General features: G+C 60.7%; 52 protein-coding genes and 1 pseudogene (1 of these 53 cut by a window edge). 24 read left to right on the top strand and 29 right to left on the bottom strand.

Translation table 11 applies throughout. The features are described from left to right. From PMI11_RS00775 to ugpC, 5 genes are all read left to right on the top strand, one after another. Positions 1 to 33: the final stretch of an extracellular solute-binding protein gene (locus PMI11_RS00775; RefSeq protein ID WP_007812247.1), read on the top strand. It extends 1221 nt beyond the left edge of the window; 33 of the gene's 1254 nt are visible here — the last part of the coding sequence; the start codon falls outside the window, past its left edge; its stop codon occupies positions 31 to 33. 93 nt (positions 34 to 126) lie between these two features. Next, positions 127 to 1026 carry a carbohydrate ABC transporter permease gene (locus tag PMI11_RS00770; RefSeq protein ID WP_007812246.1) on the top strand — a complete coding sequence of 300 codons (900 nt, stop codon included), beginning with the start codon at positions 127 to 129 and terminating at the stop codon, positions 1024 to 1026. Continuing rightward, positions 1023 to 1907 carry a carbohydrate ABC transporter permease gene (locus tag PMI11_RS00765; RefSeq protein WP_007812244.1) on the top strand — a complete coding sequence of 295 codons (885 nt, stop codon included), beginning with the start codon at positions 1023 to 1025 and terminating at the stop codon, positions 1905 to 1907. Before PMI11_RS00770 ends, PMI11_RS00765 begins: the two co-directional genes overlap by 4 nt. A gap of 31 nt (positions 1908 to 1938) precedes the next feature. Beyond that, positions 1939 to 3459 (top strand): DUF5060 domain-containing protein, encoded by a 1521-nt coding sequence (locus PMI11_RS00760; protein WP_007812242.1) that lies wholly within the window; start codon positions 1939 to 1941, stop codon positions 3457 to 3459. Positions 3460 to 3476: 17 nt separating this feature from the next. Continuing rightward, positions 3477 to 4547, top strand: a complete 1071-nt coding sequence (gene ugpC, locus PMI11_RS00755) for an ABC transporter ATP-binding protein (RefSeq protein WP_007812240.1) — start codon at positions 3477 to 3479, stop codon at positions 4545 to 4547. Between the two features lie 78 nt (positions 4548 to 4625). Here the strand turns inward: ugpC and glpK are convergent, their stop codons facing one another. From glpK to PMI11_RS00710, 9 genes are all read right to left on the bottom strand, one after another. After that, positions 4626 to 6122 carry a glycerol kinase GlpK gene (glpK, locus tag PMI11_RS00750; RefSeq protein ID WP_007812238.1) on the bottom strand — a complete coding sequence of 499 codons (1497 nt, stop codon included), beginning with the start codon at positions 6120 to 6122 and terminating at the stop codon, positions 4626 to 4628. 115 nt (positions 6123 to 6237) lie between these two features. Next, the gene (locus PMI11_RS00745) at positions 6238 to 7968 is read right to left on the bottom strand and encodes an ABC transporter substrate-binding protein (RefSeq protein ID WP_007812236.1); all 1731 of its coding nucleotides are present in this window, start codon (positions 7966 to 7968) and stop codon (positions 6238 to 6240) included. 80 nt (positions 7969 to 8048) lie between these two features. Beyond that, the gene (locus PMI11_RS00740; RefSeq protein WP_007812233.1) at positions 8049 to 8330 is read right to left on the bottom strand and encodes a DUF2160 domain-containing protein; all 282 of its coding nucleotides are present in this window, start codon (positions 8328 to 8330) and stop codon (positions 8049 to 8051) included. Between the two features lie 12 nt (positions 8331 to 8342). Further along, the gene (locus PMI11_RS00735; protein ID WP_007812231.1) at positions 8343 to 9164 is read right to left on the bottom strand and encodes a carbohydrate ABC transporter permease; all 822 of its coding nucleotides are present in this window, start codon (positions 9162 to 9164) and stop codon (positions 8343 to 8345) included. Positions 9165 to 9178: 14 nt separating this feature from the next. Then, complete coding sequence (locus tag PMI11_RS00730; protein WP_007812230.1) at positions 9179 to 10045, bottom strand: carbohydrate ABC transporter permease; 867 nt, start codon at positions 10043 to 10045, stop codon at positions 9179 to 9181. Positions 10046 to 10048: 3 nt separating this feature from the next. Then, on the bottom strand, positions 10049 to 11119 hold the full coding sequence (locus tag PMI11_RS00725) for an ABC transporter ATP-binding protein (protein ID WP_007812228.1): 1071 nt from the start codon (positions 11117 to 11119) through the stop codon (positions 10049 to 10051). 9 nt (positions 11120 to 11128) lie between these two features. Further along, complete coding sequence (locus PMI11_RS00720; RefSeq protein WP_007812226.1) at positions 11129 to 12205, bottom strand: ABC transporter ATP-binding protein; 1077 nt, start codon at positions 12203 to 12205, stop codon at positions 11129 to 11131. 42 nt (positions 12206 to 12247) lie between these two features. Further along, complete coding sequence (glpD, locus tag PMI11_RS00715; RefSeq protein WP_007812225.1) at positions 12248 to 13777, bottom strand: glycerol-3-phosphate dehydrogenase; 1530 nt, start codon at positions 13775 to 13777, stop codon at positions 12248 to 12250. A 112-nt stretch (positions 13778 to 13889) separates the two neighbouring features. Further along, complete coding sequence (locus tag PMI11_RS00710; protein WP_007812223.1) at positions 13890 to 14663, bottom strand: DeoR/GlpR family DNA-binding transcription regulator; 774 nt, start codon at positions 14661 to 14663, stop codon at positions 13890 to 13892. A gap of 243 nt (positions 14664 to 14906) precedes the next feature. On the opposite strand from PMI11_RS00710, the gene ftsZ reads away from it, so the two are divergent. Further along, positions 14907 to 15929, top strand: coding sequence for a cell division protein FtsZ (gene ftsZ / locus PMI11_RS00705; protein WP_007812220.1), 1023 nt, complete (start codon positions 14907 to 14909; stop codon positions 15927 to 15929). Positions 15930 to 16022: 93 nt separating this feature from the next. Here the strand turns inward: ftsZ and PMI11_RS00700 are convergent, their stop codons facing one another. Beyond that, positions 16023 to 17246, bottom strand: coding sequence for a flavin monoamine oxidase family protein (locus PMI11_RS00700; RefSeq protein ID WP_037070497.1), 1224 nt, complete (start codon positions 17244 to 17246; stop codon positions 16023 to 16025). Positions 17247 to 17350: 104 nt separating this feature from the next. On the opposite strand from PMI11_RS00700, the gene PMI11_RS00695 reads away from it, so the two are divergent. Continuing rightward, positions 17351 to 18892: a cation:proton antiporter gene (locus PMI11_RS00695; RefSeq protein WP_037070504.1), complete on the top strand. Its 1542-nt coding sequence runs from the start codon at positions 17351 to 17353 to the stop codon at positions 18890 to 18892. Positions 18893 to 18952: 60 nt separating this feature from the next. Here the strand turns inward: PMI11_RS00695 and PMI11_RS00690 are convergent, their stop codons facing one another. The 3 genes from PMI11_RS00690 to PMI11_RS00685 all read right to left on the bottom strand — a co-directional run bounded on the left by PMI11_RS00690 (position 18953) and on the right by PMI11_RS00685 (position 22621). Then, the gene (locus PMI11_RS00690; protein ID WP_007812214.1) at positions 18953 to 20950 is read right to left on the bottom strand and encodes a primary-amine oxidase; all 1998 of its coding nucleotides are present in this window, start codon (positions 20948 to 20950) and stop codon (positions 18953 to 18955) included. 67 nt (positions 20951 to 21017) lie between these two features. Beyond that, entirely contained in the window at positions 21018 to 21185 is a 168-nt protein-coding gene (locus PMI11_RS37635; RefSeq protein ID WP_007812212.1) for a hypothetical protein, read from the bottom strand. Continuing rightward, entirely contained in the window at positions 21182 to 22621 is a 1440-nt protein-coding gene (locus PMI11_RS00685) for an APC family permease (RefSeq protein WP_007812210.1), read from the bottom strand. Before PMI11_RS00685 ends, PMI11_RS37635 begins: the two co-directional genes overlap by 4 nt. 118 nt (positions 22622 to 22739) lie before the next feature. Between PMI11_RS00685 and PMI11_RS00680 the strand changes: the two genes are divergently transcribed. Next, positions 22740 to 23753 (top strand): AraC family transcriptional regulator, encoded by a 1014-nt coding sequence (locus tag PMI11_RS00680; protein ID WP_007812207.1) that lies wholly within the window; start codon positions 22740 to 22742, stop codon positions 23751 to 23753. A gap of 69 nt (positions 23754 to 23822) precedes the next feature. On the opposite strand, the gene PMI11_RS00675 is transcribed toward PMI11_RS00680, so the two are convergent. Continuing rightward, complete coding sequence (locus PMI11_RS00675; protein WP_007812206.1) at positions 23823 to 24629, bottom strand: transporter substrate-binding domain-containing protein; 807 nt, start codon at positions 24627 to 24629, stop codon at positions 23823 to 23825. Between the two features lie 248 nt (positions 24630 to 24877). On the opposite strand from PMI11_RS00675, the gene PMI11_RS00670 reads away from it, so the two are divergent. After that, entirely contained in the window at positions 24878 to 27136 is a 2259-nt protein-coding gene (locus tag PMI11_RS00670) for a putative bifunctional diguanylate cyclase/phosphodiesterase (RefSeq protein WP_244430516.1), read from the top strand. Positions 27137 to 27159: 23 nt separating this feature from the next. Here the strand turns inward: PMI11_RS00670 and fhuB are convergent, their stop codons facing one another. Genes fhuB through PMI11_RS00655 form a run of 3 tightly spaced genes read right to left on the bottom strand, consistent with a single transcriptional unit; the run spans position 27160 to position 32179 of the window. Further along, positions 27160 to 29124: a Fe(3+)-hydroxamate ABC transporter permease FhuB gene (gene fhuB / locus PMI11_RS00665; protein ID WP_007812202.1), complete on the bottom strand. Its 1965-nt coding sequence runs from the start codon at positions 29122 to 29124 to the stop codon at positions 27160 to 27162. Further along, complete coding sequence (locus tag PMI11_RS00660; RefSeq protein ID WP_007812201.1) at positions 29124 to 30041, bottom strand: iron-siderophore ABC transporter substrate-binding protein; 918 nt, start codon at positions 30039 to 30041, stop codon at positions 29124 to 29126. Before PMI11_RS00660 ends, fhuB begins: the two co-directional genes overlap by 1 nt. Further along, positions 30035 to 32179, bottom strand: coding sequence for a TonB-dependent siderophore receptor (locus PMI11_RS00655; protein WP_007812198.1), 2145 nt, complete (start codon positions 32177 to 32179; stop codon positions 30035 to 30037). The genes PMI11_RS00660 and PMI11_RS00655 overlap by 7 nt, the downstream gene beginning before the upstream one ends. 145 nt (positions 32180 to 32324) lie before the next feature. On the opposite strand from PMI11_RS00655, the gene PMI11_RS00650 reads away from it, so the two are divergent. Continuing rightward, positions 32325 to 33245 carry a LysR substrate-binding domain-containing protein gene (locus tag PMI11_RS00650; protein ID WP_007812195.1) on the top strand — a complete coding sequence of 307 codons (921 nt, stop codon included), beginning with the start codon at positions 32325 to 32327 and terminating at the stop codon, positions 33243 to 33245. 14 nt (positions 33246 to 33259) lie between these two features. Here PMI11_RS00650 and PMI11_RS00645 read toward each other — a convergent pair whose 3' ends face one another. Further along, positions 33260 to 34138 (bottom strand): hypothetical protein, encoded by an 879-nt coding sequence (locus tag PMI11_RS00645; RefSeq protein ID WP_244430515.1) that lies wholly within the window; start codon positions 34136 to 34138, stop codon positions 33260 to 33262. Between the two features lie 134 nt (positions 34139 to 34272). Here PMI11_RS00645 and PMI11_RS00640 point away from each other — a divergent pair, with 134 nt between their 5' ends. Further along, positions 34273 to 34587 carry a hypothetical protein gene (locus PMI11_RS00640; protein WP_037070496.1) on the top strand — a complete coding sequence of 105 codons (315 nt, stop codon included), beginning with the start codon at positions 34273 to 34275 and terminating at the stop codon, positions 34585 to 34587. Then, positions 34584 to 35009, top strand: a complete 426-nt coding sequence (locus PMI11_RS00635) for a PIN domain-containing protein (protein WP_007812187.1) — start codon at positions 34584 to 34586, stop codon at positions 35007 to 35009. The genes PMI11_RS00640 and PMI11_RS00635 overlap by 4 nt, the downstream gene beginning before the upstream one ends. Positions 35010 to 35022: 13 nt before the next feature. Here PMI11_RS00635 and PMI11_RS00630 read toward each other — a convergent pair whose 3' ends face one another. Then, positions 35023 to 35418, bottom strand: coding sequence for a hypothetical protein (locus tag PMI11_RS00630; protein ID WP_007812185.1), 396 nt, complete (start codon positions 35416 to 35418; stop codon positions 35023 to 35025). A 235-nt stretch (positions 35419 to 35653) separates the two neighbouring features. Here PMI11_RS00630 and PMI11_RS00625 point away from each other — a divergent pair, with 235 nt between their 5' ends. Genes PMI11_RS00625 through PMI11_RS00605 form a run of 5 tightly spaced genes read left to right on the top strand, consistent with a single transcriptional unit; the run spans position 35654 to position 40693 of the window. Continuing rightward, entirely contained in the window at positions 35654 to 36490 is an 837-nt protein-coding gene (locus PMI11_RS00625; protein WP_007812181.1) for a metallophosphoesterase family protein, read from the top strand. After that, a complete protein-coding gene (locus PMI11_RS00620) occupies positions 36487 to 37647 on the top strand; it encodes an ABC transporter ATP-binding protein (protein WP_007812179.1) in 1161 nt (386 codons plus the stop codon). The genes PMI11_RS00625 and PMI11_RS00620 overlap by 4 nt, the downstream gene beginning before the upstream one ends. After that, the gene (locus PMI11_RS00615; protein WP_007812178.1) at positions 37640 to 38566 is read left to right on the top strand and encodes a carbohydrate ABC transporter permease; all 927 of its coding nucleotides are present in this window, start codon (positions 37640 to 37642) and stop codon (positions 38564 to 38566) included. The genes PMI11_RS00620 and PMI11_RS00615 overlap by 8 nt, the downstream gene beginning before the upstream one ends. Next, on the top strand, positions 38563 to 39402 hold the full coding sequence (locus tag PMI11_RS00610) for a carbohydrate ABC transporter permease (protein ID WP_007812175.1): 840 nt from the start codon (positions 38563 to 38565) through the stop codon (positions 39400 to 39402). Before PMI11_RS00615 ends, PMI11_RS00610 begins: the two co-directional genes overlap by 4 nt. 25 nt (positions 39403 to 39427) lie before the next feature. Further along, complete coding sequence (locus PMI11_RS00605) at positions 39428 to 40693, top strand: ABC transporter substrate-binding protein (protein WP_007812173.1); 1266 nt, start codon at positions 39428 to 39430, stop codon at positions 40691 to 40693. Between the two features lie 9 nt (positions 40694 to 40702). Here PMI11_RS00605 and PMI11_RS00600 read toward each other — a convergent pair whose 3' ends face one another. Together PMI11_RS00600 and PMI11_RS00595 are read right to left on the bottom strand one after the other, a co-directional pair. Continuing rightward, on the bottom strand, positions 40703 to 41743 hold the full coding sequence (locus PMI11_RS00600; RefSeq protein WP_007812171.1) for a substrate-binding domain-containing protein: 1041 nt from the start codon (positions 41741 to 41743) through the stop codon (positions 40703 to 40705). An 88-nt stretch (positions 41744 to 41831) separates the two neighbouring features. Continuing rightward, positions 41832 to 42749, bottom strand: a complete 918-nt coding sequence (locus PMI11_RS00595; protein WP_007812169.1) for a sterol desaturase family protein — start codon at positions 42747 to 42749, stop codon at positions 41832 to 41834. 369 nt (positions 42750 to 43118) lie between these two features. Between PMI11_RS00595 and PMI11_RS00590 the strand changes: the two genes are divergently transcribed. The 4 genes from PMI11_RS00590 (at position 43119) to PMI11_RS00575 (ending at position 45605) form a co-directional block, all read left to right on the top strand. Then, positions 43119 to 43391 (top strand): hypothetical protein, encoded by a 273-nt coding sequence (locus PMI11_RS00590; RefSeq protein ID WP_007812167.1) that lies wholly within the window; start codon positions 43119 to 43121, stop codon positions 43389 to 43391. Between the two features lie 175 nt (positions 43392 to 43566). Further along, a complete protein-coding gene (locus PMI11_RS00585) occupies positions 43567 to 43824 on the top strand; it encodes a CrpP-related protein (RefSeq protein ID WP_007812166.1) in 258 nt (85 codons plus the stop codon). Between the two features lie 418 nt (positions 43825 to 44242). Further along, on the top strand, positions 44243 to 44980 hold the full coding sequence (locus PMI11_RS00580; RefSeq protein ID WP_007812164.1) for a dienelactone hydrolase family protein: 738 nt from the start codon (positions 44243 to 44245) through the stop codon (positions 44978 to 44980). Positions 44981 to 45251: 271 nt separating this feature from the next. Further along, entirely contained in the window at positions 45252 to 45605 is a 354-nt protein-coding gene (locus PMI11_RS00575) for a hypothetical protein (RefSeq protein ID WP_007812163.1), read from the top strand. 250 nt (positions 45606 to 45855) lie between these two features. Here PMI11_RS00575 and PMI11_RS00570 read toward each other — a convergent pair whose 3' ends face one another. Next, positions 45856 to 46551 (bottom strand): hypothetical protein, encoded by a 696-nt coding sequence (locus tag PMI11_RS00570; RefSeq protein WP_007812161.1) that lies wholly within the window; start codon positions 46549 to 46551, stop codon positions 45856 to 45858. Positions 46552 to 47004: 453 nt separating this feature from the next. Here PMI11_RS00570 and PMI11_RS00565 point away from each other — a divergent pair, with 453 nt between their 5' ends. Further along, complete coding sequence (locus PMI11_RS00565; RefSeq protein WP_007812158.1) at positions 47005 to 49068, top strand: hypothetical protein; 2064 nt, start codon at positions 47005 to 47007, stop codon at positions 49066 to 49068. An 11-nt stretch (positions 49069 to 49079) separates the two neighbouring features. Further along, positions 49080 to 50000 carry a hypothetical protein gene (locus tag PMI11_RS00560; protein WP_007812156.1) on the top strand — a complete coding sequence of 307 codons (921 nt, stop codon included), beginning with the start codon at positions 49080 to 49082 and terminating at the stop codon, positions 49998 to 50000. 292 nt (positions 50001 to 50292) lie between these two features. Here the strand turns inward: PMI11_RS00560 and PMI11_RS00555 are convergent, their stop codons facing one another. The 5 genes from PMI11_RS00555 to PMI11_RS37170 all read right to left on the bottom strand — a co-directional run bounded on the left by PMI11_RS00555 (position 50293) and on the right by PMI11_RS37170 (position 53339). Further along, the gene (locus PMI11_RS00555; RefSeq protein ID WP_007812154.1) at positions 50293 to 51177 is read right to left on the bottom strand and encodes a peptidoglycan-binding domain-containing protein; all 885 of its coding nucleotides are present in this window, start codon (positions 51175 to 51177) and stop codon (positions 50293 to 50295) included. A gap of 48 nt (positions 51178 to 51225) precedes the next feature. Continuing rightward, positions 51226 to 51873 carry a hypothetical protein gene (locus PMI11_RS00550; protein WP_007812152.1) on the bottom strand — a complete coding sequence of 216 codons (648 nt, stop codon included), beginning with the start codon at positions 51871 to 51873 and terminating at the stop codon, positions 51226 to 51228. Continuing rightward, positions 51854 to 52189 (bottom strand): hypothetical protein, encoded by a 336-nt coding sequence (locus tag PMI11_RS00545; protein ID WP_157179566.1) that lies wholly within the window; start codon positions 52187 to 52189, stop codon positions 51854 to 51856. Before PMI11_RS00545 ends, PMI11_RS00550 begins: the two co-directional genes overlap by 20 nt. Positions 52190 to 52314: 125 nt before the next feature. Continuing rightward, positions 52315 to 52950, bottom strand: a complete 636-nt coding sequence (locus tag PMI11_RS00540; protein ID WP_007812147.1) for a glycoside hydrolase family 25 protein — start codon at positions 52948 to 52950, stop codon at positions 52315 to 52317. Between the two features lie 221 nt (positions 52951 to 53171). Continuing rightward, positions 53172 to 53339 (bottom strand): hypothetical protein, encoded by a 168-nt coding sequence (locus PMI11_RS37170; protein ID WP_007812146.1) that lies wholly within the window; start codon positions 53337 to 53339, stop codon positions 53172 to 53174. A gap of 206 nt (positions 53340 to 53545) precedes the next feature. Here PMI11_RS37170 and PMI11_RS00530 point away from each other — a divergent pair. Further along, positions 53546 to 54100, top strand: a pseudogene (locus tag PMI11_RS00530) (SDR family oxidoreductase). 40 nt (positions 54101 to 54140) lie between these two features. Here PMI11_RS00530 and PMI11_RS00525 read toward each other — a convergent pair. Next, a complete protein-coding gene (locus PMI11_RS00525; protein ID WP_007812143.1) occupies positions 54141 to 56075 on the bottom strand; it encodes a polysaccharide biosynthesis protein in 1935 nt (644 codons plus the stop codon). 171 nt (positions 56076 to 56246) lie between these two features. Next, the gene (locus PMI11_RS00520; RefSeq protein ID WP_007812141.1) at positions 56247 to 56807 is read right to left on the bottom strand and encodes a sugar transferase; all 561 of its coding nucleotides are present in this window, start codon (positions 56805 to 56807) and stop codon (positions 56247 to 56249) included. Positions 56808 to 57042 lie beyond the last annotated feature (235 nt).

The raw sequence follows: 57042 nt of genomic DNA, 5'->3' as shown, positions 1-57042 counted from the left end.
CAGATGCAGGCCTTCATCGCCGGTAGAACCTAACTCCTCCCGAGACGCCGGCTGGCCGACACAATGTCGGTCGGCTGGCGCCGCATTCGCAAGACCGGCAGGGCCGTGCCCTGCCCGGAGGTGAGCATGTCATTGCGCCAAACAACTCATGATCCACGCATGCAGGCCTTCATCCTGCTCGTCCCGGCTCTGGCCATCTACGCGATCTTCGCGCTCTACCCGATGCTGAACGTGGTTATTATCAGCTTCCAGAAGTGGAACGGGCTCGATCCGCAACGGCCTTTCGTCGGCCTCGCGAATTATACGGCGATCTTCACGCGCGATCCGGTCTTCTGGGTTGCTTTCCGGAATACCGTGATCTGGACGCTGATGAGCCTGATCTTCCCGCCGCTGGTCGGGCTGCTCTTGGCGCTCAGCCTCAATCAGAAGATTTTCGGCCGCAACAGCCTGCGCGCCATCTTCTACCTGCCCGTCATCATTGCGCCGATCGCCGTCGCCACCATGTGGAAGTGGATGTACGATCCCTTCTTCGGCCTGTTCAGCCAGATGCTGACCTCCTGGGGCATGCAGACCTGGATCAAGGACTGGCTCGGCAACAAGGATATCGCGCTTTATTCCGTCTTCATCGCCTATCTCTGGCAAACCGTCGGCTTCTCGATGGTGCTGTTCCTCGCAGGTCTTCAGAACGTCTCGCAGACGCTGGTGGAAGCCGCCCGCATCGATGGCGCCGGCCGCTGGGCCGTCTTCAAGCATGTTACGCTGCCGGCATTGCGGCCCACCATTACCATCGTTCTGGTTCTCTCCATCATCTCGTCGCTGAAGGCCTTCGATATCGTCTATGGCCTGACTGGCGGTGGTCCCGCCCAGTCGACCCAGATGCTGGCACTTTGGGCCTTCACCCAGGCCATGCAGATATTCGATTTCGGCCGCGGTGCTGCGATCTCGGTGGTGCTGCTTTTGATCACCATGGCGATCGTCATCCCCTATCTGCGCTGGACGCAAAAGCATGAGGAGGTGGAATCGTGACAGTTCTCGGAGCGCAAGCCGATGATCTCGACATCGATACCAAGCCCCTTCGCCTGAAGCGCGATCCCATCCTCATCGGCTTGTGGATCGCCCTCATCCTTGTCGCGCTGATCTGGGTAGCACCCTTCGTCTTCATCGTCTTCACCTCACTGAAGACACCGGCCGCAGTCACCAGCACCGGCGCCTTCATGCCGCCGACCGAACTCGCCTTTCAAAACTACGCCGACGCCTGGAGCCGCGGCAATTTTGCCAGCTCCTTCTTCAACAGCGTCATCATCACCGTCATCAAAGTGCCGCTCGGCCTCGCGCTGTCGGCAATGGCCGCCTACGCGCTTGCCAAGATCAAGCTGAAGATCAGCAAGGCGCTCCTGCTGCTCGTCGTTTTCGGCACGATGATCCCTTTCCAGGTGATGCTCGCACCGCTCTTCACGCTGGTGAATTCCTTCGGGCTCATCGACACCTATCCGGGCGTCATCCTGCCCTATATCGCCTTCGGCGTTCCCTATCAGGTCTTCATCCTGCACGGCTTCTTCAAGGGCATTCCGAAGGAGCTGTCGGAGGCAGCCCTCATCGATGGCGCGACGCATTTCACCATCTTCCGGCGGATCTTCCTGCCGGTCTGCCTGCCGGTTCTCGCCGCCCTGCTGATCCTCGACTTCGTCTCCACCTGGAACGAATTCGCCATGGCGCTCGTCCTTTTACAGGACCAGCACATGTGGACCCTGCCGCTCGGCCTCATGTCGTTCCAAGGGCAGTTTTCCAGCAATTACGGCCAGCTCAACGCCGCGATCGTCATGACCGTGCTACCGGCGACGATCGTCTATCTCATGTTCCAGCGCTACTTCGTGTCCGGACTGACTTCCGGTGCCGTCAAGGGCTGACACCGAAATCTTGTTTACGAGGAGAGACAGAATGTCCGATGCAGCAGTCGAAAAATGGGGCGTGTTCGAAGCGGCCTTTGCCGGCCCGTCCGAAGGCAATCCCTATCTCGACGTGGCATTCGATGCCGTGTTCACGCACAAGAGCCGCGAGGTCCGCGTGCCGGGCTTTTATGACGGCAACGGCACCTACCGCATCCGTTTCATGCCCGACGTCGAGGGCGAATGGTCCTTCAAGACACGGTCGAAGACGGCTGCACTAGACGGCAAGACGGGCTCGTTTACGGCGACCGCGCCGTCGGCAGGCAATCATGGGCCGGTGCACGTGCGCAACAAGTTCCATTTCGGCTATGCCGACGGAACGCCCTTCTTCTCCTTCGGCACGACCTGCTATGCCTGGACGCATCAGCCGCTGGAGATGCAGAACCAGACACTGGAGACGCTGAAGAAAACCCGCTTCAACAAGATCCGCATGGGCGTCTTCCCGAAGGATTATCCCTATAATACCAATGAGCCACTACATGCCTGCTTCGAAAAAGGCGCTGACGGCAGGCTAGATTTCGACCGGCCGAACCCTGCCCTCTTCCAGCATTTCGACCGGCAGGTGGCAGCCCTTTGCGCGCTCGGCATCGAGGCCGATATCATCATCTTTCACCCCTATGACCGCTGGGGTTATGCCGACATGTCGGCCGAGCAGGATTTCCGCTATGTCGCCTATCTCGCGGCGCGGCTTTCTGCTTACCGGAATGTCTGGTGGTCGCTTGCCAATGAATATGACTTCCTGATTGATACCAAGCCAATGGAGCAGTGGGACCGCTACTTCCATATCCTGGAAGAAAACGATCCCTACCAGCACCTGCGCTCGATCCATAATGGCGACGTGACGGCGAATTTCGACCATCGCAAGCCCTGGGTCACCCATACCTGCATCCAGAACCCCGACGTCAAGCGCACGCAGGAATGGCGCAACGCCTATGGCAAGCCGGTCGTCAACGACGAGCCGGAATACGAGGGCGATATCCTGCAGTCCTGGGGCAATCTCTCCGCCCAGGAACTGGTGCATCGCTACTGGATCACCATGGCGCGCGGCGGTTATGCCGGCCACGGCGAGACCTATTCGCATCCCGAGGACCTGATCTGGTGGGCCAAGGGCGGCGAGTTGCGTGGCGAGGCCTGGAAGCGCATCGGTTTCCTGCGCGATCTGCTCGAGGCGGATGTGAAGCACGGGCTGGAGCCGCTCGGCATTATCGGTGAATGGCCCTGGTCGCGTGTCTCGGGTGCGCGGGACGGCGACGATGATTTCCGGTTGATCTATCTCGGCGAGCACCAGCCGGTCACCTGGTCATCGGGTCTGCCGCTCGACGACGACAATTACGATGTCGATATCATCGATACCTGGGAGATGACGATCACACCGGCCGAGAAGGTCGCTGCACCCGTCCCGCATCCCACCCGTCATGGCGCGATCGTGCGCGGCGGCAAGCCGGATGCTGCTTTCGGCGTCAAGCTGCCGCGCAAGCCGCATCAGGCGCTGCGCGTGCGCAGGAAGCGCTAAGGATAGAAGGAGCCCCCATGTCCGGATTGAGCATCAACAAAGTCAAGAAGTCCTTCGGTTCGGTCGACATCATCCACGGCATCGATGTCGAGATTGCCGATGGCGAGTTCGTCATCCTCGTCGGCCCGTCCGGCTGCGGCAAGTCCACGCTCTTGCGCATGATCGCTGGTCTTGAGGAGATCAGCGCCGGCAAGATCAGCATCGACGGGCGCGTCGTCAACAATCTGCAGCCCAAGGACCGGGATATCGCCATGGTCTTTCAGAACTACGCGCTCTATCCGCAGATGACGGTCGCCCAGAACATGGGCTTTGCGCTGGAACTGGCCGGCGCCAGGCGGCCGGAGATCGACAAAAAGGTGGCGGAGGCTGCCGCGATCCTCGGCCTGCAGCCGCTGCTGGAGCGCAAGCCGGCCCAGCTTTCGGGCGGCCAGCGCCAGCGCGTCGCCATGGGCCGCGCCATCGTTCGCGATCCGAAAGTCTTCCTCTTCGACGAGCCGCTGTCGAACCTCGACGCCAAACTGCGCGTCAAGATGCGGGCCGAGATCAAGGCGCTGCACCAGCGCTTGAGGACGACGATCGTTTATGTCACGCATGACCAGATCGAAGCCATGACCATGGCCGACAAGATCGTCGTGCTGCAGGGCGGCCACGTCGAACAGATCGGCAGCCCGCTCGAACTCTACGACCGGCCGCGCAACATCTTCGTCGCCGGTTTCCTCGGCTCACCGGCAATGAATTTCCTCGAGGGCACGCTGGAGAATTCCGGTGGCCCGAGCCTCGCTCTTGCCGGCGGCGCGCGCGTCAAACTCTCGCAAGCGCCGGAGAATTCCGCGGGCAAGCCGCTGACGCTCGGCATCCGTCCGGAGGATATTTCGCTCGGTGGCGATGAGGGCATCGAAGCGATCGTGAAGGTCATCGAGCCGACCGGTTCGGAAACCCATGTCGCCGTCGAGGTCGAGGGCAAGGAACTCACCTGGGTTGTGCGCGAACGCCTGAGCCTTGCACCCGAACAGCGGATCAAGCTGTCCTTTGCGACCCGGAAGGTGCATTTCTTCGACCGGCAGACACAGAACCGGCTCGACGCTTAAGACGGGCAATAGATCGATCGATAAGCCGGGCGGCCTGACACCGCCCGGCTCTTTCTCTACGGTGGTGGTCCGCCCCGGTCAGGTCACCGTGCTCAGCGTTCGCGCAATCGCGTTGCGCCAGCCGACGATTCTCGCCTGCCTGTCTACGTCAGTCATATCGGGCTCAAAGCTACGGTCGCTCGCCCAGGCGCGTGCGAACGCCTTCCGGTCCGGCCAGACACCGGCCTTCGATCCGGCAAGCCAGGCAGCACCGAGCGCTGTCGTCTCCAAGGTCGCCGCCCGATCGACGGGACTTGAGAGAATGTTGGCGAGATGCTGCATGGTCCATTCGGAGGCCGACATGCCGCCATCGACGCGCAGCACCGTTTCGATCGGATGGTCGCCCCAATCGCTGCGCATCGCCACCAGCAGGTCGAGCGTCTGGTAGGCGACCGATTCCAGGACGGCGCGCGCCAGCTCCGCCGGGCCGCTGTTGCGCGTCAGACCGAAAATCGCGCCCCGCGCCTCCGGATCCCAGTAGGGAGCGCCGAGGCCGGTGAAGGCGGGCACGACATAGACCCTTTGCTGCGGATCGGCTCTGTCGGCCAGAGCACCGGTTTCCGATGCTTTTCCGATAATGCCGAGACCATCACGCAGCCACTGCACGGCCGCACCGGCAATGAAGATCGATCCTTCCAGCGCATAGGTGGTCTTGCCGTTCAAACGGTAGGCGATGGTGGTGAGCAGCCGGTTCTTCGAGTGCACGCGGTCTTCACCGGTATTCAGGAGCGCAAAACAGCCGGTGCCGTAGGTCGATTTCACCATGCCCGGTTCGAAACAGGCATTGCCGATTGTCGCCGCCTGCTGGTCGCCCGCGACCCCGAGGATCGGGATCGCCGCGCCGAAGATGTCAGGATCGACCATGCCAAAATCGTCGGCACTGTCCTTGACCTCGGGCAGCAGCGCCCGCGGGATGCGCAGAATCTCGAGAAGCTCGTCGTCCCAGCGGTTCTCGGCGATATTGTAGAGCAGGGTTCGCGAGGCGTTGGTCGCATCGGTGACATGCGCCCGCCCGCCGGTCAGCTTGAAGATGATCCAGCTGTCGATGGTACCAAAACAGACCTCTCCTGTTTCGGCACGGGCACGCAGTCCCTCGACATTGTCGAGCAGCCAGCGCAGCTTCGTGCCGGAAAAATAGGGATCGAGAAGCAGACCGGTCTTGGCGGTGAAGAGCTTTTCATAGCCATCGACTTTCAACCGGTCGCACATTTCCGCCGTGCGGCGGTCCTGCCAGACAATCGCCTTGTGAAGCGGCCGGCCGGTGGCTCTTTCCCAGACGACGGTCGTTTCCCGCTGGTTGGTGATGCCGATGGCAGCAATTGCGCCAGGTGCTATCCCGCTCTTTGCCAGCGCATCGCGGGCCGTCGAAAGCACCGTGTCCCAGATTTCGTTTGCATCATGCTCCACCCAGCCGGTCTGCGGGAAATGCTGGCTGATCTCCGTCTGGGCCGATGACACGGTCCGCATCTGAGGGTCGAAAATGATGGCTCGTGACGATGTCGTGCCCTGGTCGATGGCAAGAATATGGCCGCTCATGACATCTGTTTCCTGCGCAGCAGCCATCGTTCCGCCGGAACGACAGCTCTGTCCCCGTTGTTGTTTTTTGGAAAATCGGGAATGGCCGGGCGCCGTAGCGCCCGGCCGATGACGCTTATTTCTTGGCGTCAGCCCAGCTCTTGACGAGCTCGTCATAGTTGACGGTGACAGGCTTTTCCTTCTCGTTCTCGATCTTCAGCTGCGGAGCGAGGTTGCCCTTCTTCACCGCATCTGCGTTCCAGTAAGCGAGATCATGCTCCTCGGCGAGCTTCGGACCGATATCGCCCTGCACCTTGGCGCGTTCGAGGCGCTGGAGCACCTTTTCCTGTTCGGCGCAAAGCGAGTCCATGGCTTCCTGCGCGGTCTTGGCACCGGAAGACGCATCACCGACTGCCTGCCACCACAGCTGTGCAAGCTTCGGATAGTCAGGAACGTTGGTGCCAGTCGGCGACCACTGGACACGGGCTGGCGAGCGGTAGAACTCGATCAGGCCGCCGAGCTTCGGAGCGCGCTCCGTGAAGCTCTTGTCGCGGATGGTGGATTCGCGGATGAAGGTGAGACCGACATGGCTCTTCTTCACGTCGACAGTCTTCGAGGTGACGAACTGCGCATAGAGCCATGCGGCCTTGGCACGGTCGTCAGGCGTCGACTTCATCAGCGTCCAGGAACCGACGTCCTGATAGCCGAGCTTCATGCCGTCCTTCCAGTAGACGCCATGCGGACTCGGGGCCATGCGCCACTTCGGTGTACCGTCGTCATTCATGACCGGCAGGCCGGGCTTGACCATATCGGCGGTAAAGGCCGTATACCAGAAGATCTGCTGGGCAACCGCGCCCTGCGCCGGAACCGGGCCGGATTCGGAGAAGGTCATGCCGCCTGCTTCCGGCGGAGCATAGCCCTTGATCCAGTCGAGATATTTCTGGATCGAATAGACGGAAGCCGGGCCGTTGGTGTCACCGCCGCGTGCGACGCAAGAGCCGACCGGACGGGAATTCTCATCGACCTTGATGCCCCATTCGTCTACCGGAAGACCGTTCGGCAGACCCTTGTCGCCGTTGCCGGCCATCGACAGCCACGCATCGGTGAAGCGCCAGCCGAGCGAGGGGTCTTTCTTGCCGTAATCCATATGGCCGAAGACCTTCTTGCCGTTCACGTCGCGGCCGGTGAAGAATTCGGCAATGTCCTCATAGGCCGACCAGTTGACGGGAACGCCGAGGTCGTAGCCGTATTTCGCCTTGAAGTCGGCCTTGTTCTTCTCGTCGTTGAACCAGTCGTAGCGGAACCAATAGAGGTTTGCGAACTGCTGGTCGGGAAGCTGGTAGAGCTTCTTATCCGGCGCGGTCGTGAACTTGGTGCCGATGAAGTCGTCAACGTCGAGGCCCGGATTGGTGACATCCTTGCCTTCATTCGCCATCCAGTCCGTCAGCGAGCGGGCCTGCTGGTAGCGCCAATGCGTGCCGATAAGGTCCGAGTCGTTGACGTAGGCGTCATAGATATTTTCGCCCGACTGCATCTGCGTCTGCAGCTTTTCGATCACGTCGCCTTCGCCGATCAGGTCATGCGTGATCTTGATGCCGGTGATCGCGGTAAAAGCGGGCGCCAGGACTTTCGATTCATATTCGTGCGTCGTCAGCGTTTCCGAGACGACCTTGATGTCCATGCCGGCGAAGGGTTTGCCGGCATCGACGAACCACTGCATTTCCTTTTCCTGGTCGGCACGGGAAAGCGTCGAGAGATCCCCGATCTCCTTGTCGAGAAAGGTCTTGGCCTCATCCATGCCGGCATAAGCCGACGCGGTCATCGCCAGAAGCAGGCCTGCTGTCGTCGTCAATAAGTGCTTTCGCATAATATCCTCCCGAGGTTTGCGATTGCAGTTCTCACGTTTCAGGCGGCCAAGTACCCCCGGCCATCCGTTTCACCCTGGCATCACACGTAACGGAACACACCGATCGCGTAGATCGCGGAGATGCCAAGAGCCCACCACAGGTTGGGTCCGACGAGACCCAGCCATGCAAGATGAATGAATGCCGCGCCGAGCAGCGAGATGAAGAGCCGGTCGCCGCGCGTCGTCTCGAACCGAAGCAAGCCAACGCGCGGCGAGCCGCCCGGCGAGAAATATTCCCAGACGCTCATGGCGACGATTAGCACCAGGATCGTCAGGAAGAAGAGAGCCGTCGGCAACGTCCAGGCCATCCACGAAAAGGTCATGTCGGGTCCTCCTCAGACGCGGCCCAGGGCAAAGCCCTTGGCGATGTAGTTGCGAACAAAATAGATGACGAGGGCGCCGGGAATGATGGTGAGCACGCCGGCTGCCGCAAGCACACCCCAATCCATGCCGGCCGCCGAGACCGTGCGCGTCATGATCGCCGAGATCGGCTTTGCCGCCGTCGTCGTCAGCGTACGGGCAAGCAGCAGTTCTACCCACGAGAACATGAAGCAGAAGAAGGCGGCGACACCCACCCCGCTCGCAATCAGCGGAATGAAGATCTTGATAAAGAAGCGCGGGAAGGAATAGCCATCGATATAGGCCGTCTCGTCGATCTCCTTCGGCACACCGGACATGAAACCTTCGAGAATCCAGACCGCCAGCGGCACGTTGAACAGGCAGTGGGCGAGTGCGACGGCAATATGCGTGTCGATCAGGCCGAAGGCCGAATAGAGCTGGAAGAAAGGCAGCGCGAAGACCGCCGGCGGCGCCATGCGGTTGGTCAAAAGCCAGAAGAACAGATGCTTGTCGCCGAGGAAGCGATAGCGTGAGAAGGCATAGGCGGCCGGCAGCGCTGCGGCGACCGAGATCACCGTGTTCATCACCACATAGATGATCGAGTTGATATAGCCGTTGTACCAGGACGGATCGGTGAAGATGACCGCATAGTTGCGCAGCGTCGGGTTCGTCGGCCACAGAGAGAAGGCGCCGGTGATCTCGGCATTTTCCTTGAAGCTCATATTGACGAGCCAGTAGATCGGCAGGATCAGGAAAAGGATGTAGATCGTCGGGACGAGCCAGGAAAGGCTGCCTGCAGGTTTGTATTTTTTGGTCATGTCTGCGCCCTCCTTCAGCCGTTCGCGTCGCCGCTGGTCATCACGGTGTAGAACACCCAGGAGAGCAGCAGGATGATGAGGAAGTAGATGATCGACATTGCCGCTGCAGGTCCGAGGTCGAACTGGCCGACCGCCATCTTCACCAGATCGATGGAGAGGAAGGTCGTCGAGTTGCCGGGGCCGCCGCCGGTGACGACGAAGGGTTCGGTATAGATCATGAAACTGTCCATGAAGCGCAACAGCACGGCAATCAGAAGCACGCGCTTCATCTTCGGCAGCTGGATGTAGCGAAAGACGGACCAGCGCGAGGCGCCGTCGATCTTGGCCGCCTGATAATAGGCATCAGGGATCGACACGAGGCCTGCATAGCAGAGCAGCACGACGAGGCTCGTCCAATGCCAGACGTCCATGATGATGACGGTCACCCAGGCATCGACCGGATCGCGCACATAGTTGTAGTCGAGGCCGATCGCCTCCAGCGTATGGCCGAGCAGGCCGATATCGACACGGCCGAAAACCTGCCAGATCGTGCCGACGACGTTCCATGGAATTAGCAGCGGCAGCGCCATCAAGACGAGGCAGACAGGAACGCCCGGCCCCGATTTCGGCATGTTGAGCGCGATGAAGATGCCGAGCGGAATCTGCAGTGCCAGGATGATGAAGGAGAAGAGCAGGTTGCGCTGCAATGCTTCCCAGAAACGGTCGGAATGCAGGGTCTGGACGAACCAGTCGGTGCCTGCCCAGAAGAACTCGTTATTGCCGAACGTATCCTGCACCGAATAGTTGACGACGGTCATCAGCGGGATGACGGCCGAAAACGCCACGAGCAGCAGCACTGGCAGGACCAGAAACCAGGCTTTGTTGTTCCACGTCTTCTGCATGGCTCAGGCCTCCCTGCTGACACGCCAGCTGTCGGCGTAAATACTGATGGCTGACGGATCGAAGTTGACGCGGGCGTCATCGGGGATTTCGCCATCCTCAGGCACGACGATTGCAATCGGCTGGCCGGCGAAACGGGCGCGCACGATCTTCTGGCGGCCTATATCCTCGACTTTGCTCACCGATACCGGCATGCCCTCGCGTCCGAGCCGGATGAATTCCGGCCGGATGCCGAGCTCGGTCTTGGCCGCGCCCTCGGTCTTCGGCGCATAGTCGAGCGTCAGCGTCTCGTCGCCGACCCTGACGGTGCTGCCGTCGATCTTTGCCGGCATCACGTTCATGCCGGGCGAGCCGATGAAATAACCGACAAAGGTGTGGCTGGGCCGCTCGAAGAGTTCGGCCGGCGTTCCGATCTGAACGATCTGGCCGTCATACATGACCACCACTTTCTCGGCGAAGGTCAAAGCCTCGGTCTGGTCATGGGTGACATAGACCATGGTGAAGCCGAACTGCTTGTGCAGCCGCTTCAGTTGCGAACGCAGCACCCATTTCATATGAGGATCGATGACGGTCAGCGGCTCGTCGAAGAGGATGGCGTTGACGTCGTTGCGCACCAGCCCACGCCCGAGCGAGATCTTCTGCTTCTGGTCGGCGGTCAGGCCCTGCGCCTTGCGCCCCGCCCAGCCGGCAAGGTCGATCATTTCGAGAATGTCGCGTACGCGTCGGTCGACATCTGCTTCTGCCACGCCGCGGTTGCGCAGCGGAAAGGCAAGATTGTCGTAGACCGTCATCGTGTCGTAGATGACCGGAAACTGGAAGACCTGCGCAATGTTGCGGCTTTGGGTCGAAAGGTCCGTGACATCCTTACCGTCGAACAGGATGCGGCCATGTGACGGCTGCAGGAGACCAGAGATGATATTGAGCAGCGTGGTCTTGCCGCAGCCGGAAGGACCAAGCAGCGCATAGGCGCCGCCGTCGTTCCACTCGTGGTCGACTTCCTTCAGCGAATAATCCTTATCGCTCTTCGGATTGGCGCCGTAAGCGTGGCGGATATGGTCGAGCGTGATGCGTGCCATTGTGCTCTCCTAAACCTTTCCGACCGTGGCGATGGCCTGCCCGCCTGCGCCGAATGCCATCAGGTGGCGCGTGTCGAGATAGGCTTCGATCTCCATGTCGGGATCGATGTCGTGAATGCCGTGTGCCAGCATCACCCAGCGCACGCCGTCATAGTCCAGATGAACGAAGCTCTCCGAACCGGTAATCTCAGACACCAGCGTGCGCGCCTTGAGGCGGGCTGCATCGCCGGTCTGCGGCGCTAGCCCGAGATGGTGCGGATGGAAGGCAATCGTCACCGGTCCGTCAGGCACAGTGGAAAGATGGGCCGGAACCGGAAGTGTACCCCCGCCTGGGCGCACAAAGACGTGACCTGATTTGGTGACCTCGATGGCGTTCAGCGGCGGATCGGCGAAGATGCCGGCAGTGGCGAGATCGACCGGTCGCCGATAGACATCGATCGTCGGTCCGAACTGTGTGACCCGGCCGGCGTTCAGCGTCGCCGTATTGCCGCCGAGCAGCAGCGCTTCGGAAGGTTCGGTGGTGGCGTAAACGAAGATCGCGCCCGACTGGGCAAAGATCTTCGGCAGTTCCTCGCGCAATTCCTCACGCAGTTTATAGTCTAGATTGGCGAGCGGCTCGTCCATCAGCACGAGGCTCGCATTCTTGACGAGGGCGCGGGCGAGCGCGGTGCGCTGCTGCTGGCCGCCGGAGAGATTGAGCGGCGTGCGATCGAGATAGGGTGTCAGTTTCAGGAGTTCGGCTGCCTTGCGCACGTCGCGGTCGATCGCAGCCGCATCCTTGCCGGAAATGCGCATCGGCGAGGCGATGTTCTCATAGACGGTCAGTGCCGGATAGTTGATGAACTGCTGGTAGACCATGGCGACATTGCGCTTCTGCACCGGCATGCCGGTGACATCGGCGCCGTCGAAATGCACGGAGCCTTCGGTCGGCCGATCAAGCCCCGCCATCAGCCGCATCAGCGACGTCTTGCCCGACAAGGTCGGCCCCAGCAGGACATTCAGCGTGCCCCGCTCGAGAACCAGATCGGTCGGATAGATATGATAGTCCGCGCCCACCATCTTGGCGGCGTTTCGCAGCTCCAGCATTCCGATTCCCGTGCCTCCTCGCAACGGGGACCACACGCCACCTTATCCGGCCATCTGTGCCGGTATAGCAGCCATGTACTCCTCCAGTGATCTCACCTGCTCCTTCGAAAGACGCAGGCCATCCTTTGTTCTTCGCCAGAGCACGTCTTCGGCGTGTCTGGCCCATTCATGTTCGATCAGGTAGCGAACCTCGGCCTCGTAGAGATCGGATCCGAACAGCCTGCCGAGATCGTCGATCTTCTTGGCATTGCCGAGAAGCGTGGCGGCTTTCGTGCCGTAGCGGCGGACCAGCCGGCGGGCATGCGGCTCGGTCAGGAACGGATAGCGCGCCTTCAGCTTGCCGACTTCGCCCTCATAGCCCTTTACCGGAAAGTCGCCGCCCGGCAGGTGGCTGCCTGCCGTCCACGGCCTGCCCTTGACGCCGATCGCCTCGCCGATCTTTTCGAGCGCATGTTCCGACAGCCGCCTGTAGGTGGTGAGCTTGCCGCCGAAGACATTGAGAAGCGGTGCCTCGCCCTGCTTGCCCTCGACCTTCAAGACATAGTCACGCGTGGCTTCCTGCGCCTTCGAGGCGCCGTCGTCAAAGAGCGGCCTGACCGCCGAATAGGTCCAGACGATATCCTCGGGCTTGACCGGCTCCTTGAAATATTCCGACGCCGCATTGCAGAGATAGAGCGTCTCTTCCTCGGAAATCTTCACATCCTTCGGATCGGCGGTGTAATCGCGATCGGTGGTGCCGATCAGCGTGAAGTCGGTCTCGTAGGGGATGGCGAAGATGATGCGGTTGTCGGGGTTCTGGAAGAAATAGGCGCGCGGTCCCTCGAACTTCTTCCTGACGATGATGTGGCTGCCCTGGACGAGGCGCACATGGCGGGCCTCGTTCTGGCCGAAGGCGGAACGGATGACATGGTCGACCCAGGGACCGGCGGCATTGATCAGCATGCGGGCCTGATGGCGCTCGCTCTTGCCGGTCACCGTGTTGATCGTCTCGATCGTCCAGACGCTGTTTCCCTGGGCATCCTTCTCCTGCCTGGCCGACACCACCTTGGTGCGCGGCATGATCAGCGCCCCCTTGTCGGCGGCATCGCGGGCATTGAGCACCACCATGCGGGCATCGTCGACCCAGCCGTCGGAATATTCGAAGGCTTTGGAAAACAGTGCCTTCAAGGGCTTTGCCGCCGGATCGGTGCGCATGTTCAAGACCGAAGTCGGCGGCAGGAGCTTGCGGCCGCCGAGATGGTCATAGAGGAACAGGCCGAGCCGGATCATCCAGGCCGGGCGGATGCCGCCCTTGTGATAGGGCAGCACGAAGCGCAGCGGCCAGATGATGTGCGGGGCCATCGCCCATAAGATCTCGCGCTCCATCAGCGATTCCCGCACCAACCGGAACTCGTAATGTTCGAGATAGCGAAGACCGCCATGGATGAGCTTGGTCGCACCCGACGAGGTGCCGGAGGCGAAATCATTCATCTCGGCAAGGGCTACCGTATACCCACGGCCAACCGCATCGCGCGCGATCCCGCAGCCGTTGATCCCGCCACCAATGACGAAAATATCGTGGATACGGCTCATGCTCCCCCTCTTTGAGCCAGGACAGCGCAACGGTTCCCCCACCATTGCGAAAGTGAGGATGATTAAACCGAAAATTTTTCGAATGTCAAACGAATGTTGTTCGCCGCTAAAATCAGCGGTTAGCTTTCGCTGTTTCGACCAGCACAACACCGCTCTGCTGACAGATAGTGCGGATAGAAGGCGAATCGCATTGGTCGGTGATGAAGGTATGGACCTGCGAAATCTGGCCGATACGGACGGGTGCAGTCCGTTCGAACTTGGTCGAATCCGCTACCAGGATGACGTGTCTGGCATTGGCGATGATGGCCTGCGCCACCTTCACCTCACGGAAATCGTAGTCGAGCAAAGCGCCATCCGGATCGATCGCGGAGGCGCCGATCACGGCATAATCGACCTTGAACTGCCTGATGAAATCGACGGCCGCTTCCCCGACGATACCACCGTCGGATTGGCGTACCACGCCGCCGGCAATCACCACCTCGATATTGTCGATCAGCCGCAATCTATTGGCGACATTGATGTTATTGGTGATCACCATCAATTCGTGATGATCGGAGAGCGCCTCTCCGACCGCTTCCGTCGTCGTGCCGATATTGATGAAGAGCGAGCTGTTATTGGGGATGAGATCAGCGGCAGCCACACCGATCGCCTGTTTTTCCGTCGCGGCGATCTGGCGCCGGGCGTCATAGCGGACATTCTCCGTCCCTCGCGGAAAGGTTGCGCCGCCATGAATGCGCGTCAGGAGCTGCGCATCGCAGAGATCGTTCAGATCCTTGCGGATCGTCTGCGGTGTCACGGCAAACTGCGCCGCCAGATCATCGACCAGCACCCTGCCCGACGACCTCGCAAGCGCGATGATCTTCTCCTGACGATCCGACAGAAACATGCGCCCTCCCTTCGTTTCACTTTCATCTTTAGCCAAACTTCGCCTCGAGGCAAAGCAATCGCTGCTGGTGCGATCCTCCGGATCAATCTCACCGTGCGGTCTTTTCGAACATGAACGAGTGCTGAAATCCCTTTGGATATTGCAAAGCTCGCCCCGTCTCTGCCTTGTTGCCCACTTAACGTATTATGCGATTCGCTATCCGCGACGGGGCGGAGCATGCACGAGGGACAAAAGGAGAGTTCGATGACAGACGCCAAGAGCGGCATTACAGGACTACGGCCGCAGATCACGGTGATTGGCGTCGGCGGCGGTGGCGGAAACGCGATCAACAACATGATCGCCGAAAAACTTGCGGGCGTTGATTTCATCGCCGCAAATACGGACGCCCAGGTGCTGGCGACCTCCAAGGCGACGCGCCGCATCCAGCTCGGCGCCCATGTCACGGAAGGCCTCGGCGCCGGCTCCCTGCCAGAAGTCGGGCGCGCTGCTGCCGAGGAATCGCTCGACGAGATCATGGATCACCTGAGTGGCTCGCATATGTGTTTCGTCACCGCCGGCATGGGCGGCGGCACAGGCACGGGTGCGGCCCCCGTCATTGCGCATGCGGCACGTTCGGCCGGCATCCTGACGGTCGGCGTCGTCACCAAGCCCTTCACCTTCGAAGGCAATCGCCGCATGAAAATGGCGGAAGCCGGCATCGAAGCGCTGCGCCAGGCGGCCGATACCGTCATCGTCATTCCCAACCAGAACCTCTTCCGCATTGCGGATGCGAAGACCACCTTTGCCGATGCCTTTATGACGGCAGACCGCGTGCTTTATGCAGGTGTTGGCTGCATCACCGACCTCATCGTCAAGGAAGGCCTGATCAATCTCGACTTCGCCGATGTGAAGTCCGTCATGCGCGGCATGGGCCGGGCGATGATGGGTACGGGCGAGGCTGAGGGCGAGGGACGCGCGATGAAGGCAGCAGAAGCTGCCATCGCCAACCCGCTGCTCGACGATATCTCGATGAAGGGTGCCAAGGGCGTGCTGATCTCGATTTCCGGCGGTTCCGACATGACGCTGTTCGAAGTCGACGAGGCCGCAAGCCGCATTCGCGACGAAGTGCAGGACGACGCCGAAATCGTCGTCGGCGCAATCTTTGACCGCAGTCTCGACGGCAGGTTCCGTGTCGCTGTCGTGGCAACCGGCCTGGAAGGCGCCGGTGCAGCCACTGCCGTGCCGGACTTCGCCGCGGGGCAGCTCCAGGGTCGCACATTGCAATAGAGCGACAGGATCGCCTTATTGGCGTTGCCTGTGAAAGCATCATCATCCAAAAACCGGGCGGTGAAAAACCGCTCGGTTTTGCTATCGCAGCTCTTAACTGGCGCTGCCCATCACCTCGTCGGCGGCCCGCGAGCCACTCTCCCAAGCCCCATGTGCCGTCGAAAAGTCCGATTGATGCGTCGCCTCACCGGCAAAGAACAGTCGGTCGGCGACCGGTCGCGCGAGGATGGTGCGGGCGCCGGCATGGCCGGGAAGCGCATGGCTGTAGGAGCCACGAACCCAATCCGTGTGGCACCAGGACGAAGCTGCGAGCGGCCGCAGGTGCTGGCGAATATTGTTTCCGATGAGCGATGACAGCTGGTCGAGGGCGAAGGTGAAGGCGTCGAGCAGGCCAGCCTGTTCGATGACGACGGCGCCCTTGCCGCCGAAGAAGCCTTCGACGACCGGGCGTCCGAGCGGCCGGATATAATAGCTGCCGGTCTCGTCGTTCCGGGCATCGCCGAGCAGATGCGTTTCCGGCTCGAGGCCATGATTGCCGTGAAGCTCCATGAACAGCTTGTCGGCGAGGCCGAGCGGCAGTTGCGCTGCGGCATGCAGATGATCATCGGCCTCAGGGCCAAAGGCGATAGTGCCGCGGGCGAGAACATTGGTCGAGACCGTGACGATTGCCGCACCTGCCGTGACCGGACCGCGATCTGTTTCAAGCCGGACACTCTCACCGGTCAGCGCGACACGGCGCACCGGCGTCGACAGGCGCAGGGTCACATCGGGAACGGCAGCCCCGATCAGGCTTCCATAGCCTTGATGCACCCGCCAGTTGGCATCGGTTGCGGCATTGTCATAGGCAAGGAAGTCGGTAACCGACAGCCGTTCCAGCGGCGCGCCGTTCAGATAGCCGCTGAGCGACTGGCAATAGGCGTTCCACTCACCATCCGGCTCCAGCGCGTCCGAGGCCCTGTCGCTTGCCGGCGGATTGGCCCGCAGCCGCTCTTCAAGCGCCTCCCAGGCAGCGGCAGCAGCCGCACGTTCTTGCGGCGAGAAACCGAGATCGCGCCACTGGTTCTGCCAGGCCGTAGGCCCGCGCTCGATCGTAAAGCCTGCCTCGCGGCCGATCGCGACAAGGGGATTGCGCTCGGCCGAATGCAGCCAGCCACAGCCCATATCGAGCGGCATGCCGGAAAGTTCGACCGTCCAGGCCCGACCGCCGACACGGTTGCTGGCTTCGAGGATGATGACCGAGCGTCCTGCATCGGTCAGCCTTCGTGCCGCAGCAATGCCCGCCGCACCGGCGCCGATAACAGCCACGTCGTAGTCCATCGTCACCGTTTCGCTCCGCGCTTCGTCATCACCTTGATAGGCTTAAGCTTTACATCGGAGCCGCACCCGCTTCAATGCGCCCGAAAGCCTGCTACTATGCCGACATGACCTTCTTCGAAACCCTCGTCGCCTTGCTGGCTGTCGCCATCCTGCTGCTGCAGATCACCCGGCGCATGCACCTGCCCTATCCCGGCATTCTGGCCGCTGCAGGCGTCGGCGTAGCGATGCTGCCCGGTGCGCCTGTCATCCCGATCGACCCGCCGACGGCGCTTGCCCTATTCATCGCCCCGGTGCTCGTCGATTCCGCCTATGACTTCCCGATGGGGGCTGCGCGGCGCATGCTGTTGCCGCTGATCTTCTACGCCGTCATTGCCGTTCTGGTGACGACAGGCGTGGTGGTATCGATCAGCATGCTAACGGTCGGGTTGCCGATTGCGGTTGCGGTGACGCTCGGCGCCATCGTTGCTCCGCCCGATGCTGCGGCAGCGACCGCCGTGCTTTCCAGTCTGCCGGTGGATCGGCGTGTGGACGCTCTGCTCAAGGGCGAAAGCCTGTTTAACGACGCAACGGCGCTGTTGCTGTTTGGAGCAGCACTCACGGTCCAGGCACGCGGCGGGCTCGACGGAACGACAGCGCTCCAGATTGGCTTTGCCGCACCCGGCGGCATTCTCCTCGGCATCGTCTTCGGCTTTTTCGTCTCGCGGCTGCGGCCGATTACCGAAAATACGGTCGGCGGCACGCTGCTGCAGTTCGTTTATGCTTTTTCGACCTGGCTGATTGCCGAGCATCTGCATCTTTCGGCCGTGCTTGCGACGGTTGCGAGCGCCATGACGATCGCCACGCTTTCGACGGTCGACGATTCCCCGCGCATGCGGGTGCATTCCTTTGCCGTGTGGACAACGGTCGTCTTCCTGCTGAACGTCGTCGCCTTCCTGCTGATGGGGCTTCAGGCGCGCAGCATTCTCGAATCCATGTCGGCCGAAGCCCTCGAGCGGTCGCTGGGCTTTGCCGGCATCGTCGTGGTCGGCGTCATCCTGGCGCGCCTGGCAATGGCCTTCCTCCTGCATGCCTTCGTCATTTCGCGCCATCGGCGCGGCAATCTGCTGGCGCCCTTCAGGCACGGGGAGACCTTTCTGGTCGGCTGGTCCGGCATGCGCGGCCTCGTCACGCTCGCCACCGCCTTTGCCCTGCCCGCCGACTTCCCGGAACGTGACCTCGTCGTGCTGACAGCCTTTGCCGTGGTGCTGGCAACGCTCGTCATCCAGGGAGCGACGCTCGCCCCGATGATCCATTTCCTGAAACTCGGTCGGCAGGCGCAAGTTCATGACGAACTGGAAGCCGCAAGACGCTCGCTTGCCGAAGCTGCATTTGAGCGGCTCGAGAAGGAAGGGGGCGCCGAGGCCGAGGCCATCCGGACGATCTGCAAGGATCACTGGACGGTGCCCTCGGACGCCGGCGAGACCTCGCCGCTCGTGCGCCGCCGCAAGCTGACGATCGCCGCCGTGATCGCCCAGCGCCAACGCCTCGAAGAGCTGCGCGATAAGAACAAGATCGGGCCGACGCAATATCTCGAATTGCAGGAAGATCTCGACTGGAAGCAGCTCTCGGTCGGCTCCGACGAGGATCGGCGCATTACCGAGAGCTAAGGGTAGACTGCAGATAAGGGGTGACCTTTTCAGTCGCCCCAATACTGCATGCGATCCCCGTCAATGTCCGCAGCAACTGCCGCTGGCCTCATCCCCCTGATCGGAATTGGCCGAGCCGTGGTTGTCACGGCTGTGCTCATTACGGGCAGCGGGGAGGTTCATGGCAATGTTGCTATCGAAGAAACCGTTCGGCTTCAGGGTAAAGCCTGCATATTCCACCGGCATGATCGGAAAATCCTCCGGTTTGCAGACATGCGTATGCCCGAAAGAATGCCAGAGCACGATATCCGCGTTTTCGATATTCCGGTTGTTCTCGACATATTTCGGCAGGCCGTCCCGGCCCGCATGCACATTCGGATAGTCGCCGGACGCATATTTTTCCTTCGCGTCGAAAGCCGTCACCCAGATGTGCTTCTTGGCGAAGCCGCCACGCTGAGCAACGGTCGATCCCTCCTGGGCGAGCATCAGGGGACTTGGCATGACCACCATTTTATAGCCGGGCGCATTGCCCACGGAATTATGCTCGTTGGGGTTCTGGACCTTCCAATACCTGCCGGTCTCGCCATTGGCGACGGCGGGACTATCGAGTTCCCGTTTCAAAATTCTCGTCTTCGTATCGAAGACATTGCCGTAGGGATTGTCCTCGCCCCATGGGCGTGGCTGGAACTCGTGTTCGCTGACGGTGTTCCCGCCGCCATCGATATCCATGTGCAGGCGGGCATTGAAGAAATGCTGGTGGGTCGGGCCACCGAGATTGTCGTCGACCATTCCACCCCAGGCATATTTCTGGCCGCTCGCCACAGCCGCGGTCTGGATAATGCCGGTCAGCTTTGCTTCGAGCTGGATGGTGCCGTCCTGATAGAGATACCAGTAGAAGCCATAGTCGTAATTTCCGACCGTCGCGAAGAAGGAGATGACGAGACGGCGCGATCTCCTCACTTCAAAAATGCCGTTTCTGAACTCGTAGTGCTTCCAGAGGATCCCAAAATCCTCCTCATGCATGCAAACGGCGTTCTTCATGATCACCGGCTGGCCGAAATCATCCGCCGACGGGATATCGAAATAGTGTATCTGGCCAAGGCAATCGCAGCCGAGCTCAAGGCTGTTGGCGAGCCGCCCCAGCCCATATTCTCCGGCGTCGAAAGCGCTCTTCCAATAGTGGTTGGCGGTCGGATCGGCATAGGGCACGACCATTTCGGTCACCGAGGCACGGAAGATCACGGGACGAAGCTTGCCGCCATTTTTAATCCCGAGCTCATGCAGGACGAGACCTTCGCGAGGCGTAAAACCGACACGAAACGACCAGTCCTGCCATTGCACTGTCCAGCCATCGACCGAGAAGCTCGGTCCCTGCGGCTGCACGATGTTGAGCGGCGCTACATCCTGGCGGACATCGGGAAAGGACTCCTGTCCGTAATTGCGCTTCTTCCTCGGCACCGGAATGACGGTCTCGTCGTCGACGAGATCGACCACCTGATTGCTGATCAGGTCGACAACGGCAACGACCCCTTCGATCGGATGGGCGTAGCCATTGTCGCGGATATCCTCGCGCCAATAGGAGACGGCGCGAACGATGCGGGCACCCTTTTCAAATTCGCGTCCGAAAAAGCCAGAGGAAAACGGATCGATCTGGACGAGCGGAATATCCTCATCGCTGATACCGCGCTTCTTGACTGCGGCAATCCAGCGGGGGTCCGATTTGACTGTCGCCTCGACGGTCTCGAACTCGCAAAGCATGACAGGTGGCTGCCCGTAAGGCGCAGTTTCAAGCGGCAGCCTCTTGTGCTCGAAGACAGCTTTTTTCGACAGGTCGACGATCGATTCATGGACCTCGCCCGAGCTGGCATCCAGCGACAGGACAAATGCCAGCCGGGGAAGCTTCCTTCCGTCGCGATGCATGGCCATGTCGGATTTGGTCGGCTCCTCCAGGCGAATGATCGGGAAGCGGATCGATTGCGGCAGTTGCTTTTCGTCCTTCAGAATTGCGACGGCTTCCGAGATCTCGGTCAGGCTCAACGGGTCGAGCGGATAGGCAAGCGTTTCTACAATGGCGTCCATTGTCAGTCCTTCATGTGCTTTGGGTGGTGGCAGTGCGCATCTGGCTGCACACTGCAGGGCTCAGCCGTCAGCGGCCGGAGCAGATGTCCATTTCGGGCATGCGATCACCATGGATGCAGAAGACAGAGCAAAATGCATGTGCTTCTGCCGCCATCAGGAATGTGGCGATGGTCAAAGCCATCAAGGTGATAAGCGACATCCGGTCGACGGGGGTCAAGAGTTGAAGTCTCGTCATTCGAAGGCCTTCCCAAGCGAAGCATAGAGTTCAGGCTTCACGGTCCTGATGCGCACCGCAAAGGCGGCCCCGATCAGGCCGGTCAGAACCACCAGCAGCGGGAAGGATTTCACAATCACGCTTTCCGATCCCGACAAGAGCGGCAGGTTCATGATAACGAGGATGATCGAGCCGAGGATACCGAGCAGCGCCAGGACCGGTGCCACCGTGGTGGTCCATAGACTGTAGCGATGCGGCAGTCCCCGGAAGAAGAGAACGATGGCCACGCAGACGAGGGCCTGGACAGCCAGGATCCCGAGGACGGCGAGAGCCGACATCCAGGAAAAGACGACCGTATAGGGATCGGCACCAGCTGCGATGAAACAGACAAGCGCGAGGGCGGCAATGGCGCTCTGGATGGCACCCGCGATATAGGGCGAACCGTGGACCGGATGGACCTTGCCCAGAGCCCTGACGACGAGCCCTTCGCGTCCAAGCGCGTAGAAATACCGGTTCAGCGTGTTGTGGAAGGACAGGATGCAGGCAAAGAGGCTGGTGATCAGCAGGATATTCATGACCTGCGACGACCATTGTCCGAGGACCGCGTCGGAGGCGACGAAATAGAAGGTTTCCAAGCCGCTGCCGGCAGTCGCCTGCACCTTTGAAGGACCATAGAACTGCACGATGGCCCAGGTCGACAGCGCGTAGAAGACGGTGATCAGCAAAACGGCGGCATAGGTTGCGCGCGGGATCGTCTTTTCCGGGGTTTCCGCCTCTTCTCCGAAGATGGCGGTGGCCTCGAAACCGATGAAGGAGCCGACCACAAAGACGAGCGCGACGCCGAGGCCCGGCGAAAATACGGTGGCCGGGCTGAAGGAGGAGAGGCTGAAACCTTCCGGCCCGCCGCCGGTCAGCACAATGCCGATGTCGAGAAGCAGAAGGATAGCGACCTCAGCCAGCATGCAGATGCCCAGGATCGTGCCTGAAAAGGCAATGTTTCGCTGACCGCAAAGATGGACGGCCACGAGCGCGGCAAAGGAACAAGCCCACCACGGAAGCGTCACGATCGATGCCACGGCGCCGCTCATGAAGACACCGAACAACCCGTAGATGGCGATCTGTACCGACGAGTAGGTCAGAAGTGCCATCAGCGCACCGCCGACACCGGCCGGCTTGCCGATGCCCTGGGTGATGTAGGTGTAGAAGGCGCCCGTCCCGCCGACATGCCGGCTCATCGCCGTGAAGCCGACCGAGAAGATGAGATACAGGATCCCTGCCAGGACGAAGGCACCCGGTACACCGGGTCCATTGCCGAAAGCGAAAGCGGCGGGCGTCGCGCCGACGACGGCTGTGAGCGGCGCTGCCGCCGCCACGACGAAGAAGACGATATGGGCAAGGCCGACGGAGTTTTTCGCGAGGCGGTCGGGAGGATTTCCCAAAGTGGTGTGCGTTGTCATGAGAACCCCTGTTTTTGATTTTCATCAACACGGTAGCCACGACCGATTGGCCTCAAAATTGCAATGCATGCCAATGAATCGATAATTTGCGCCATCACTGGCGGCGGGGAACAAAAACATGTCATCTGCCCAGCAAACCGGCACGTCCGCGCAGATATTTGCTTCAATTCGTGCGTCTGTGCTGCTGCCCCTCATCGAACAAATCGACCGGAAATCCGGCAAGGCAGATGTATTGCTTGCCCTTCACGGTCTTCTGCGCAGCCAGCTTGACGATCCCTATGCCATGATCCCCATGAACCGATATGTTGCGATCTTCGAAGATGCGGCATCGATCGTCGGAGATCCGACGATCGGCGCATTGCTTGGAACCCAGTTCAAGCCGAGCGATATCGGCCCGATCGGTGTGCTGTTTTCGATATCGAGCACGATCCGTACCGGCTTCGAACGATTGGCCAAATATGTGAACACCGTCCAGAGCGGCACCAATTCCGGTGTCTTTCAGGAAGACGGCAATCTGGTCTGGAGCTACCGCCTCGACGATCCCAGGCTCTGGCCGAGACGGCAGGACAGCGAGTTCACGCTGGCCGCGTCCTGCCAGCTTGTCCGCGCCTGCTTCGCACGCGGATGGAGACCAGTCGAAGTCCATTTTGAACATCGGGCGCCTCGCGATCCGACGACCTTGCAACGGATTTTCCGGGCGCCCTTAAAATTCGGCGAGTCTGCCAATCGCATCGTGGTTTCGGCAGAAGACGCCCGTCGTATCTACCGGCAGGAACAGCCCGACCTGGCGGCGGTCCTGGAGCGCCATATCGCGGATCTGAGCGGCAAGGTGTTGCAGTCGGACTCGACTGTCGATCATGTGCGATCATTGATCGGGATCTATCTGGGACACAAGCCCATCACGCTCGTCGGGCTTTCGCAAGAACTCAGCCTTTCGCCGCGAACCTTGCAAAGGCGGCTCTCCGAGCAGGGGACATCGTTGAGGGATCTGATGCGGGAACACCGCCAAAGTATCCTTGCGCTGCAGAGACAGAACGGCGCGGTCAGAATGAAAGAACTTGCGCAAGTCCTGGGCTACGCGGACGAGACGGTGCTTTGGCGCGCCCGCAAACATTGGGAACGCATGCAGTAGACGGCAAACAATGCTGCGGCAGATCCATAGGACCAGCCGCAGGGATCAAGGGAATTCGGCCGGGCGCCCTCAACGAATGCTGAACGGGAAATATTTCGCGTTGATCGTGTCGTAGGTGTCGCCGTCCTGGATTTCTGCAAGCGCGGCATTGAGCTTGTCCAGCAGCGGCTTGTCGGTCGGGCGCACGGCGATGCCGGCTCCGTCACCGAAATATTCGGTGTTCTTGATATCCTCGCCCTTGAATTCGCAACAGCCGCCCGCCTTGGTGTTTGCGAGCCAGTCGTAGACCGCGAGTTTGTCTTCCAGGATGATATCGACCTTGCCATCGGCAAGGCCCTTGTAAAGATCCGGCGATGCGTGGAACACGGTGGTTTCGACACCGCTGTAGAATTTCTTGGCGTAGGATTCCTGGGAGGTTGCTGCCGTCACGCCGAGCCGCAGTTTCTTCAGATCATCGGGTGACGTGCCGGCAATCTCGTCGTTTTTGCGCGCGATGAAGACCGTCGGGCTGTCATAATATTTCTGGGTGAAGGCAACCTTTTCTCGCCGCTCCGCGCTCATCGACATCGACGAGATGATCGCATCATATTTGTTGTCGAGCAGGTTCGGGATCATCGCCGTCCATTCCTGGATGACAAATTCGCACTTCAATTTCGCGGTCTCGCAAAGAGCCTTGGCGATATCCACGTCGAATCCCTGAAGCTGATTATTGGAATCGACATAGTTGAACGGCGGAAATGCGCCCTCGACGGCTATGCGGATGCTGTCGTTTTCGGCAGCCCGGACAATAGCGGGCTCAAAAATACTGACCGCAACAACGGCCGCACAGGCAAATGCGAAGAACTTCGAACGATAGAGAGATCCTAATCGCAACATATCAATCACCTTGATGTAGAGCTCGATCGCCAACCTTGCATCGGCAAGCGTTGCGCAATGAGCAGCCAATCACAAAACGATTAAAAAGCTCATCATTTTGGGCCATTAATTTTGATGCTGCTTGAAAAGCATTTTGTAAACAATCGCGGTCAGTATCAGGGCGCTCGGGAGAAGACTGCGTGCCTGCTGATCCGTCTTTAAGATTATTCGCTCACAGAGCGACCTGGACATCCTCCGGGTCGATACTGGTGCTGCTTGCAATCAGCGGCCTGGCAATTCTTGGCCTGGTGTTCCTGGCCGCTATCTGGGCCGGGAGGGAAAGCGACGCAGCCGCACTCGATCGGCAGCGCCAACTCGTCAACAGCCGCCTCCTGGATCAGGTCCAGCGCGTATCGCAGGACATCCAGCTGATGGGCGCAGGCTATGCTTCGCTGCTGGTGGCGGATTCGGCGACCGCCGGCGGCAAGAGCGAGCGCGCGGGCACGACATCGGCCGCGACATTCGGCAAGATCGCGACAACGGTATTCGGCTACAACGCGGCATTCCTCGTGACCCCGGCCGGCGAGCTTGCTCTACAGTCCGATCCCGAAACGAAACGCCGCTTCAAATGGGTGCGACCGCTGCTTCAGCCGATGATCCAGGATCTGGAAGCAACGCACCACGGTGCGCCGCAGGGGCCGAGTTCAGATCCGGAACCCAGCCGGGTGGAGCTGATGCGGCTTGAGGGCCGCCCTTCGGTCGCCGGCGTCGTTTCGGTCACGGGCTCTTCGAAAGTGGACCCGCAGGAAGGAAATGACGCCAACAGGCTCTACCTCGTGGCGTTCCGCTTCCTCGACGGTGTCACGCTCGATACGCTGAGCCGCGAACAGGGCTTGGCCGGCGCTCGCTATGCCCGCACCGCAGATCAGGAGCAGAACGAAGTCGCGTTCGAAATCGAGGCAACGGCGTCAGGCGACCCCATCGGTTTCATCATCTGGAGGCCGGACCTGCCGGGCTCACGCGTCATCGGCCGGCTTGTTCCCGTGCTCTCCGTGGCCGGCCTTGTCATCGCAGGCCTCTTCTTCGCCCTGATGGGCCGTTTGCGCGGCAGCCTCAGAGAACTCAGCGCCAGCGAACATCATGCGCGGCATCTTTCGCTGCACGACGTATTGACGGGCCTGCCGAACCGGGCGCTCTTTGCAGCACGTTTCGAGCAATGCCTTGCGGCCATGAAATCGCCCGGCGAGCTCGCCGTCCTTGCCCTTGTCGATCTCGACAAATTCAAGGAAGTGAACGACATTCATGGGCATGCCGCCGGTGACGAGCTGCTGCGCGACGCCGTCGACAGGATGAATGCCCTGGTCGAACGAGGCGACACGCTTGCAAGGCTCGGCGGCGATGAATTCGCCCTGCTTCTTCCCGATGTCAGAGCGGACGACGATAGCTACATCCTCCTCTGCAACGCCATTATCGAGGCCCTGAGCAAGCCGTTCCAGCTTCGTGGCGGCGACGTGGTCGTTCGCATCGGATGCTCGATCGGCATCGCTGCCTTTCATGACGCGGCCCAGGCAACGAGCGAGATTTTGCGGCGTGCGGACGTCGCCCTTTATGAAGCAAAGACCAACGGGCGCGGCCGCCTGATTGAATATGATCCTTCGCTGGATCACCGGGTCGAGGCACGGGAAAATCTCAAGAACGATCTTCGCCTCGTGCTGGAAGGTCACACGCATCTCCCTGATAGCGTGGAGAATGCGCATTCAGATGATCCGGGCCATCTGGAGGTCTTCTTTCAGGGCGTGCATCGTGCTGACGCGCATGGGAAACTTTCGGGTGCAGAGGCCCTGGTTCGGTGGCGCCACCCCACCCAGGGATTGCTGTCACCGGACAAATTCATCCCGATCGCCGAGGAAGCCGGCATGATCGACCAGCTCGGCGGGTGGGTGCTGAGGAATGCGGCAAAGGCAGCCGCAAGCTGGCCGGCCGACATGTCGATCGCCGTCAACGTCTCGCCCTCGCAAATCCGGCATCGGGACTTCGACCGCCACGTGCTCTCGATCCTGGCGGAAACTGGCCTGCCGCCATCGCGCCTCGAGCTGGAACTGACGGAAGCCGCCCTCTTCAACATCGACGAGATCGCGCAAGGCACACTCGGCAGGCTTCGGTCCCAGGGGATCAGGATTGCGCTCGACGATTTCGGCACCGGCTTCTCTTCGCTCAGTCACCTCATTCAGTTCAACATCGACCGCATCAAGATCGACCGGTCCTTCGTGCGGTTGCTGGGAACACAGGCCGAGGGCGCCGCCATCGTTTCGGCGATCCTGGGCTTGAGCCGCACGCTTGGAAAGGCGACAACGGCGGAGGGCGTCGAGACGAAGGGGCAGAGAGACTTTCTCGTCGCTGCCGGCTGCAACGACTTGCAGGGCTTCCTGTTCTCGCGCCCCCTGCCTCCGGCTGACTTCCTGGCCTCATTGCCATCTGCCGAAACCATGCGGCCACAGTCGGTTGCCGCATCCTCCCCGCGCGGCTGATCGTCCACCTGGACGGGCCGCTCTCACGGCCTTTTGCCTATCATCCAGACAAGGTAAGGCGCGCCGGCGAAGGCCGCAAAGAGGCCGAGCGGCAGCTCATAGGGAAAAGTGACGGTGCGGGCGCCGAGATCGGCGATCACCATCAGCACGGCGCCGATGACGGCGGAGGCGAGCAGCCTACTGCCAGCCTTTTCGAAGCCAGCACGGTGGGCGATGTGCGGGGCCATCAGGCCGACAAAGCTCAAGGGGCCGACAAGCAGCGAGGCTGCAGCGGTCGCAATGCCTGACGTCAGCACCATCAGCATGCGGGCACCGACAAGCGGCAAGCCGAACGCAAGCGCCGTCGGCGCGCCGAGTGGCAGGATCGTCAGCCATCGCGTGAAGATCAGGCCGACGATCAGGATGACAACGGTGAGGCCGGCGAGGAACGCAGCCGTATCCGGCGTGGCCGCCGCAGCCGAGCCGCCGAGCCAGGCGAGGATCTGCCAGGCGCGCTGATCGCCGACAGCAAGAAGCGCGCTCAGGATCGCCGACGAAAAGGCGCTGACGGAAATGCCTGCGAGCAGCAGGCGTTCGGGCGGCAGATGCCGGCGGGCGGCAAAGAGTGCCACGATGACAAGCACGACGATTGCACCGCCGCCGGCGCCAAGAAAGAGGGCAGGCGCACCGGCATTGGCGGAGAAGCTCAAGGCAACGGCATAACCGACGCCGGCCCCGCCGCTGACACCCAGCACCTCAGGGCTTGCCATCGGATTGCCGGTCAGGCGCTGCAGCATGGTGCCCGCCATGGCAAGCAACCCGCCGGCAGCGGCCGATGCGACCAGCCGCGGCCAGCGGGCGGGGAAGAGTTCCCAGAAGAGATCGCCGCGGAGCAGCGTCCATCCGTCCGGCAGGCGCGCAACGCAGAGGGCCGCCCAGGCAAGCGGCGGCAGCAGGCAGGAGATGAGGACGAGGCGCGACAGCGGTGCGCGGGAAACGACGACGCTATCAGGCGGCTGCGGCGGCTCGACGGCGCGCACCTGCGGCAGCAGCCAGAGCAGCAGCGGCCCGCCGATCAAGGCCGTCACCGATCCCGTCGGGAAGGTTTCGCCCGTCGAGGAGGCGACGAGCTGGACGATGCCATCGCAGAACCAGAGTAAAAGACCACCGGCAACAGGCGACAAAAGCAAGATGCTGCGCGTCGTGCGGATGCCGAGCAGGCGCACCAGCGCCGGGGCGGCAAGGCCGACGAAGCTGACAAGCCCGACGGCGGCGGCAACGCCGGCACTGAGCGCCACGGCAAGGCTTGCAACGGCAATGCGTGTGCCGGCGAGTGCGACGCCCAGCGAGCGAGCGCTGCTGTCGCCGAGACCGAGCAGGGCAAGCGGGCGCAACAACAGGAGGGTGATGGCGAGGCCGAGCAGCAGTTCGAGGCCGAGGCTTACCGTCGCCGACCAGTCCTGCTGGCTGAGCGAGCCGCCGTTCCAGGTCACCAATGACATCAGATATTCGCCCTGCGAGAGCGTCATCGCCGCCGATAGCGCATTGCAGGTGATGCCGACGAGAAGGCCGGAGACCGCCATGGTGATGGGCTCGAAGTTGCGCCGCCAGCCGAGCAGGAAGACGAGAGCCGTTGCCACGGCCGCACCGGCAAGCGCGACAAGCCCGCGGTAGCCATCGAGCACCTCGGGAAAGAACAATGTAGCAGCGACGATCGCAAGCTGTGCGCCGGAGGAAACGCCGAGCGTGGAGGGATCGGCGATCGGGTTGCGCAGGAGGCGCTGCAAGAGGGCGCCGGCAAGCCCGAGGGCCGCACCAGCCAGAATCGCAACCGCCCCGCGCGGCAGGACGGCATAGGCGAAAATGATCTGCTGCGTCGTCATCTGCCCGGCATCGAAGGGCAAGGACGGCCAGTCAGCAAAAGGCAGATCGCTGAGTGCCGCCGACAGGAAGAGGCCGGCCGAGGCGACAAGGGCGAGAAACGCGGAGGCGAGTGCGGCGGGTCTCATCACTGCCTTTCCCCTGACGACAGCATCGCCGCCTTGAAAAGCCGCGTGAAGCGGGCGGCCGCCAAGATGCCGCCATAGGGATTGATATTGGAAAGCATCAGCACGCGGCCAGAGCGCACCGGCTGCAGCGATTGCCAGATCATGCTGTTCTTCAGGCCGTTGCGGGCTTCGACCGGGATATCGGAGATGATGACGATGCGCGCCTGAGGCTCTGCGGCGAGGTTTTCGATCGGCACGGGCGCTGCGAACGTATAGCGGGAGCGATCCGTCCAGGCATTCGGCAGGTCGAGGCGAGACAGGACATCGCCGAACATGCTGTCAGCGCCGAAGACGCGGACATGCCTCGCATCGCCGATATTGACGAGATAGGTCGGGCGCGCGGCAAATCCCTGCAGGCTGAGGCGCGCCTCCTCGACAAGAGCTGACTGTTCAGCCACGACTTCGCGGCCGCGCGCTTCGAGGCCAAGCTCCTTTGCGAGTGCCGAAACGGCATCCACCGCCTTCTGATAGGGCGGCTCGCCCCTGTTATAGAAGGGCAGCGACAGGACAGGCGCAATCGCCCGAAAGCTCGCCTCAAACCTGACATAGAAGGGCGAAATCAGAATGAGGTCCGGGCGTAGCAGGCGCAGGAGTTCGAGGTTCGGCGATCCACGCAGGCCGAGATCGGCTACGCTCTCGTCCAGCATGGGCTCGACCGCATCCTTGCGGAACTGCACGAGCTCGGTCGCGGCAACTGGCATGATTCCGAGTGCCACCAGCGTTTCCAGCATGGCCCAGTCGATTGCCGCGATGCGCTTTGGCGGGAATTGGAGCGTTTCCGCAAAGGCCTTGTCGGGAATAGCGAAAGCCGCCAGCAGCGCAAGTGCCTGCCGACGGCTGATGCCCCGTCCATATACGTCTCGAAATTCACTCACCATTGAAAGGTCAGCTTGCCCATCACCGTTCTGCCATCGCCATAGGTGCAGCCGAAGGAGCTGCAGCTTGCAACATAATCCTTGTCGGCAAGGTTCTTGAAGTTCAGCGAGGCGGTCACATTGTCCTTCTTGTAATGCACTGCTGCATCGAAGAGGGTGACGGCGTCAAGATCGAGCGAGTTCTTGGTATCGCCGTAGCGCTGGCCGACATAACGCACGCCGCCGCCGAGACCGAAGCCTTTGAGCGCGGTATCCTCGGGGAAGGTGTAGTCGAGCCAGAGGCTGGCCGCGTGCTCCGGCACGTTGTCCGGGCGCTTGCCATCGTCGACACCGCCGACGATTTCGGCCTGCATGTAAGTGTAGGCGGCGCGCAGATCGAGGCCGTCGGTGAGGCTGGTGACGCCTTCGAGTTCGATGCCCTTGACGTCGACTTCGCCGATCTGCCCCGTCGCCGTGCCGCCAGAGGGCAGAGCAAAGGTCGTCAACACATTCTTCTGCTTCAGATCGTAGGCGGCAACAGTGAAGAAGCCGTTCCAGCCCTCCGGCTGGTATTTGACGCCCACTTCAACCTGTTCGCCGGTCGTCGGCTGCAGAGGCCCACCGGTCGCCGGCACGGGTACTGGCTCGAAGGAGGTGGCATAGCTGATATAGGGGGCGATGCCATTGTCGAAGACATAGCTGAGGCCAGCGCGGCCGGTCAGCTTCTGGTCGTCCTTGTCTAGTGAGCGCGACACACCCGTCAGCCGGTTCGTCGACGTTCCCTCGGTGCTTGCCCAGTCTTGGCGAAGGGCTGCCGTTGCGCGCCAGTTCTCATAGGCGAGTTCGTCCTGCACATAGAGGCCGACCTGCGTCATGGTGGAATCGACATAGGTGCTGAGCGTCGGGGCGATCAGCTTGACCGAGCCATAGACCGGATTGAAGGCATCGAGCGGCGTGGCGCGCCAGAACTGCGTGCCGACATTGTTGCTATAATAGCGATAGTCGAGACCAAACAGCATCTTGTGCTGGACCTCCCCGGTATAGAATTCCGCAAGCAGGTTGTTGTCGACGTTGAAGGTGTTGAGAAGCTCGTCCTGTATGGTGGCATTGCGGTTGATGGTCCTGCCACCGGTAAGGCCTGATGTCGCCATGCCGAGCGCCTTATAGTTCCAGTCTAAATTCTGGTAGCGAAGGTTCTGGCGGAAGGTCCAGGTGTCGTTCAGGCGATGCTCGAATTCATAGCCAAGATTGGTGAGCGTCCGGTCCGATTTGTCGAAGCTCTTGTCGCCGACGAAGAAATCCCGCGACAGGCGGTTGGCGCCCGTCGCATTGAGGGTGAGTGCAGGCGGCAGACCGGATGGCGTGCTCGGATTGTCGTGCTGGATGCTGGTCAGGATCGTCAGCTTGGTATCGTCGTCCGGCTGCCAGGTCAGCGCCGGGGCGATGAAGTAGCGGTCATTGTCCAGCTCGTCGACCTGCGCCGAGGCCGTCCTTGCAAGCCCCGTCAGACGATAGGCGAAATCGGAATTGCCGGGCATGATGTCACCGAAATCGAAATAGGTGCCGTAGGTGTCGTAACTGCCGGCCTGAATGCCGACTTCGCCGAAGCGTTCGAAGACCGGCCGCTTGCTGATGAGATTGATCATGCCACCCGGATTGCCCTGGCCATACATGACAGAAGCCGGGCCGCGCAGCACTTCGATACGCTCGAGCTGATAGGGATCGACCGCCGGCGCTCCGGCCGTGCGCATCATGCGCAACCCGTTGAGGAACTGCGCCTGGCGGCTGTCGAAACCGCGGATACGCGGTGAATCGAAACGCGGGTCGGCGCCATAGGGCTCGCCGACGACACCGGGCACGTAATCGAGCGCCTGGCCGACGGTTTCGGCATCCTGTGACTTCAGCTGGTCAGCCGTCAGCACTGAGATCGATTGCTGGGTTTCGATGAGCGGCGTGCCGGTCTTGGTCGCCGTAGCACTCGTCCGGGCAACGAAGCCCTTTACCGGCGCCGTCGGGTCCTCGTCCTGGGAGCCGCTGACGACGATCGGGGCAAGCGTCGTCGGATTGGCCTCTTGCGCGGCCGCCGGAAACAGCGGCGCCAGAAGCGCGCTTGCCAGTGCTGTGGTCGAAGCAAATTTGAGGAATTGAAGAGAACCAGTCATTGGGGGCTCGTTATATGCCGTAAAACTGGATTTTTCTAATCATGTTATTTTTCGAAGGTCCAATAAACGCGGCTCGAATTTTTTATAAGCCTGGGTTATGAAACTCGCCCGATGTCATAGATTCGAATTCTTCCAGGAGAGAAATTTGGCGCTGACCGACCCCGGCTTCGAACTCCGGCACCTGCGATATTTCGTGACCCTGGTCGAAGAGCGGAATTTCGAACGTGCGGCTGTCAGGCTGGGCATCGCCCAGCCGGGTCTCAGCCAGCAGATCAGGAGCCTCGAAAAGATTGTCGGCACGCCGCTGCTCGATCGGAGCCGGCGCGGCGTGCAGCTCACGCATTCGGGCGAGACCCTGTTTCAGGAGGCTCGGAAAGTCCTGGTCCAGACCGAGGCGACGGTCGCCGCCATTAACCGCGCCGGGCGCGGCGAAAGCGGGCGCATCTCGATCGGCTATGTCGCGTCCGCCGCCTATTCCGGCGCGGTTGTCGGCTCGATCAGGGACTTCAAGCGCGACTATCCCTATGTCGAGGTCGAACTGCAGGAAATGGAGCTGCGTCAGCAGCTGCAGCGCATTGCCGACGGTCTGCTCGATTTCGGCTATATCCGCGCGCCGGCGCCAATACCGCCTGGCGTTTCCGTGCAGGTCGTGCTGCGCGAGCCGCTGGTCGCCATGGTTCCAAGCGACCATGAATTCGCGGAGCGACCCATCGATACACTCGCCCGGCTGGCGGCCGACATATTCATTACACCGCGGCAGCCGCCAGAAATCGGCTTTCACCGCAACACGCTGCAGGCCTGCCGGGAGGCGGGCTTCGAACCCTCCGTCAAGGCCATTGCACACGACTTCACCGAGATCGCCGCCCTCGTCGGCATCGGCACCGGCATCGCGCTGGTACCGCAATCCATGAGCCGGGTGGAACTGCCCGATATCCGCTACCGGCCGCTTCAGAGCGTGACGGTGACGTCCGACGTGGCGATCGCTTACCGGAAGGGCGAAGGCGCTCCGGCGGTCAAAGCCTTTATCGCCCGGCACCGGGAGCAGCTACTGTCTCTTCGCAACTGATCGTTGGAATGCGGTCATACAGGCTTCGGGTCCGACGGCATTGATCGTCCATCTGCGCGTCTCTGGCTAACGACGAGATACCCCAGCGCACCGACGAAGATAACCAGAAGCACCCATAGCTCCGTGACATATGTGATCCAATGTTCCCCGAGCCTGAGGCTCAGAACGCGGTCCATCAGAAACATCAGGTCAATGGTGGACCGCGGCGGCAAGCCCACGATCCAGCCGAATGATGCGACTATCGGGATGCAGATGACCGCGGAGATCATCGCCGAGACAAACGCGCTGATGCCCGCAAACCGCCAGGAGATCGTGAGCGCGCCGGCGCGGTTTTCATCCTCTCCTTTCCAGAAAGACAGGAAGATGATGAAGGCGAAGAAGAAGAGCAGCGTTACGGGAAATCTGAATGACAATATGCCGAGGGAAAAACCGACAGCCCAGAAATTGAGCCCGGCAAGAAGAACATCACGGGCTGCGAGCAGCCACAGCACCCCGGCAAGCGTCCACAAGACGCTCAAGCCCGCACGCGCGCATCGCCTCGCAATGAACGTCAGCATCGCGACGGCGTAGACGAATACCACGATGATGCGGCCAAACAGGCCGAATATCAGAGCGACGGCGCCGCAGGTGTCGGCCGCGCAGGCGGTCATCTTCACGGCAGCAAAGAGGAGAAACGGAAACCCGCCGATGAGGGCAATCCACAGAGCGGTGAACACGCTGCTATATATCGCGAAGCTTTTGCGGGTCATGGTCTCTCCATCGTCAGCAGAAGCTTGCCAGACGGCGCTTAAGGACGCGAGAAGCCAATCGATAAAATGCTGCTGGGTCACGCTGCCCGGTATCAACGACAGGTCAATCGGCTGCGTGGCGGTGACTTCCGACGTGGCGATCACCTGCCGTAGGGGTGAAGGTCAGCGTGCCACCAAGGTAGGAGTTCAGATCTCTGGCGCCAGGTGATGGATGGGGCTGCGAGGCCTGTGGCGCTTGTATCAACGACCATCATTGGCTATATATCTGGATATAGATCATGGAGGATACCGTGGCCAATGCCGCGCAGAAGAAGGCCATCGACAAATACCGCAAGCGCCTTTCTCAACGCGGTTTCAAGCGATTTGAAGTGGTCGCCCTGGAGTCGGACCGAGAACTGATCCGCTCCCTGGCCCGCCATCTGGCTGAAGACGGGCCGGCGGCTGACGAAGCACGCACGGCCGTCAAGGCATTGATTGGCGGCGAACCTCCCGAATCCGGCGGCATCCTTGCTGCCTTGCGCCGTTCGCCGCTTGTCGGGGCCGAGCTCGATCTGTTACGACCGCGCGAGGAAGGACGTAAGGTCGATCTGTGACCCGATACCTTCTCGATACGAACATCATCAGCAACGTCATCAAACCGCAACCATCTGAATCGCTGCTGTCATGGTGGGCGAGCCAGCGTGACGAGGATCTGTTCATCGCAGCACTTACGGTTGCGGAGATCCGCCGCGGCATCCTGGAAAGCCCTCGCGGCAAGAGGCGGGATGCCCTCGATGCCTGGTTCTGCGGCGCGGAGCGACCGCAAGCCCTTTTTGCGGGGCGCATCCTGCCCTTCGACGACAAGGCCGGTTTGATCTGGGCGCGACTGATGGCCGACGGCAAGGCGGCAGGCAGGCCCCGCAGCGGTCTCGACATGATCATCGCGGCCGTCGCGGGGGCAAATGATTGCATCGTCGTGACGGACAATGAGCGGGACTTCGCCGGCATCGATCTTATCAACCCGATGCGCGCTTGATTGAAGCGCGGGTTCACTCGCACTCGAGCTGCGGCTGCCTGAAACTCGTCACATACCATTGGCCGCCGGAATTGCGGGTGTAGAAGGTGTAGAAACATTCCGTCCGCTCGACATAACCAGGCGTCTCCGTCACCTCGTAGCGTTCGCCGCGGCGTGTCTGGCGTAGCTCGCCGCTGGAGCCGCCGGAGACCACCTGCGTCTTGTCCTTGCGCCATTGATAGGCCCGCTCACCAGGGCGCATCTCATAGACATTGTCGGGCGGGCCGTAATCCAGCATGACGCTGCTGATCGGCACGCCGACATAGCTCTTCATAATCTGCGAGGCACAGGCTGCCAGCATGAACGTGGCCGCAAGCAAGGCGCAGCCGAGAAGAATTGGCCGCGGCCAACTCCGTTTCCTTATCTTCATCGATCGGTCCTTCGCGCGTGGATTTATCCTCGCCAAGACGGATAGGGCCGATGGGTTGCCGATACATTGCGGCTTTGGCGTCAGCCGCGATCCGCCTTCATGACAATTCCACGACGCAATTGGAACAAGGGTGGAAACGCTTGTAACCCGCCTGACATTGGGGCGCTCTAAAGAGGCGGCATCAGCATTGCCTGCCGCCGGAAATCTGCCGCGGGCCTTATTGGAGAGCGCCGGCATGAAAATCGTCCAGATCACCGACACGCATTTCAGCCCGTCGATACCGCATTTCAACGGCAACTGGCAGCCGCTTGCGGACTGGATCAACGGCAGCGGCGCGGATCTCGTCGTCCATACCGGCGATCTTGCCGTCGATGGCGCCGACAAGGACGAGGACCTTATCTTCTGCATGGAGCTGATGCAGCAGGTGAAGATCCCGATGCTGATCGTTCCGGGCAATCATGATGTCGGCCATCTGCCGGGTTCGCTCCAGCCGGTCGATGCGACAAGGCTCAGCCGCTGGCGCAACCTCGTAGGCCCGGATTACTGGCTGGAGGATGCCGGCAACTGGCGCCTCATCGGCCTCGACAGCCTGCTGATGGGCATGGAGAATGACGAGCAGGAAACGCAATTCGCATGGCTGGAAAAGGCGCTTGCCGAGCGCTCCGGCCGGCGCATCGCGATGTTTGCCCATAAGCCGCTCTTCGTCGATACGCCCGATGAAGGCGACACCGGCTACTGGAGCATCCGCCCGGCTCAGCGGCAGAGGCTTTACGATCTGATCGCCGCCCATGATGTCGGGCTCTATGCCAGCGGCCACCTGCACTGGGCCTGGAAGGGCCGCTTCAATGACACGTCGCTCGTCTGGGGACCGTCCGCCGCCTTCATCATCGGCACGATGGAGCGAGAGATGCCGGGCGAGAAGCTTGTTGGAGCGGTGCTTCACGATCTCGGCGACGACGTCACAAGCGAGATCGTCGCTATATCAGGCATGGTGGCGCATGTGCTCGACGATGTGGTCGCCGAAGTCTATCCGCACGAGGCCCACAAGGTGCAGAAGGAGCCTGCGCAATGAGCGCGCTGACCCTTTCGGCCATTTCCAAGTCCTATGGCGACAACGCCATTCTCAAGAACATCAGCCTCGACGTGCAGTCGGGCGAATTCATCGCCCTCGTTGGCCCCTCGGGCTGCGGCAAGAGCACGCTCCTGCGCATCCTTGCCGGCCTCGACCATGCCGACACCGGCGAGATCGTCATCGGCGGGCGGGAAATGTCCAGTGTGGCGGCCGCAGACCGCAACATTGCCATGGTCTTCCAGTCCTACGCGCTCTATCCGCATCTGACGGCCGGCCAGAATATCGCCGTGCCGCTGGCCATGCGGCGCTTAAGCCGCATTCAGCGTCTTCCCTTCCTCGGCCCTGTCATGCCCGGCTACCGGGCCATTCGTTCCGGCATTTCTCGCGACGTGCAGGAGACGGCCAAAGCTCTGAAGATCGACCATCTGCTGGAGCGCAAGCCTGGCCAGATGTCTGGCGGTCAGCGCCAGCGCGTAGCACTTGCCCGCGCCATGGTGCGCCATCCGAGCGTCTTCTTGATGGACGAACCGCTGTCGAACCTCGACGCCAATCTGCGCGTCCATGCACGCGGCGAAATCGTCGAATTACATCGCCGCGCCGGCGTGCCGACCGTCTATGTCACCCATGATCAGGCCGAGGCGCTCTCCATGGCCGACCGCGTCGCCGTGATGATCGGCGGCCAGCTTTTGCAGCTGGCAGCACCGCAAGTCATCTATGACGATCCCGCTCATATCGAGGTCGCCCGCTTCGTCGGCCAGCCGCGCATCAATCTCTTACCGGCGCGCGCCGATCGCGGAACGATTGCTTTCGGCGATATCAGGCTCACGCTGGAACCCAATCTTGCCGGTTCCGACGTGACGATCGGCATCCGTCCGGAATTCGTGCGGCTTGCAGCAGAGGGCCAGACCTCGCTTCCCGGCCGCATCGAGCGCATGGAATTCCTCGGTTCCGAGGTGATCCTGTTCTGCCGTCTCAATGCGATCGGCGAGACCGTACTTGCCAAGCTTGCGCCGGCCGATGCCGCAGGCCTTTCTGCCGGCCTGCCCGTCGCCCTCTCCTTTCAGCCCGACAAGGCCATGGTCTTTGCACCCGACGGCCGCCGGCTGCGCACTGCCGCCCTTCCCGCCGATACCAGCAGGGAGAAGGCCCATGGCTAGCATTGCCGCAGGCGAGATCCGGTCGGTCGCACCATCCGTCAGGCATGAGCGACGCGAGGCACAGACGGCCTGGCTGCTGACGCTGCCAGCGATTATCCTGATCGTCCTCTTCGTGCTGCTGCCTATCGTCGCCGTCGTCGTCCTCGGCTTTACCGATTTCGAGCTCGGCGCCGGCAAGTTCCGTTTCGTCGGCTTCGAGAATTATGCCGAGCTCTTTTCCGACCGCGCCTTCCGCAAGTCGCTGTGGAACACGACGGTCTATACAGCGATCGTCGCGCCCGTCTCGATCCTGCTCGGCCTCGGTGTGGCCATGCTGATCGAGAGCGAGGGCTGGGGAAAGAGCGTCTTCCGCACTGCCTATTTCCTCCCCGTCGTCTCGCTGATCGTCGCCATGGCGACCGTCTGGCAATATCTCTTCCACCCGACCATCGGCCCCATCAATGCGCTGATCGGTCTCGCGGGCCTTCCGAAGCCGAACTGGCTCGGCTCCTCGGCAACCGCGCTCTACAGCCTCTCCATCATCGGTGTGTGGCAGACGGTCGGCTTCAACATGGTACTGTTCCTGGCAGGCCTCACCGCGATCCCGCGCGAGCTTTATGCCGCTGCAGAGATCGACGGCGCCAAATCCTCGCTCGACCGCTTTTTCCTCGTCACCTGGCCGATGCTCGGGCCGACGGCGCTCTTCGTCACCACGATCAGCGTCATCAATGCGGTGAAGACCTTCGAGACCGTCAAGACGCTGACGGATGGTGGCCCCAATCACGCCTCCGAAGTCTTGCTCTTCACCATCTATCAGGAGGGCTTCGTCTACATGAAGGTCGGCTATGCCTCGGCCATGACCGTGGTCTTCCTCGCCATCCTCGTGGTGATGATGTTCCTGCAATACCGCTTCCTCGATCGGCGGGTGCACTACTCATGAAGACGCGCTCTCCATTCACCCTCGGCCGGCTGATCCGCCTTGCTCTGCTCCTCCTCGGCGCGATCATCTTCCTCGCGCCCTATATCTTCATGATATCGGCGGCCGGCAAATCGCAGGACGACATCTTCACCGCCGCGCTCTCGCTGATCCCGACGCATTTCTTCTACGTGCAGAATTTCACCAAGGCACTCGACAAGGTGGCGATGGGCACGCTCTTGTGGAACGGCTTCGTGGTCTGCGCGCTGATCTTCGTCTTCCAGGTGGTCGTCGCCATACCCTGCGCCTATGCCATGGCTAAGCTGAAGTTCCGTGCCGCCCGCCTGATGATGGTACTCGTGCTACTCGGCCTGCTGGTGCCGATCCATGCAACGGCGCTGCCGCTCTATGTCGCCTTCGACAACCTGTCGCTGCTCAACGGCTATACGGCGTTGGTCGCGCCCTTCACCATCTCGGTCTTTGCGATCTTCCTGTTCCTGCAGTTCTTCCGCGCCATGCCCGACGACCTGATCCATGCAGCGCGTCTCGACGGCATGTCCGAACTCGGCATCGTTTCGCGCGTCATCGTGCCGAATGCCTGGCCGGCGGTGACGGCCTTTGCGATCTTTTCGGTCGTCGCCCATTGGAACGACCTCTACTGGCCGCTGATCGTCATCTCGAAGCCCGGCTACGCCACTCCGCCGCTCGGCCTGATGAACTTCCGCGCCGCCGAAGCCGGCGACGACTACGGCGCGCTGATGGCGGCCACCATCATCATCACCATTCCCCTCGTTGCGGCTTTCCTGCTGGCGCAGAAACGCTTCGTCGAGGGCATCACCATGACCGGTCTCAAAGGCTGACCGGCTGAACCCAGGAGAACGAGCGATGAAGCATTTCACCCAGTTCCTCGCAGCAGCGGCTCTGTCCGTGGCGGCAGCACTGCCGGCCCACGCCGAAACGACGCTGACGATCCACTACCCGATGCCGGGCTTCTTCAAGGACGTGATGGACACGATCTCGAAGAAGTTCATGGAAGAAAACCCCGATATCAAGATCCAGTTCGCCGCTCCCTCGGCGACCTATGAAGACGGCATCCAGCTGATCCTGCGCCAGGCAGGCACGTCTGAAATGCCCGACGTCACCTTCATCGGGCTGAACCGCCTGCGCATGCTGAACGAGCGCAACGTCGCCGTCGACATGACGCCGCTCGTCCAGAAGGAAGGCAACATGGCAGAGAAGGGCTTCTCGGACACGATCCTGAAGCTCGCCCAGGTCAAGGGCAAGCAGGTCGGCCTTGCCTTCGCCACCTCCAACCCGATCATGTATTACAATGCCGATCTCGTGAAGGCAGCCGGCGGCAACCCGGATACCCCTCCGAAGACCTGGGATGAAGTGATCGCGCTCGCAGGCAAGATCAAGGCGCTCGGTAATGGCGTCGACGGCATGGACTTCCGCTGGCAGGGCGACGACTGGATGTTCTCCGCCCTGCTCTTCGGCGCTGGCGGCAAGATGCTGAGCGACGACGAGCAGAAGGTCGCCTTCAACGGTCCCGAGGGCCAGAAGGCCGTCGGGCTGATCAGCCGCTTCGTCAAGGAAGGCGGCATGCCGGTCTTCACCAAGGCCGCGGGCGAACAGGCCTTCGCAGCCGGCAAGGTCGGTTTCGAGTTCCAGACGACCGGCGCGCTCGTCAATACGATCAAGAATGTCGGCACAAAGTTCGATCTGCGCACCGCCCAGATTCCGCTGATCGATCCGGACAAGGGCCATCTGCCGACCGGCGGCAACGCCGTCGTCATCCTCGCCAAGGACCCGGCAAAGCAGGATGCCGCCTGGAAGTTCGCCAAGTTCGCCGCCGGCCCCTATGGCGCCTCCGTCGTCGTTCCCGGCACCGGTTATGTGCCGAACAACGAGCTTGCCGCCAAGTCCGCCGAATATCTCGGCGACTTCTACAAGAAGAACCCGCTCTTTCAGGCCGGCCTCAGCCAGATGCCGCGGATGATCCCGTGGTACGCCTTCCCCGGCACCAACGGCGTCAAGGTCACGCAGACGATCGTCGACAACCTGTCGCGCATCGTGGATGGCTCGGCCGAGCCGAAGGAAGCGCTCGACGACGCAGCCGCCGACGTCGAAGGCATGCTGCCGCGCAGCTAAATCTGAATGCTAGGCCGCTCGCGGTCTCGATCCGGAACCGCCGTACCCCTCGGGTGCGGCGGTTTCTTCGTTCAGGAGATTCCGCACCGTGCCACCCACACGCAGAGCATGCGACAATTCCAGATGCCGTAGCGGCGCATCGTTTTCGACGATATCGAGGAGCAGCGAGGCCGCCGTCGCCCCCATGCTGAGATCGGGCATTTCGATCGAGGTCAGCGTCGGATTGATGAGCTTGCCGATGGCGATGCCGTCGAAGCCGGCAACCGAGATATCGTCGGGGACACTGAGCCCCTCGCGATTAATGGCGCCGATGACGCCAAGCGCGATCAGATCGTTCGAGCCGATGACGGCGGTCGGGGAAAATGTCCGCAAGGCCTGGCCGAGATCCATCTGGTCATAGCCGCTGACGAAGGGCACCTCTACGGCCTCGAGCGAGGCCACGCCCGCTGCCTCCATCGTCTGCAGATAGCCGCGGTAGCGCAAAAGCGCGCGGTCCGAGGCCCTGAAGCTGCCCGAGACATAGAGAATGCGCCGGTGGCCCATGGACAAGAGATGTTCGGTCAGCCGGCAGCCGGCCGCATAATTGTTGACGGTAACGGCAGCCGGATATCGGACGGTCGGAGAGCTGCCAAGCAGCACGGTCGGCGGTAGGTCCTGCGCCAATGCCGGGCTCGTCTCACCATTACAGACCGTCAGGATCAGCCCGGTCGGCCGCTCGCCGAGCAGCCCTGCCACGGCATTGGCCTCCTGGTCGGGATCGTAGTTCGACTGGGCGATGAGAACGCTATGGCCGGCGACCAGCATGCGGTTCTGGATGCCCGAGAGGGACGAAGCGAAAACCGGATTGGTCACACTCGGCACCAGCACGCCGATAACAGGCCGGCGACCGCTGCGGGCAGAGGATGCGGCCGCCCGATAGCCGACCTCGGCTGCAGCGCGACGCACGCGAAGTGCCGCCGCCTGGCTGACGGGACCGCTAAGGTTCAGCACTCGGCTTGCCGTCGCCATGGAACACCCGGCCCTCAGCGCAACCTGTTTCAACGTCGTCATCGCCGTCCTGTCCGTTTCCGTCGAGGTTTGCAGGCTCTTACGGGTCGATTGTCATGAAATGATGACGGGCAAAGACCGATTTTCGGCCTCAGCTGCGTTTGGGACTAAGGCCGAGGATCTGGCGCACGCCGTCCTTGGTGAAGGGCTGCGTCAGTTGGCTGACAAAGCCGGGGGCGATCTGGCCCTTGATGCCGATATCGGTCGAGGATGGGCGGTCGGGATTGAAATAGGTGCCGAACAGCTGGTCGAACAGCACGACATTCTCGCCGTAATTGGTATTGCCTTCGCGCAGATCCTTCGAATGGTGCCAGCGGTGAAGCCGGGGCGTGCTGAAGACAAAATCGAAAAGGCCCGTCCGCATGTCGACGTTGCAATGGGTCAGGATGCCGATGAAGGCCGTGACGGCACCAAGCCACCAGAAGACCTGCAGCGGGGCGCCGAGCAGGTAGAGCGGGATCTGGCTCAACGCGATCTTGAACAGGGAATCGATGACGTGGAAACGGCCGGTATTGATGACCCAGAGGCGGGTGACACTATGGTGCAGGGCATGGAAGCGCCAGAAGAACAGCCGTTCATGAGCGATGCGGTGCGCCCAGTAAAGGCCGAACTCGGCAATGATGACGGCAAGAGACGCCTGGAAGAGCGTCGGCCAGGATGACGGCCAAAGGCTGAACTGCATGGCGGCAATCGGCTGCAGCAGAGCTGCGGCGAGCATCGGAAAGATGACCCCGGCGAGTGCCGCCAGTTCGACGAGCCCCTTGGTCAGGACGGTGTGGGCAATATCATTCGCCGTTTCGCCATCCGGCAAGAGCCAGCCTTCCTCATAGGGAATGATGCGCTCGAGCAGGAAGAGGAGCATGACCGCACCGGCATAGACGGCTGCAAATGCGACCATCGGATGCCCGCTGGCAAAACCAAAATAGGCGCCGGTCAGGCCGGAGAAGAACACCAATGGCCATGACAGATAAGCAAGAATATATCTTGCAGCGGCAGCGGCTTTCGACATCGATTTCAGATCCCCACAGTCACTCATCGCGTTTCATTCGTCGTATGTCATGCCCGTCGAGTGAATCCCCCTCAGGGGTTTCGGCGGCCCGTTACCGGCCAGTCGGGTCGGGTTCCCATCCCGCATTCCCGGCTGCCGCCTGCTGAGCAACGAGCAAAATCGAACAAATCACAATGATCGCCATTCGCATAGCCACGCGCCTTTGTCATCCCGAGTTCGAATATAAACTTCCACGACCTGCACTACGTCGTTTTGAGGTGGCAAACCATCCGACTGCCGAATTGATTGATGTTAACCTTTGATTAACCATGGCTCCCTAGCCTTCAGGAGACGCAGCCGCACTCTCCCGTAACTCAGTAGGAGGCCAAAATGTCGCTCGTAACTGTGCCCGGTAAAATCCGCCTTTGTGGCACGCACGCCGTTCTCGTCATGGCGGAAGGCAGCCTGCATCAGGTCGTATGCATCGCAGGCGATGCTCTTCCTTCCTCTGCTGGTGATATGATCCAGGGGCTCATCGACAGGCTGGACCTCTACGAATGTATTGCTGACCGCAAGTTCATGGATGGGGAACTGGCTTATGACGGGCGCGTCTGGATTACCTCATCGGACATCGATCCGCTGCCCCCGCAAAACCGGCTTTGACACCCGCCCGGGACGCAAAAAAACCTGATGGCCTGCAAGCCATCAGCGCTGGCTTGCTCATTCGACCGCGATCACCGTCCCGAAGCCAAATCTTCGCGGATTAACCCATTAATTAGCAATCACTTGCGTTAGCGGCCGATGATGTTAGCCTCATCGCATCGTTTGAGGGCTGAGTATGACGATTGAAGAGCTGATCGATTTGCAGGAAGCAGGTGCACGGGCTCGAGTGCTCGGATTGAAGGCGTACGAGAACCCGTATCTCGAAGCGCACAGGATGCCCACTGGTGATACCGGCGCTCTCGGCGATTGGCTTGCGCGACACGACGCGTGGAAATTCGGTTGGGAAGCGGAAGACGCCAGTCGCGAAGGCCGAATTGCCACTCACTTCAAGGAACTGATCTCGCTTTCCAAACGGCCTGCGCTCGACGCATGATCGGGTTGCGGTTCACGCACCAACGGCCAGTTCGCTCCTTGTTTGAGCACCCTCGCGGCGCAGTATGGAACCGCACTCAACAGTTCGAAATCATCGGCCCACAGCTTCGCGGCCCGTAAATCGGAATCGATTTTCGGAAAACCTGATATGTAGATTCAGAGAGTTAGAGCGTCCTTTGTGCGTCCGAATGGACGCGCGGCGCTCCAGGCGCCGGTCGGCTTGACGGCGGCCTGGATGGGCTGGAGGATCCGCTTGACCCGAAAATCACGGTAGGCCCGCGGGTCGGATACGACCCTCAGAGATAGAGGTGAGCGAGGATCCGCCGCCACGCATTCGTGTCTTGAGACTGTCGCCCGCCTTTGCCAGATTGGCGGCAGCGGCTTTAGGGCTGCTTCAATAAAATCAAAGGGATTGGTCGATGAAACGCGATATTGAAATCACGACGGCTGACGGCCTTGCCAGGGCGTCGATTTTCCGCCCCGAGGGCGGCGAGGGCAAGGTTCTGCCCGGCATTCTCTACTACATGGATGCGCTCGGACCGCGTGAAGCGACCGATATCATGGGTGAGCGTCTGGCCGCTGCCGGCTACATCGTGCTGATACCCGATCTCTTCTACCGCTTCGGTTCATACGGCCCCTTCGACGGCTCTTCCTTCGGTAACGAGACCTCGCGCGCCGAGATCATGAAGATGATCCGCGAGACGACGCAGGAAATGACGAAGCGCGACAGCGCAGCCTTCCTCGACACGCTTGCGGCCGAAGGCGTTTCCGGTCCGTTCGGCGCCGTTGGTTATTGCATGGGCGGCGGACGGGCGCTGACGGCAGCGGCCGCTTATGCCAACAGGATCGCGGCGGCCGCAAGCTTCCACGGCGGCAATCTGGCGAGCGAGGCGCCCGACAGCCCGCATCGCCTCGCCGGCAACATCAAGGCGCGCGTCTATGTCGGCGTTGCCGGCGTCGACGGCAGCTTCCCGCCCGAACAGTCCGCGCGGCTTGCAGAGGCGCTCCGCACGGGTGGCGTCGACCACATCATCGAGAACTATATCGGCATGTCGCATGGCTGGACCGTTCCCGACCGCGGCGAGACCTACAGCGAAAAGGGTTCTGAGCGGCACTGGAAACGCCTGCTCGAACTTTTTGCAGAAACGCTTAGCTGAGATCAGCGAATGCGACCCCGCCCGGCCTCGGTCGGGCTCTGCGATCACTGCGACCTGCTATAGAGTATCCAGACTTTGCTGAGGCGATCATGTGGGCCATCTGCAGTGTCCTGCGGAACGGCGCGCCGTTATACTGAAGCCGGAAGGCGATATTAACCCATTGGACTCGCACAGCGAATTGTCTCGTCATTGGGCGACAATACCCTTGGCCATCAGTTTGCCACGATGTGCCCTACCCTCACAGGCGTATGCCCCAACGAGAATTGGATTGATGATCAACTTCACGAAATCTGCCATCGGCATTCTGCTTGCCCTTGGCACCGTAGCCTCGACGTCGAGCATCGCGTCTGCGCAATATTACGATGGTTACGACAGAGGCCCGCCGCCGCGTTTTGAACCCGACAGGGATTGGGGCAGGCCTCCCCCGCCGCCGCCCGGTTGGGGTCGTCCGCCGCGCGGTGGCTGCGATCCCCGATGGGCAGAGGACAAGGCGCGTGATTTCGGCTTCCGCCGCGCTCGCGTCGTCGACGTCACGCCGCGGCGTGTGATCGTCCAGGGCTGGACGCGGCGAGGTCCCGACGAAATCAGCTTTGCCAATGTCCGCGGCTGCCCGACGCTCCGATAACGGCTGCTGGCCGATATGAAACGCCCTCGGTCGGGAAACCGGACCGGGGGCTTGCGGAACCAGAGCAATTCCAGCAGAAGTGCGCCGCGATTTTGCGTCCGGAATTGCATGGAAACAAAGAGATAGAGCATTTCCGCGATTCGAAGAAAAATGGAAATGCTCTCGTCTGCGGTTCCCTTAAATGCACTCCGGTCACCGTCAGATGCCATGTGCATGTGGGGTAGGGCCATTAGCGCCGTTGTGTCGATGATCAGACCTTGACAAGGACCAGTCCATAGAACAGGCCCGTGCCGCTCGCGCTCAGTTCCCGATTGCTCTCGATCTTGCCGCCAAACGCGGCTAACAGCGCCTTGAGCACCAGCCCCTTCGCTTCGACCGATGCGCCCTTCTTCATCTGGATCGAATAGTTCACGTCCGCGCGAATGGCCTGCTGTGTCTGATAGGCCAGCGACTGTTTCCCATACTCCGTCAGGATAGACTGGCAGTTCGGGCCAAGCGTATTGCGAATTTGATGAAGATCATCGAGGGCAAGTTGTTCGACCCTGACATTCGTCAGCTTGAGCGTGACGGAGTCGATATAGGAGAGGCTGGCGCCGAGACCCATCTTTGTGAGCGTTGCCGGATCGAGCGAAAGCGAGCCGTTCAGCGAGCGGGAGACATTCTGCGACTCCGCCGGGTCGATGATCGGTGGCGGGCTCTGGGTGTAGTCGGGACGGCAAAGATAGGTCAGCTTGAGAGGCGCCGAAAATCCGCTCCCTTTTATCGATGTCACGAGCGAACCCGGCCCGTAGGCGGTGGACGGAAGCGCGACCGCTTCATAACCCAGCGACTGGAGCGTCGAATTGAGGTCCGCACTGCTTTCTCTGCTTGGCGGCATGGAGCTGGTGCAGGATACCGTCAAAAGGGACAAGGACAGGAACAGAAGCATAGCGGGACGTTTCATCATGACTTCTCCGTTGCGCTGGTTTTAGGCGCCTGAGGCTTCCAAAGACCCGGGGGCGACCGGCGACCGCAGGAGCTTGCTCAATTGCCCGGTTTGATGCTGTCGTAAGCCAAGGCCAGACGTTGCACGACTTGCCGACGACCTTGATGGTCGCAGCTTCTGGTTCCTTTTCTGGATGCTGTCCGGGATCCGTCTGCCCGCTCGCGATCGAGAGCGAGCGCAGATGATACATTGCTCCTTTAAATTGTAAATAGGACAAATCAAGATTTTACTTAGACTTCCGGTATTTTTATTTGGAAGATTTTAAATCTGGAATAAGTTTGAAGTCATAAACTTTCTCATTGAATTTCCGCAGAACATTCGCTCTATTGTAGTGGGAAATCAGTACTCAAAATCTGCTTGACATGACTTCGGAACACGAGTCCGGAGGCTGATACTTATTGTCGGAGGGCAGTAATGACGGAGGGAAGCAAGATACCGGAATTTCAAATCGGCCTTGCGATGGCGGGCGCGATTTCGGCAGGCGCCTATTCGGCCGGGGTATTCGATTTCCTGGTGCAGGCGCTGGAGGCCTGGGAGGTGGCAAGGGCCGATCCGGAATCGGCGCCGGTAATTCCCAATCACCGCGCTGCAATCAAGGTCATTACCGGAGCGTCGGCCGGAGCGATCACCGGTGCCCTGGGCGCTGTCGCTCTGGCTGGGGGCGTCCAGCCGACGTCGGCGGACCCGGGCGGGGCCTCGACGCAGAAATACAAGTACCTTCTGCCGAACCTCTACGATGCCTGGGTGGTCCGCCCGCAAATGCTGTCGACGACCGGGCGATCCGACTTTCTCGATACCAGCGATCTGGAGGACGGGGGCGATGTCGTTTCAGCTCTGAACAGCAAGGTGCTGATTTCGATCAAGGATGCCGCGCTGAAGATCTCGGCCATCACTCCCCCTTATCCCTATGTTTCCTCCACGCTCGACGTCTACCTAACGATCTCCAACCTTCGCGGCGTGCCCTACACGGTGAGCTTCACCGGCGGCGACTATGGCATGATGAGCCACGGCGACCGTGTCCATTATCGTGTGCTGGGACTTGGGAACTGGGCGAGCCAGAGCTCCTTTGCCGATAACGACACGATGCGCGCGCTCGACGTGAAGTCGCTGCTGGTTGGCGGACAGCCGAGCGCGGAATGGAAGGATTATGCGCTCGGCGCGGTGGCATCCGGAGCCTTTCCGATTGGACTTTCCGCCCGCGAATGGATCGCGAACGTCGATGATTACGAAGGCAGGAACTGGCCGCTTGCCGATGCGAGCTACGTCAGGGACAGGATGAAGCCGGCATTTCCGACGGATTGGGGAAAGCAGCGTGCATTCCCGTTCACGGCGGTCGATGGCGGCCTGATCAACAACGAGCCGTTCGAATTTGCCCGTTATTGCCTCATGCATGATCCAGGCACACCCAATCCGCGAACGGGATCCGAGGCCGACCGTGCGGTGATCATGATCGATCCATTTCCCGAGCCTCCGCTGTTTCCACCCGATGGACAGCCGGCGGGCGACCTGATGAGCGTTCTCATGGCACTCTTGCCGGCGCTGCGCACCCAGACGCAGTTCAAGCCTTCGGAAGTTGCTGTGGCGGCAACCGACGGCATTTTCAGCCGCTTCCTCATCTGCCCGCATCGTGTGCCGCCCGGCGGAGCCGAGGAAGCTTATGCCATCGCGTCCGGATTGCTTGGCGGCTTCGGCGGCTTCCTCTCGCAGGCGTTTCGCGAGCACGACTACCAGCTTGGGCGGCGCAACTGCCAGAAGTTCCTGAAGGACTCCTTCGTCATCCATGGAGACAACGAAATTGTCAAAGCCTGGCCGGATGCGGCGCGTGCCAACGAGGATTTTCGCGGAAGAGACATTGAGAACAAGCCCACCTTCCAGATCATACCGCTCCTCGGTGATGCGGCCGACGTGGTCGACTATCCGCAATGGCCGCGCATTACCGAAAAGGACTTTGATGACCTGCAGGCCGCGATCGAACGGCGCATCGAAAAGCTGGGTGCAGCACTGATTGCCCAGAAAGGGCCGAGCTGGTGGTTGCGCCGTCTTATGGAACTCGGCTTCCACTGGGGAAAGAAACGCGTCTTCACCTTCGTCCGGCTGACGCTTCTTGCCGATCTCGTGCGACGCGACCAGTTGAGCGAATGGAGCCTCCCGAAATCCTGGAAGCGACCAAACGCGACGGAGACCGAAATCAGACTGGTCCTGGCCGCATTGCTCAACCCGACGTTCGATTTCAGGAACGAGGCCGGGATCGCCAAGTCCACCGGCCTCGATGTCGCCAAAGTCCGCGACATTCTCGCCGCCTGCCAGACAGACAAGAACGCCCGCTTCTTCGTCTGGCGCGCTCCGTGGACCGACAAGGCGGGAAATCCCGTCTTTGCGCTTGCCTCGCGAAAGCCGGCTGCGATTTGGCGCGTGCCGGGCCTGCGTCAGCTTGGTAACTGGTTCACCGCTCCGACCATCGATCCTCCGGGCGTATGAAGGAGACGGATATGTGGAACTCGGCAGTGCTCGACGTCGGCATCGGACTTGCGCTCATGTATCTGCTTCTGGCACTCGTCTGTAGCGTCGTCCAGGAGCTCATCGCCAACATTACCAGCTGGCGGGGGCGCCATCTGCTGACGAGTATCAAGACGATGCTCAACGATCCCAACATGACGGGGCTTGCAAAGCGCGTTTATGCCGACCCCCGCATCGAGCGGCTCTCGCTTGCCGGCAAACTGCCGAGCTATATCCCGCCAGCTGCCTTCGCCAAGGCGCTGGTGGACATCGTGACCGATGAAAAAGCGTTGGCGTCACCCTCCCTGGACGGCCCGCTGGCTCCATTTCTCAGAGAGGCCCAGGGCGATGCCGACAAGCTGAGGGCCGCGCTGGAGCAGTGGTACGACGACGCGATGGACCGTTTCGGAGGATGGTACAAGAGAAACGTACAGCTCGTGATCCTGGCGATTGCGGCGGTCGTAACGGTCGGATTGAACGCAAACTCCATCGAGGTCGCGCGACAGATCTGGGCGCAGCCGGCGCTTCGCGCTGCCCTGTCGTCCCAGGCGGAGCGCCTAGCGGCAGCGGACAAACCAAACACGCTCATCCCGACGCAGGATTCCTCCAGCACCGACATCAACGCCGTCCTCGGCGAGATCGACCAGAACCTTCCGATCGGGTGGACAACAGCAGACATCGACCGCCTGATGTTCGGGACTACCGTGACAACCGGTGCGGACGGAAAGGCGCAGAAAGTGGCACTGTCAAAAGGAGAAAGGGCCTGGGCGTGGATCAAGCACGTGGCCGGCTGGCTCCTGACGATGCTGGCGCTCTCACTCGGAGCACAGTTCTGGTTCGATAGTCTGGGCAAGGCGATCGGCATTCGCGCCGCCGGCCCCAAACCTTCAGAGAAACAGGATGTGGCTGGCTGAGAAACACGCGCCAATTCTTACGAGCTTATGCCAGCGGCGAGGTAAGCCACGTCGAGGGCGTCCTCTGGCAAGCTCAGCAGCGTTAGCCGCGGCACTTGCCTTCACACGGGTTGCAAATCGCAATCCTCCGCTGCTACACCCGCCCAAAGCTCATAGAAAACTTCCGGCTGCCGCCACCGTGGCGGGGGCTCTCGAGTGCATGTTGAGTACATTCGCGCGGCGATATCCGTCCGCTCAATCCCGGCGACCGGCTCTACAACAGACTGGATTCGTCGGTCACGGCACGATGATTCTAGCTGAGGACTTCCTTGCCGGGAAGGACGGTTGTCATGAAGCGATAGGTCGAATTCGCCAAGTAACGAGGGTCGGACTTGATCATCGACATGAATTCGAGATGACCAGCTTTTGTCCGGCCAACGAGGCAGCCGGCGCTCGTTTGTCCGAGATCGTCTTTCGGAGCATTGTATCCCCAATGCTGATTGATAGCAAAGAGGCCAAATTCCGTCTGATCGCCCTGGCGCTTGAAATCCTTATTAAGATCCCGGTAGACGAGAATGGGCTCAACCTGAACCAGCGCTTCATGTGCAGACGCCTTGCCAGGATGATGCGTGCCCACGCTCCAGGACTTATATTGATTGAAGGCAATCCTCGCGGCTCCCTTGCTGCTCATCGGGTTCATTGTCCAGAAGAGCCCCGGCTCCGTCGTTCCTTCCCAAACTGTAAAGACCGGCGCGCCTCCTGCGTTTACCGAAAACACAACGCGCAGATCATTGAACTGATTTGGCTTGTTGTTATTCGACTTGCCGTCGGGGTCGACGCCTTCCAGATAGACGATGTTTGTTGCTTCAGGATGCCGGCAGATCCAATATTCCTTCGCCACCATGTAATCGATGACCTTGTCGAACCAGGTTCCGGACTTGGCGAGTGCGGGTAAGGTTTCATGCTTTGTGTCGAGGAGCGCTTCGGCCAGTTGTGGCGTAAGGCCGAGCCCGATCGACATGCCTTTCCGGTATGCGAATTCGGTAAGCGCCCAGTTCGATGCCGGACCGAATTTGCCGTCTACGGGTGGATCAAGATATCCATACTTTGTCAGCAGAAACTGGATTTGCTTTACCAGTTCGCCGTCGCCTCCAAGCTGAGAAATTAAAACCGTGTTTTTAACATCTTCAAGTCGCATGAGTTCTCTCCGACGAATTGATTGTGATCCCTTGAGTTGAGGCGATCTCTACGGAAGAAGCACCTCTCCAGCTTTCACGGACGCGTCCAGATGAGGTGCGTTGCCGGGATTGGAAACGTAATAGCTTGTCGCCATCAGATAGGCGCGAACGTCATCGCCGGTTATGAGCGCCGGCGCCTTTGGAACCGGATGAATGAGGTGAGGATCCTTTCCCTTCAGCCAGTCCAGGAATTTCGTGGGCGGGCCTGCCATATTGATCCACAAGGCGGCGTAGAGCATGGCTTTCCCGCTGATTGTTTTACCGCCGTTGCTTGCCGCGGAAATGCACGTGTCCAAGCTCTGATACACATCGGAGAGAATGGCTTCGTCCATCTCGTCGACATCGGCTCTGTGTTTGTCGAGTGCCGTATTTACAAGCTTCGTATCGCTTGGATTGAGCGGATTCCCGATAGTGTGGACCGACAATTTCGCCAGCAGGGAATTTATCTTTGAAGGCGGAATTCCCTCGGATGTCAGTATATCGTTGAAGGTTTTGGTGACAACCACCTGGCCTGCGGCTAGGTCGCCCTGCATGAAACCGAACGATGCACCGCTTTTCCCCTTGGCGGCGAAATAGAGGCGATAAGGAGTATCATTGCCGATTTCGTGCATTCTCAAAGCTGCCCGCAAAGCCGGCTTAAATTTCTCTGCTGGCATAGGTTTGCCCTCCGATCCCTGCCAAGGCCCGAGTGTCCTTCGAAACCGCTATCGTCCCGATCCAGCCGCCGTCCCACTTTAAGTAGAAGGCCTCCCGCGTCTTTCGCGACATGCCGAGACACCAGGCCACGAACCCGGAACAGTCACATTTCCGGTTCGCTGCCGGTGACGGATTGCCAGGGTCCATTTCCCCGGTACCCAGCCCGTAGCGGGTTCCTTTATCGGTCGCGCTCAATGCCCTGTTCACAGCTGCGCTGGCTCTCATCATGTCCTCCTGCAGTTCTATTTTGGCGATCCATGAAATGATCTTTGGCATCACAAGCATTCCGGGCCATAACATCGACCGGGGTTGGTTTGGTGATGCACGAAAGCCCTCACTGCGGCGATGCTTGTCGAATGCAGCTGGACCGGTTTGCGGTTATCGGGCGCGAGCCGGCTGGCTCAGCTTAGCGGCCAGGCAGTCTTGAGCGCCTGCTGATTTGGCCCATTGAAGGTGTCGCGATCGACGTTACCAATGCCTTTGACCTTATGAGGTTGCTGGCCGATGTTGCCGTCGGTATATTGCCAGAGTGTCCAGCTGCCCCACAAAGCCGGGACGCCGAAAGGCGAATCTGCATATCGCGCATACCAAAGAGGGCATTGGGAAAGAACTGAGTTCGTTACGTTTTTCGTCGCCTCTCTCAAGAGGTGCCCGCCGTAGATCAGCGGATAGCGGCCGATTTCCTTTTGTATCAGCTCCACAAACTCGACCATCTGAGAATAGCTCATATTCGTACCGGAACTGCTCGGCTCGTAGTCCAGGCAGATAAGCTCGTCCGGAGCGGGTTGAGCATAGGACAGGTAGTTCTCGACCTGGAGCAAAGGATTGGCACTGCTGGAAAAATGATAGGATCCCCAAAGTAATCCGGCCGTCTTCGCCTTATTCTTCCGCGTATGATACTCTTTATCCCTGTAATCCCTTCCCTCTGTCGCTTTATGTACGACCGCCAATACACCGTCGTTCACAACCGACTGCCAGTTCGTGATCGTATTGTGGTGCGATATATCGATAACTGCATTGATTCCAGGTATAGCCATAGGAAAATACCTCGTCTGAACAGAATGCAATTGTTATTGAAGCTTAAGTTCAACTTGTTTGCAATCATCAGTTATTGGTATTTATAAAATACTATCCGTTACCCATAGTTGAGTTCGCGAGCCGTTTTCAGTCCGTCTATCTTCCGATGTAGTAGCTGGACGCTGACGGGTGACGATCGCTCGGAACGCTCGAGGCTCTTGGATTGCCAAAAAGATATCGGTTACCCGCTGCGATGATCGCGGGTCATGCCTTCAAGGGCAGGACTTCCGCTGCCAGCGACAGCCATAAGCGCCGCCTCACCGCCGCCGTCACGGGCAAGCAGCGACATGCCATTCTGCAGCGTGGCAAAGAAGACGGCAGCGGCCTCACAGTCGAAGGTGGCGGTCATTTCACCCTCGCTGACGGCCGCTCGAATCTTTTCATAAGCTGGCTAATATTTTCGGCGCGGCGCTGCCTGAGATCCTCACCGATCGCTTCGATTTCGTTGACCGCCGGGTTGGAACCGAGCACGATCATGCAGCCGGGGGGCTGATCCGGGCGGCTATAGGCGCGGGCGGTGTTGACGAGAAAGCCTTCGATCGCTGAAGCCGCGGCATGGGCGCGGCAATCGCCAAGCGGCTGGCGGCCGATGGCGCCAATGTCGTCAAGGCGATTGAGGCTGCGGGCGGAACAGCGCTCGCCGTCATGGCCAATGCGTCCGACGACGCCGATGTCGAGGCTGCCGTTGCCTGGACGGCACCTTCGGCCGCATCGATATCCTCGTCAACAATGCCGGGATTTTCCATGCCGGGCCGATCGAGGCCCTGTCGCATGACGATTTCGATCAGACCTTCTCGATCAATGTCCGCTCGGCCTTCGTGGCGTGGCAGCGCTAACGGTCATGCCGGATGGCGGGCGCATCATTTCGATCGGCAGCAATCTTGCGGTACGCGCGGCATCACCGTCAATGCCGTGCATCCCGGCTCGACGGATACGGACATGAACCCGGCAGACGGCCCGCATGCGCGTGAGTAGAAGGGGCTCATGTCCAATCCGGCGGGCTTTGCCGATCCCGGCGAGATTGCCGATGTCGTTGCCTATCTCACCTCACCAGCCGCCCGCTCGGTCACCTGTGCAGCCTGGACGGTCGACAATGGGGCGAATGCCTGAAACTGAGAAGGAAAAAGCCCGGCGCAAAACGGGGCTTTGATCACGCGGCCGTATTGGCCTCGGCGGCGCTCAGCGCGAGATCTGTCACCTCGCCGGTCGAGGCATAGCCGGAGACGAGTTCGGCGAGCATCAGGCGGGCGGCGGGAATGTCGTTGCGGTCAAGCGCGGCATCGAGAACCTTCAGGCGCTTGGAAAGCTCCGGCCAGAAGAGAAAATCCTCGCGCGCCTTCATGATGCGCGGATGCTGCGTCGTCTCGGGATTGTCGCCGATCAGCAGTTCCTCATAGAGCTTTTCGCCAGGGCGCAGACCCGTGACCGAAAGCTCTATATCGCCTTCGGGATTGTCGTCGCTACGAACCGTCAGGCCGGAGAGATCGATCATCCGGCGCGCCAGATCGGCGATGCGCACCGGCTCGCCCATGTCGAGCAGGAAGACATCGCCGCCATCTGCCATGGCGCCGGCCTGGATGACAAGCTGCGAAGCCTCCGAGATCGTCATGAAGTAACGGGTGATGTCGGGATGGGTCAGCGTTACCGGGCCGCCGTCCCTGATCTGCTGGCGAAACAGCGGCACGACGGAACCGGAGGAACCCAGCACATTGCCGAAGCGGACCATGGAAAAATTGGTGTGCGCGCCGGCCTGCTTTTCGGCCGATAGCGCCTGCAGCACCATTTCGGCAAGCCGCTTGCTGGCGCCCATCACATTGGTCGGGCGGACCGCCTTATCGGTGCTGATCAGTACGAAATTGGAGACACCGTATTTTTCGGCCGCCTGTGCGGTGATCAGCGTGCCCATGACATTGTTCTTGATGCCTTCCACGGCATTCTGCTCGACGAGCGGCACATGCTTGTAGGCGGCGGCATGATAGAGCGTCTGCGGGCGCCAGCTCATGATGATATGTCCCATGCGGTCGCGATCGCGCACCGAACAGAGGATCGGCGCGATCTGTACCTTCTGTTCATAGAGTTCCGAAAGCTTCAACAACTCGCCATGGATCGCATAAAGGGCGTATTCGTTCTGCTCGACGAGGACGAGATGCGTCGGCCTGCAGCGCAGGATCTGGCGGCAGAGTTCACTGCCGATCGAGCCGCCGGCGCCCGTCACCATCACCACCTTGCCAAGTGTCGCCTTGTCGAGAAGCTCCTGGCGCGGCGCCACGGCCTCGCGTCCAAGCAGGTCCTCGATTTCGAGTTCGCGAATATCGGAAACGGCAATGCGGCCCTGTGCAAGGGCGGTCAGATCCGGCAGCGTGCGCACATTCACCCGCGCCTTGCGGATCTGCTCGAGGATCTCGTTGCGGCGCTGGCGCGATGCAGACGGCAGAGCCAAAAGCACATTGTGGACATTCAGCGTCTGGACGATCTCCGGCAGGTCGGCGGGATCGTAGATCGGGAGACCGCCCATGATGCCGCCCTTGAGCTTCGGATCGTCATCGAGATAACCGACGACATTGAGTTCGGCACTATTCGTCAGTGCAGCGGAAAGCTGCCGGCCGGAACTGCCCGCTCCATAGATCAGCACCTTTGCCATCGCGCCCTTGTGCAGGATGCGCTGATAAGTATCGCCGAGCCAATAGCGGATGCCGAGGCGCGAAAGGCCGATCGCGATCAACAGAAGCAAGGGCTGCAGAATGCCGACCGTGCGCGGAATGCCGGGAACGCTGAGTGCGGTGAAGATCGTCGCGAAGGCAACGCCATAGATCGCAATCGCCTTCAGCACCGCCAGGAAAGCGGCAATGCCGGCATAGCGGAAGATCGCCCGGTACATGCCCATGACGATGAAGATCGGCAGCGCCAGACACAGCGACACGAGAACCGCGAGCCATTGCACGCCCGTCAACACCGTCCATTCATTGAGACGGAAACAATAGGCAAGCCAGATGGTGAGAACACAGAGGCTGGAATCGACGATCAGTGCAAGAATGCGCTTGGCCGGACGCGGCATTGCCAAGAGCGGTCCGACCAGTGCCTGCATCGACATCCAGGACCGGCTGGCCTTTGATCCGTCATTTGAGGGATCATCATGCATGTTTATACTGTCCACCCATCATTCCAGCCTGACTTCTTCTTGTCCTTTTCGATCTCAAGTGCAACCGAATAATCGGTAGTCGCGTACGCAATCTGTTTATAACCTTGGGTAGTAGCCTCAATGGGTTATGCCCTTACTGCCCAATACCTTGCTGACAGTCATTGCCAGAATGCGCATATCCATGAAGAAGGAGCGGCGCTGCAGATAATCAACGTCGAACTTCACCTTTTCCAGGATCGGCAGTTCGTCGCGGCCGTTGACCTGCGCCCAGCCCGTCAGCCCAGGAAGCAGCGCATCGACACCTTCGGCCGTACGCAGCGCAATCAGATCGTCCTGGTTATAAAGCGCCGGACGCGGGCCGACGAAGCTCATTTCGCCCTTGAGGATACACCAGAGCTGCGGCAGTTCATCGAGGCTCGACTTTCGCAGGAAGCCGCCGATCGGCGTCAAATAGCGGGAGGGCTCGTCGAGCAGATGCGTGGCGACCGTCGGCGTGTCGATCCGCATGCTGCGAAATTTCGGCATCCGGAAGATCTCGTTGCGGCGCCCCACTCGGTTCGACCAGTAAAGTGCCGGTCCTGGAGAGGTCAGGCGCACACAAAGCGCCACGACCACGATCGGAATGATCAGGATCAGGGATGCCACCAGAGCCAGGAAAAGATCCACTGCCCGTTTCAAGTCCGTCCTCGCCTTTCGCACGCTCTTCTGGCCTTCAATGGCCTGACTTGCCCTATCGTCTCCGGCCAATTCACGTCAACGACCCTTTCCGGCCCCCCGGCGCTTTATGCGTTGTTTCTCAGGCATTTGCGGCAATTTCGCCACCGCCTTCCGAAACGATGCCTGAGTCAAGCCATTGAGAAGACTTGCCTCTCCTTCCATTGCGGAAGTTAACTAGGCCGTCGTTTCCGACACC

This window comes from Rhizobium sp. CF142 (assembly GCF_000281145.1).
Taxonomy (GTDB): domain Bacteria; phylum Pseudomonadota; class Alphaproteobacteria; order Rhizobiales; family Rhizobiaceae; genus Rhizobium.
This window is presented reverse-complemented; position numbering and strand designations above follow the sequence as displayed.

What these genes read in the sequence shown, in the direction of transcription:
- PMI11_RS00590 (WP_007812167.1), top strand. Translation starts at nt 43,119, where the DNA reads ATGTCGCTCGTAACTGTGCCCGGTAAAATCCGCCTTTGTGGCACGCAC.
- PMI11_RS00605 (WP_007812173.1), top strand. Translation starts at nt 39,428, where the DNA reads ATGAAGCATTTCACCCAGTTCCTCGCAGCAGCGGCTCTGTCCGTGGCG.
- PMI11_RS00710 (WP_007812223.1), bottom strand. Translation starts at nt 14,663, where the DNA reads ATGTTTCTGTCGGATCGTCAGGAGAAGATCATCGCGCTTGCGAGGTCG.
- PMI11_RS00685 (WP_007812210.1), bottom strand. Translation starts at nt 22,621, where the DNA reads ATGACAACGCACACCACTTTGGGAAATCCTCCCGACCGCCTCGCGAAA.
- PMI11_RS00565 (WP_007812158.1), top strand. Translation starts at nt 47,005, where the DNA reads ATGACGGAGGGAAGCAAGATACCGGAATTTCAAATCGGCCTTGCGATG.
- PMI11_RS00675 (WP_007812206.1), bottom strand. Translation starts at nt 24,629, where the DNA reads ATGTTGCGATTAGGATCTCTCTATCGTTCGAAGTTCTTCGCATTTGCC.
- PMI11_RS00735 (WP_007812231.1), bottom strand. Translation starts at nt 9,164, where the DNA reads ATGACCAAAAAATACAAACCTGCAGGCAGCCTTTCCTGGCTCGTCCCG.
- PMI11_RS37635 (WP_007812212.1), bottom strand. Translation starts at nt 21,185, where the DNA reads ATGACGAGACTTCAACTCTTGACCCCCGTCGACCGGATGTCGCTTATC.
- PMI11_RS00550 (WP_007812152.1), bottom strand. Translation starts at nt 51,873, where the DNA reads ATGCCAGCAGAGAAATTTAAGCCGGCTTTGCGGGCAGCTTTGAGAATG.
- PMI11_RS00730 (WP_007812230.1), bottom strand. Translation starts at nt 10,045, where the DNA reads ATGCAGAAGACGTGGAACAACAAAGCCTGGTTTCTGGTCCTGCCAGTG.
- ftsZ (WP_007812220.1), top strand. Translation starts at nt 14,907, where the DNA reads ATGACAGACGCCAAGAGCGGCATTACAGGACTACGGCCGCAGATCACG.
- PMI11_RS00770 (WP_007812246.1), top strand. Translation starts at nt 127, where the DNA reads ATGTCATTGCGCCAAACAACTCATGATCCACGCATGCAGGCCTTCATC.
- PMI11_RS00630 (WP_007812185.1), bottom strand. Translation starts at nt 35,418, where the DNA reads ATGAAGATAAGGAAACGGAGTTGGCCGCGGCCAATTCTTCTCGGCTGC.
- ugpC (WP_007812240.1), top strand. Translation starts at nt 3,477, where the DNA reads ATGTCCGGATTGAGCATCAACAAAGTCAAGAAGTCCTTCGGTTCGGTC.
- PMI11_RS00585 (WP_007812166.1), top strand. Translation starts at nt 43,567, where the DNA reads ATGACGATTGAAGAGCTGATCGATTTGCAGGAAGCAGGTGCACGGGCT.
- PMI11_RS00655 (WP_007812198.1), bottom strand. Translation starts at nt 32,179, where the DNA reads ATGACTGGTTCTCTTCAATTCCTCAAATTTGCTTCGACCACAGCACTG.
- PMI11_RS00540 (WP_007812147.1), bottom strand. Translation starts at nt 52,950, where the DNA reads ATGGCTATACCTGGAATCAATGCAGTTATCGATATATCGCACCACAAT.
- PMI11_RS00560 (WP_007812156.1), top strand. Translation starts at nt 49,080, where the DNA reads ATGTGGAACTCGGCAGTGCTCGACGTCGGCATCGGACTTGCGCTCATG.
- PMI11_RS00725 (WP_007812228.1), bottom strand. Translation starts at nt 11,119, where the DNA reads ATGGCACGCATCACGCTCGACCATATCCGCCACGCTTACGGCGCCAAT.
- PMI11_RS00700 (WP_037070497.1), bottom strand. Translation starts at nt 17,246, where the DNA reads ATGGACTACGACGTGGCTGTTATCGGCGCCGGTGCGGCGGGCATTGCT.
- PMI11_RS00595 (WP_007812169.1), bottom strand. Translation starts at nt 42,749, where the DNA reads ATGTCGAAAGCCGCTGCCGCTGCAAGATATATTCTTGCTTATCTGTCA.
- PMI11_RS00760 (WP_007812242.1), top strand. Translation starts at nt 1,939, where the DNA reads ATGTCCGATGCAGCAGTCGAAAAATGGGGCGTGTTCGAAGCGGCCTTT.
- PMI11_RS00745 (WP_007812236.1), bottom strand. Translation starts at nt 7,968, where the DNA reads ATGCGAAAGCACTTATTGACGACGACAGCAGGCCTGCTTCTGGCGATG.
- PMI11_RS00575 (WP_007812163.1), top strand. Translation starts at nt 45,252, where the DNA reads ATGATCAACTTCACGAAATCTGCCATCGGCATTCTGCTTGCCCTTGGC.
- PMI11_RS00660 (WP_007812201.1), bottom strand. Translation starts at nt 30,041, where the DNA reads ATGGTGAGTGAATTTCGAGACGTATATGGACGGGGCATCAGCCGTCGG.
- PMI11_RS00600 (WP_007812171.1), bottom strand. Translation starts at nt 41,743, where the DNA reads ATGACGACGTTGAAACAGGTTGCGCTGAGGGCCGGGTGTTCCATGGCG.
- PMI11_RS00680 (WP_007812207.1), top strand. Translation starts at nt 22,740, where the DNA reads ATGTCATCTGCCCAGCAAACCGGCACGTCCGCGCAGATATTTGCTTCA.
- PMI11_RS00625 (WP_007812181.1), top strand. Translation starts at nt 35,654, where the DNA reads ATGAAAATCGTCCAGATCACCGACACGCATTTCAGCCCGTCGATACCG.
- PMI11_RS00720 (WP_007812226.1), bottom strand. Translation starts at nt 12,205, where the DNA reads ATGCTGGAGCTGCGAAACGCCGCCAAGATGGTGGGCGCGGACTATCAT.
- glpD (WP_007812225.1), bottom strand. Translation starts at nt 13,777, where the DNA reads ATGAGCCGTATCCACGATATTTTCGTCATTGGTGGCGGGATCAACGGC.
- PMI11_RS00690 (WP_007812214.1), bottom strand. Translation starts at nt 20,950, where the DNA reads ATGGACGCCATTGTAGAAACGCTTGCCTATCCGCTCGACCCGTTGAGC.
- PMI11_RS00640 (WP_037070496.1), top strand. Translation starts at nt 34,273, where the DNA reads ATGGAGGATACCGTGGCCAATGCCGCGCAGAAGAAGGCCATCGACAAA.
- PMI11_RS00525 (WP_007812143.1), bottom strand. Translation starts at nt 56,075, where the DNA reads ATGCAGGCACTGGTCGGACCGCTCTTGGCAATGCCGCGTCCGGCCAAG.
- PMI11_RS00695 (WP_037070504.1), top strand. Translation starts at nt 17,351, where the DNA reads ATGACCTTCTTCGAAACCCTCGTCGCCTTGCTGGCTGTCGCCATCCTG.
- PMI11_RS00555 (WP_007812154.1), bottom strand. Translation starts at nt 51,177, where the DNA reads ATGCGACTTGAAGATGTTAAAAACACGGTTTTAATTTCTCAGCTTGGA.
- PMI11_RS00545 (WP_157179566.1), bottom strand. Translation starts at nt 52,189, where the DNA reads ATGCCAAAGATCATTTCATGGATCGCCAAAATAGAACTGCAGGAGGAC.
- PMI11_RS00615 (WP_007812178.1), top strand. Translation starts at nt 37,640, where the DNA reads ATGGCTAGCATTGCCGCAGGCGAGATCCGGTCGGTCGCACCATCCGTC.
- fhuB (WP_007812202.1), bottom strand. Translation starts at nt 29,124, where the DNA reads ATGAGACCCGCCGCACTCGCCTCCGCGTTTCTCGCCCTTGTCGCCTCG.
- PMI11_RS00740 (WP_007812233.1), bottom strand. Translation starts at nt 8,330, where the DNA reads ATGACCTTTTCGTGGATGGCCTGGACGTTGCCGACGGCTCTCTTCTTC.
- glpK (WP_007812238.1), bottom strand. Translation starts at nt 6,122, where the DNA reads ATGAGCGGCCATATTCTTGCCATCGACCAGGGCACGACATCGTCACGA.
- PMI11_RS37170 (WP_007812146.1), bottom strand. Translation starts at nt 53,339, where the DNA reads ATGACCGCCACCTTCGACTGTGAGGCCGCTGCCGTCTTCTTTGCCACG.
- PMI11_RS00610 (WP_007812175.1), top strand. Translation starts at nt 38,563, where the DNA reads ATGAAGACGCGCTCTCCATTCACCCTCGGCCGGCTGATCCGCCTTGCT.
- PMI11_RS00580 (WP_007812164.1), top strand. Translation starts at nt 44,243, where the DNA reads ATGAAACGCGATATTGAAATCACGACGGCTGACGGCCTTGCCAGGGCG.
- PMI11_RS00570 (WP_007812161.1), bottom strand. Translation starts at nt 46,551, where the DNA reads ATGATGAAACGTCCCGCTATGCTTCTGTTCCTGTCCTTGTCCCTTTTG.
- PMI11_RS00620 (WP_007812179.1), top strand. Translation starts at nt 36,487, where the DNA reads ATGAGCGCGCTGACCCTTTCGGCCATTTCCAAGTCCTATGGCGACAAC.